Origin of the sequence: Terribacillus jepli, assembly GCF_047228925.1 — a bacterium.
In the GTDB taxonomy this organism is placed as follows: Bacteria; Bacillota; Bacilli; order Bacillales; family Amphibacillaceae; genus Terribacillus.
On sequence record NZ_JBFEGH010000013.1, the window covers coordinates 1 to 55914 of the forward strand.

The following is a 55914-nucleotide window of genomic DNA, read 5'->3' on the forward strand; positions in this document are numbered from 1 at the left end:
CCAATCACCGATACAATATCGGCAATTGGCTGTTTGAAGGTGTTTTGATCCCTGTCTCAAAAACGGGGGTCAGTCCCAGATGGAGTCAGCTTTTTTTATACTTTAGCTGCTTCTTTTTCTTTTGCTTGTTTGGCAAAGTATTCTTCGGCAAGCTTATCGATTTCGATTTTTAATTCATCGACCATCGTTTCTTCAGGTACCTTCCGGATGATCTCACCGTGGCGGAACAGCAAACCTTCTCCGCGGGCACCAGCGATACCGATATCTGCTTCACGCGCTTCACCGGGACCGTTAACCGCACATCCAAGCACAGCGACCTTGATAGGTGCCTTGATCGTGCTGATGTACTCCTCGACTTCATTGGCAATGCTGATCAGGTCAATTTCGATACGTCCACATGTAGGACAGGAAATTAACGTAGCTGCGTTGGAAGACAAGTTGAAGATCTTGAGAAGTTCACGTGCTACTTTTACTTCTTCTACCGGATCCGCACTTAAGGAAATACGCATTGTGCTTCCGATTCCTTTGCTTAGGATGGCACCCAGACCGGCAGCACTCTTCACCGTACCAGCAAACAGTGTTCCTGACTCGGTGATACCAAGGTGAAGCGGATAAGGAATTACTTCTGCTGCTTTTTCATATGCTTCGATAGCCAAGGATACATCGGATGCTTTCAGGGATACGATGATATCATGGAAATCAAGTTCTTCCAAAATCTTGATATGATGCAATGCGCTCTCTACCATGCCATCTGCAGTAGGATAGCCGTATTTTTCAAGGATATGACGCTCCAATGAACCGGCGTTTACACCGATACGGATCGGAATGCCCTTTGCTTTGGCTGCGTTCACGACAGCCTCAACCTTTTCCCGTTTACCAATGTTACCAGGGTTGATGCGGATCTTGTCCGCTCCGCCTTCGATTGCTTTCAAAGCCAATTTATAGTTGAAATGTATATCGACAACTAACGGAATGTTTATACGCTTCTTGATTTCAGGAATCGCCTCAGCAGCGCGCTGGTCCGGACATGCAACCCGCACGACCTGGCAGCCTGCTTCCTCAAGACGCAGGATCTCCGCAACGGTAGCTTCCACGTCATGTGTCTTTGTCGTCGTCATGGACTGAATGACAACTTCGTTTTTACCGCCGATCGTAATGTCCCCAACTTTGACCTGACGGGTATCTTGTCTGTGTATTAATGCCATTTATATATCGCTCCTTTGATTATCGCGAGGAAAACAGGGATATATCCTTATATTTTCCCATTATAATGCTAATCCTGCTAAATTAGAAGTAACTAAGCTCAAGTTTAATAAAATCTTCATTTAGGATAATGGGGAAAATAGTAAGCGGATCCTGCATCGAGTGCATATGGATCCTTTCCCGGATTCAGTTCCTCGAAATCCCGGATCACCTGTTCCATCGTAACGCGCAAGTCGTTATTGTTCAACTCATTTGCAATAGAAAGTAGTGTGTCCCCTTGTTTTACCTGCAACAAAACTGGTTGAAACATCTCCTCGGTCAGTTCTTGCTTTTCATCGGTCACTTGTTCCTCTTTTTTTGTTTCGGCTGGTGCAGCAGGTATCGGGCTTCCGATCGTCAGATCCTTCCATATACTCATGAACAAAGCACAGCAAAATAGAAAAACTCCGATCCGTTTCCACATAGACGTTCCCCCGATCCTTGGACTTTTATGATTAGTATTAGGCAGAGGAAGGAAAATACCTTTATAGTGAAACAAAAAGCCGCTTAGTTCGTATAAAGGAAGTAGAAGAAAGGAGTATGCATATGTTGGATTACAATTGGATCCCAGTCTTCATGACGGGTTTAGGGACAATGTTCCTTATCGGGGAAATCCTTGTCAAAGCCAGAGGCGTCTTTTTCTTACTAGGGGCAGGATTCATCAGTACATTCTTTATCAGTTATCTAGAGCCCTCGGCTATCTGGTATATGCTCCCGCTTTATTTCATCGGCATGCTTTTGATTGTCATTGACGGGAAATTGCTGAATGACGGGACGCTCAGCATAATTGGTCTATTGACGATGCTGCTTACTGTCGGGTTCACTGCGCCGAATTGGACAGCTGGTATTTATGCGATTATAGGAGTGATTGTCGGAGCAGTTGGATCCTTGATTTTCCTAAAGGCATTTCCAAAAAGGGATATGTGGGGCAAGATAGCCTTGCTCGATACACTAAGTTCCGAAAAGGGATATAATTCCATGAATGAGACATACGCTGCCCTTGTTGGACAAGAGGGAGAAGCGGTAACCCCAATGCGTCCGTCAGGGACTGTCCGTGTGGATGGACGTGAATTGAGTGCCATCACCGATGGGAAGTGGCTGGATCGGGGAAGCCGGATCAAAGTGACAAATGTAAGCGGAGCGCGAATCATGGTAGAGAAAATCGAAGAAAACATAAAATAAAACAAAATTCCTGATAAAATAATTGTAAATTTCTATACAAGACCTTTACAAGCCTCCCGACAAAATCAATAATTGAGACAGTGAACACAGAGAAGGGAAGGAAGGCTTGCATTGTCTAATTGGGAATTTATCATCTTTGAGTTTATCGGAGGTTTAGGCCTGTTCCTCTTTTCCATCCGGTATTTAGGGGATGGATTGCAGCGGGCATATGGCAAACAGCTGCAGCTTGCCATGCATCGCTTCACAGTTCATCCGCTAATCGGTGTATTGTCGGGTCTTATCGTAACAGTTCTTATTCAAAGCAGCACCGCAACAAGTATACTCGTTGTCGGACTGGTCAATGCTGGTTATCTATCTTTAAGGCAGGCTGTTTCCGTCATTATGGGAGCGAATATCGGAACGACATTGACTGCTTTCTTTATCGGGATCAACCTGATCCAATTTGGACTGCCCATCATGGCATTGGGAGCATTCCTGATTTATTTCTTCGTTAACCAGCGGACGCAGCAAATCGGAAAGGTTTTATTCGGAGCTGGCGGTATTTTTTATGGGCTTACCCTGATAGGGGAAGGGCTGCATCCCATTCTGGATATGGAGGCCTTTCAGTCTTTGGCGGCGAGTATGCACAGCAACCCGATAGCTGGTGTTGCAATCGGGACTTTCACAACGATTGTTGTGCAAAGCAGCGGTGCGACAGTAGCCATCTTACAAGAACTTTATGCACAGAATGGCATTGATCTTACGGGGGCCATGCCAGTTTTGCTTGGTGACAATCTAGGCACGACTTTGACGGCGTTGCTTGCGGCAATCGGTGCGACAGTGCAGGCGAAGCGGGCAGCGCTCAGCCATGTCATGTTCAATGCGATTGGTGCTGTCGCTTTCCTATTGATCTTGCCATTATTTGTAGATGTGGTTGCATGGATACAGCACGCGTTCGAGCTGAATGATAAGCTGACGATTGCCAGCGCACACGGCTTTTACAATGTAGCCAACACATTACTGGTGCTGCCGTTTCTTGGTGCGTTTGTCTGGATAATTACAAAAATAATCCCAGGCGATGAAGAGAAGCCGATGGCATTGACGAACCATCTCGATCCGCTATTTATCCAGCAATCTCCGGTCCTTGCATTGGAACAAGCAAAGCTGGAAGTTCTCCATATGGGACGGTTGGCGGTGGATGGATTGGAACAAGCCAGTACATATGCGAATAATCATGAAAGACAATTTGCCGATTTGGCGATGCAGCTGGAGAAGGAAGTAAATCGCAAGGACCGGGAAATCACCGAATATTTATCGAAAATCTCAATTAACACGCTATCTGAGGAAGAAAGTGCGATGCATGCTGCTCTCCTGGATGCCATTAGGGATATCGAGCGCATCGGTGATCATTTCGAGAACATCGTCGAGTTTATCGATTTCCAAATATCGAGCAATATCAAACTGACGAAAGAAGCACAGCAGGAATTGAATAGTATGTTCGATTTGACGATCATGACAGTGAAACAGGCTATAGAAACTTTGGACAAACAGGATCGTGAAACAGCTCTTGCAGTACTGCAAAAAGAAGATAAAATCGACAAGATGGAACGAACTTATCGCAAGTCGCATCTTATCCGGATGAATGAAGGGAAATGTACCGGTTCTGCAGGAATTGTTTTCGTCGATATCATCAGTAACTTGGAGCGTGTGGGCGATCACGCGAAGAATATTGTCCAGCTTATATTGGAGGAATAGACAGGAGATATCTTCTGTCTATTATTTTTTCCTTGCCAAAAAGTCGAAAGTCATGCTATAGTATTCCTGTCAGTTAACAGGAACAAAAAAACATAATAAAAAATTATGTTAAATCGATTGACAAGTTATTGAATACATGATAAATTATATATCGTCGCTAATACATAACTTACTTATTTGAAACATTCCACAGTAGCTCAGTGGTAGAGCTATCGGCTGTTAACCGATCGGTCGCAGGTTCGAATCCTGCCTGTGGAGCCATGGCGGTGTAGCTCAGCTGGCTAGAGCGTACGGTTCATACCCGTGAGGTCGGGGGTTCGATCCCCTCCGCCGCTACCATTATAATTTTTAGCCATGGCGGTTGTGGCGAAGTGGTTAACGCACCGGATTGTGGCTCCGGCATTCGTGGGTTCGATCCCCATCAATCGCCCTTTAAACATAACCGGACCCTTAGCTCAGTTGGTTAGAGCTATCGGCTCATAACCGATCGGTCGCAGGTTCGAGTCCTGCAGGGTCCACCATTTGAAAAAACATATGTACAACGCGGAGGAATACCCAAGTTTGGCTGAAGGGATCGGTCTTGAAAACCGACAGGGGCTTAACGGCTCGCGGGGGTTCGAATCCCTCTTCCTCCGCCATAACATGGCTCGGTAGCTCAGTCGGTAGAGCAACGGACTGAAAATCCGTGTGTCGGCGGTTCGATTCCGTCCCGAGCCACTCCGAAAACAGCTATTCTTCTAGAATAGCTGTTTTTTTATGTTTCAAAAGCAGAAGGGCGGACAGAATATACAAAGGCTCAAAGCAAAATGCTTGCCGTTTCAGACAAGCTTTGGTACGCTTTACGAAAAGGTAACCACCTTTGAATTACATATCACTTAAGGAGGAATAATCATGGCTAAATTTGAACTACCAGAATTGCCTTACGCATACGACGCACTTGAGCCTCATATCGATAAGGAAACAATGAACATCCACCACACAAAACATCACAACACATATGTGACGAAGCTAAACGACGCAATCGCAGGGAAAGCTGACTTGGAAGGCAAATCCTTGGAAGAGCTTGTTGCAGGTGTAAACGAACTTCCTTCTGACGTACAGACAGCTGTACGCAACAATGGCGGAGGTCATTACAACCACAGCCTATTCTGGAAGCTTCTTTCTCCAAACGGCGGCGGTGAGCCAACTGGTGAAGTGGCTAGTGCCATTGCCAACAAATACGGTACACTAGATAAATTCAAAGAAGAATTCGCAGCAGCTGCTGCTGGCCGTTTCGGTTCTGGCTGGGCTTGGCTTATCGTAGAGAACGGTGAAGTCGATATCGTTTCTACACCTAACCAAGACAACCCTGTTATGGAGGGCAAGACACCAATTCTTGGCCTTGACGTTTGGGAGCACGCGTACTACTTGAAATACCAAAACAAACGTCCGGATTACATCAGTGCTTTCTGGAACGTTGTTAATTGGGATGAAGTAGAGCGTCTTTACAGGGAAGCAAAATAAGACAGTAGATAGTATAAGGACATCAGCTTTCAGCTGATGTCTTTTTTTGTGCATATCTCTTTTTCGAAAGCGGATACTAAGTAGCAGTAAAAGGAGGCGGCATCATGAAGCCGAACTTATTTACCGCGGATTCTGCCAAGAAAGAGCTGCATATGCTGCTTTTGATCGGGGCGCTTTACTCCCTTGGTATCTTTCTGTCGAATACGTTTGTCAATATTTACTTATGGAAACAAACGAATGATTTGATTAATATCGCCATGTATAATTTGGCGATCTACATCGCCCAAACCATTCTTTTCACGTTATCTGGTGGCTGGGCCAAACGGATCGATCGGGTAATCATACTCCGGATAGGGGTATTCTTCCTGAGTCTGTTTTTCCTGCTCGTCCTTTTTACAGGTGAGAAAGCAGCTTCTTACAATTTGCTTCTGGGCGGAGTCCTCGGAGTGGGCTATGGTATGTACTGGCTGGCATATTCCGTGCTGACTTTTGAAGTAACGGAACCTGAGACGCGTGACTTTTTCAACGGTGTATCGGGGCTGCTGCAATCCCTGACTGGTATGATCGGTCCATTCGTAGCCGGGTACATCATCACAAGGATGAATAATTCCCATGGTTATACATTGATCTTTGCAGTTTCATTCTTTCTTTTCCTGATGGCTGTCATCTGTACAGCCGGAATCAAAAGAAGGGCAGCAGAAGGAAAATTCGGCTTGATGCAGCCGTGGAAGGAAATGAGACATAATGCAGCGTGGAAAAATACGATGTTGGCACATGTGTTTCAAGGTGTGCGTGAAGGTATCTATACCTTCATCATTTCTGTCTGGGTCTTCATCGTCACCAATAGTGAGCTTTCACTCGGAACATTCAATCTTGTCTATTCTGCATTTTCGTTTATCTTCTATTATATAGCAACCCGTTACATCAAAAGCCGGCAACGGAAAATGGCCATCTTCCTTAGCGGAGTGGCACTTTCCCTTAGTGTGCTGCTTCTGCTTTTCGAGCTCAACTTTTCTACTTTGCTGATTTATGCAGCAATCATCGGTGTTTTTTATCCGATACTTTACGTGCCATATCTGTCCCTCTCCTATGATGTAATCGGTAAAGCGAGGGATGCTGCAAATCTTCGGGTGGAATACATCGTCCTAACCGACGCAGCGACGAATATAGGAAGGATTATATCTGTTGCGGCATTGCTCATAGGGATTTGGATTTGGTCAGATGCATCGATTCCGTATTTGATGTTCATTCTTGGTACTGGTCCATTTTTCATTTACTTCTTCACCCGTCATATCACGAGCTTTGCACCAGCAGCTTCCGTGAAGAAGCTTCCCAAGAACGAAATTGCAGGAGATGACAATCGCTGACAAGTATATAGTAGAAGCAGACGGTGGTTGATGATATAATGGGTCCAGTATGTAAGAATGGGGGAACATTATGTCTAAAAAAAGGAAGAAGAAGCGTGCACTGCTTCCTTTCCGTCTCAATGTTTTGTTTGCGATTGTTTTCCTGTTGTTCTCTGCCTTGGTTCTGCAGCTTGGCGTTGTGCAGATCATTAATGGGGAAGAACACCAGGCGGTATTGAAAGAGACGACAAATGATATCGCTGAGATTTCTGTTCCGCGCGGTATGATATACGATAGTGAAGGGAATGTGATCGTCGGGAATGAACCGGTATATTCGATCACGTACACGCCCCCTAAGAATGGAGACTCTGCCGATAAACGGCTGGAGATCGCTACCAAACTCGCTGATATCATCAAGATGGACGATAAAGCTATTGATAAAATCACCGAGAGGGAGTACAAAGAATACTGGTATCTTTTGAATGCTAAAGAGGCAGACAGCCGAATAACTGCTTCTGAAAGAGAGTCATTAGATGATACTGAAGTGTATGACACTACACTCGAGCGGATTACAGAAGATGATTACAAAGAGCTTGAAAATGACGATAAAGCAAAACAGATCATTGCCATCAAGCGAGAGCTGGATAGTGCGACCGAGCTTGTTCCGCATGTGATCAAGAACAAGAACGTAACCGAAGAGGAGTATGCGACAATAGCCGAAAACATGGGCGAGTTGTCGGGTATCAACGTCGCAACCGACTGGGAACGATATTATCCGTATGACGGTTCCCTGCAGGGCATACTTGGCGGGATTAAAACAGGTATACCTGAGGGAGAAGAGGATTATTATAAATCCCGTAACTATCAGTTGAATGACCGGATCGGAACAAGCGGCCTGGAGAAGGAATATGAGAGCCTCCTGAAAGGTGATAAAAAACGTGTCCGCTACGTGACGGATAATAATAATAATATTGTGTCACAGGAAGTGATTTCTGAAGGGTCACGCGGACAGGATCTGCAGCTTTCCATTAATATGGACTTCCAGAAAGAGCTCGATAAAATCGTAAGGGAAGAATTGAAAGGTGCTATAAACAAGCATCCTGGTGCTAACCGTTACCTTGAAGATGCAATGGCCGTCATGCTCAATCCGAACACTGGTGAAATTTACGCCGCCAGCGGACAGCATTATGACAGGGAAAACAATAAGTATGAATCTGCCGATATGAATACTGTTTTCACTGCTGCCGCAGTTGGATCAACTGTCAAGGGGGCGACATTGCTTGCTGGGTATCAGGAAGGTGTCGTTAATATGGGACAGACATTTTATGATACACCGATGAAGATTGCAGGTACCCCACTGAAAAGCTCTTGGAAAAGTATGGGTACAATCAATGATCTTCAGGCACTCCAAATGTCTTCCAACGTGTATATGTTCAATGTGGCATTAAGGCTTGGAGGAGAATACAACTACAAATATAATCAAAGTGTTTCATTTGATCATGATGCCTTCAGGAAGCTGAGGAATTATTATAATCAAGTGGGGCTTGGAGTTGAAACAGGTGTGGACCTGCCTTCGGAATCCACTGGATATGTAGGTACTACAGGTCAGGCCGGTAACCTGCTTGACTTCTCCATCGGGCAGTTTGATACCTATACCACTATGCAGTTAGCGCAGTATATATCCACCATTGCAAATGGAGGTTACCGGATCAAACCGCATTTCGTCAGCGAGATACATGAACCTTCCAATGAAAAGGATAAGCTTGGTCCGCTTGCTGAAACGAAGTCACCGGAAGTATTGAATAAGATCACCGCAACCGATGAACAGATCAACCGTGTAAAACAAGGCTTTGAAATGGTGTTCCAGACACAAAAAGGTACTGCATACAGCCATTTGAGTGCCAAAGCGAAGACATATAACATTGCTGGTAAAACTGGAACAGCCCAGACTCAAATCGGAGAAACAAAACTCGAAAATTGGACATTGATCGGCTATGCCGATGACGAGAATCCGGATATCGCATTCGCCATCATGGTACCTAACCTTGGCATCATCAGCGGCGGATCACAATATCCAATCACGTATAACATCGCCAATCGAGCGCTCGAGTACTATTACGAACATACAGCACCTGACGATGAAGATAAATCTGAATAACAGTATTACCCAAAGAACCACTCCGAAATACGGGGTGGTTCTTCTTTTTTCAACAAATTAATACGTTAATTTACACAACCTTTACATTCTGTTTATTTTTCCTTAATGATGACAAGCTAATATTGTACTTGTAAGGCAAAGGAACTAATAGAATCACGTAGGGGGAAAATCAAACATGAAGAAGATGAAACTATCTGTATTGCTTGCAATGTTCGCACTAGTTATCGGTGTACTTGCAGCATGTGGCGGTAACGCTGGCGGCGAAGAAACAGAAGGAAACACAAGCGGAAACAGCAACAGCGGCGGCGGAGAAGCTTCCGAAACTTCCATCGTTGTGGCAGGTTCCAGTGCGATGCAGCCTCTAGTAGCAGCAGCAGCTGAACAGTACAAAGGCGATAACGCTGATGCAGACATTCAGGTTCAAGCAGGTGGTTCAGGAGCTGGACTAAGCCAAGTTCAGGAAGGTTCGATCGCCATCGGTAACTCCGATGTGTTCGCTGAAGAGAAAGAAGGCATCGATGCAGAGGCTCTTGTTGATCACAAAGTTGCAGTTGTCGGTATGACAGCGGCAATCAACCCGAATGCAGGTGTAGATGATCTGACAAAACAGCAGCTAATCGATATCTTCACGGGTAAAGTGACTAACTGGTCTGAAGTAGGCGGGAATGACCAGGAAATCACACTTGTTAACCGTCCTGACTCTTCCGGTACTCGTGCTACATTCGTCAAGTACGCTCTTGATGGCGAAACACCAGCCGAAGGCATCACTGAGGACTCCTCCAATACTGTTAAGCAGATTGTTGCAGATACAGACGGAGCAATCGGTTACCTTGCCCTTTCCTACTTCGATGATGATACAGTAGTGAAAGCTAAAATCGACGGTGTTGAAGCTACAAATGAAACAATCGGATCTGGCGAATTCCCAATCTGGGCTTATCAGCACTCTTACACAAACGGAGAACCTGAAGGTCTTGCAAAAGAATTCCTTGATTACATGATGAGCGACGAAGTTCAAACTTCCATCGTACCTGAACAAGGTTACGTTCCAATGACTGACATGCAAGTTGAACGCGACGCTGAAGGCAACATCACTAAAAAATAATACGTAATACCACAGGGTAGATGCGGTGTTTCACTGCATTTACCTTACTGTGGTTATAAAATAGCTATTACAGACAGCGGGATGCCTTATTTGTAAAGGTATTCCTTTCCGCTGTTTTCAAGAGGAGTTGTATAAGTTGGCAAAAGCATCAGTAACCCCTTCAGCCGAAGAAAGGCTGATCCTAACGAAGAAAAATCGACGGTGGGACGAAGTGCGCGGGCGTTCCCTTGTAACGATCTGTGCAATAATCATGATCGTAGCAACTATTGCAGTTACCATCTTCCTTGCACAAAAAGGTTTGCAATCATTCACTGTCAATAATATAAATCCAATTGCGTATTTGACGAGCACAAATTGGAATCCAGTCGGAGAAAATGCTTCATTTGGTATTTTTCCATTCATTTTCGGTTCCTTGGCAGTAACTTTTCTATCTGCATTGATTGCAGCCCCTTTAGGAATCGGTGCAGCAATCTTCATGTCTGAGATTGCTCCGAAATTCGGAAAGAAATTTCTGCAGCCAGTTATTGAGCTGTTAGTAGGTATTCCTTCCGTCGTTTATGGTTTCATCGGCCTGGTGGTGCTGGTACCACTTGTGCGTGATAACCTGCCAGGCATCGGTTTTAGTTTGTTCGCAGGTGTCATCGTTCTGACAGTCATGATCCTCCCTACGGTTACGACTATAGCAACAGATGCAATGCGTTCTTTACCGAACAGTCTTCGCCAGGGATCTCTCGCATTAGGTGCGACACGCTGGCAAACAATTCGTAAAGTGTTGATTCCGGCAGCGTTGCCTTCCCTTCTGACAGCTATCGTATTGGGAATGGCGCGTGCTTTCGGGGAAGCATTGGCTGTACAGATGGTTATCGGTAATACACGTGATCTTCCTGGCAGCATTTTTGACACATCCGCAACATTGACTACTATTGTTACGCTGAACATCGGACATACGACTTATGGCAGTATCGAGAACAACACACTTTGGTCTATGGGTCTCATCCTGTTAATCATTTCGTTTGTATTCATCTTCATTGTCCGTTACTTGTCCGGTAGGAGGAAAATCTAATGAACAGCAGAATCACAGATCGTATCGCAACAGGTGTTTTCTACGCAATCGCAGCAATCATGGTTGCTTTGCTGCTTTATCTATTCTATTTCATCTTATCTAATGGATTGCCGCAGGTAACTTGGGATTTCCTAACGTCTCCGTCCAGCTCATATCAGGCTGGCGGCGGTATCCGTGACCAGCTATTCAACTCCTTGTATATCCTGGTGATCACGATGATCATTACAGTTCCGCTTGGAGTATGCGGCGGGATTTATATGGCTGAGTATGCAAAACCGGGCAAAATCACGAACTTTATCCGGACTTGTATCGAGATGCTGGCTTCATTGCCTTCGATCGTAGTCGGTTTATTTGGTCTTTTGATTTTCGTTAACATCACAGGATGGGGTTACACAATCATCGGTGGTGCCTTGGCACTTACGATCTTTAATATCCCAGTCATGGTGCGTGTTACGGAGGATGCTATCCGAAGCGTTCCGAAAGAACAGAAAGAAGCAAGTTTGGCCTTGGGGATTACAAGATGGCACACGATCAAGACCGTTTTGCTTCCATATGCTTTTCCTGGTATTTTGACAGGTGCAATTCTAGCTTCCGGCCGTGTATTTGGTGAGGCGGCAGCACTGCTTTATACTGCTGGGCTTTCCACACCTACTCTTGATTACGGAAACTGGAATCCGTTCTCCGAGAATTCCCCGCTGAACATTTTCCGTCCGGCGGAAACACTTGCGGTCCACATTTGGTCCGTCAATACACAGGGATTGATTCCGGATGTACGGGAAGTAGCCAATGGTGCATCAGCAGTTCTAGTCATTGCTGTACTTTTGTTCAATATCCTCGCTAGATGGTTGGGCAGTGTCATCCACAAGAAATTGACAGCAGGTAAATGATGAAGAGAGGAGCCCATAAAATGAACTATACAGCAGATAGACCAATGGAAACGAAAACGGAAAAGGAGATTGCTCCATCCGAAAGAAAAGCTTCCAAAAGAGAAGTCGTTCTCGATGTGAAGGATCTCAGCATCTTTTATGGTAATAAAGAAGCAGTTAAAAGTGCGAATATGGGAATTGAAAAAAATGCAGTGACAGCACTTATCGGACCGTCCGGCTGTGGTAAATCAACGTTTATCCGTTCCATCAACAGGATGAACGATCTGATCCCTTCCAGCCGAGCGGAAGGAGAAATCATTTATGAGGGAATCAATATCCTTCGTGATGATATCAATGTTGTAGCTTTGCGTTCAGAAATAGGAATGGTATTCCAAAAACCGAATCCATTCCCTAAATCAATTTACAATAATATCACACATGCTTTGAAATATAATGGCCAGAAAAATAAAAAAGTCCTTGATGAAATCGTGGAAGAAAGTCTGCGTAAAGCAGCACTTTGGGATGAGGTGAAAGATCGTTTGCACCAGTCTGCCATGTCGCTTTCCGGCGGACAGCAGCAGCGTCTATGCATCGCCCGCACATTGGCAATGGAACCGCAGATTCTTCTATTGGATGAGCCGGCATCGGCGCTTGACCCGGTATCCAATTCTAAGATTGAGGAACTTATCCTTCAGCTGAAAGAAGATTATTCCATTGTAATCGTGACACATAATATGTCCCAGGCTTCCCGTGTATCGGATAAGACAGCCTTCTTCTTAAATGGGGACATTGTGGAATATGATGATACGAAGAAGATTTTCACTAATCCTTCGGAAGCGAGAACAGAAGAATATATTTCCGGTAGATTCGGGTAGGAGGAACAGCAACCATGCAAGTGGCAGCAGCGAAAGATACAATTTTTAAAATCAATGATCTAAACCTATGGTATGACGACTTTCATGCATTGAAGGATGTTAACCTAGAGGCTTTGAATAATGAGATATTTGCCATTATCGGTCCATCCGGCTGCGGTAAATCCACTTTCATCAAGACGCTGAATTTGATGATCAATATGGAACCAGGTGTTCGCATGACTGGGGAAATCAACTATAAAGAAAAAAACCTGCTCGATTCCAGAGTGGATTTGGTGGATTTACGCCGTAAAGTGGGTATGATATTCCAAAAAGGAAATCCTTTCCCGCAATCCATTTACGATAATATTGTATATGGACCAAAAATTCATGGTATCAAGAAGAAAAGCGAATTGGATGAAATCGTTGAAACAACGTTGAAAGATGTTGCGCTTTGGGATGAAGTGAAGGATCGTCTCAAGACCTCTGCCATGGGGCTTTCTGGCGGGCAGCAGCAGCGTCTTTGCATTGCACGGGCGCTTGCAACGAAACCAGATGTAGTATTGATGGACGAACCGACATCTGCATTGGATCCGATTTCCACTTTGAAAATCGAAGAGCTTATGACAGAACTGAAGAAAAAGTATTGTATCGTGATCGTTACGCACAATATGCAGCAGGCTTCCCGTATTTCTGATAAAACGGCTTTCTTCTTGCATGGCCGTGTTGTAGAGACTGCGGAGACGGGTAAGATATTCTCTAACCCAGAAGATAAGCGGACGGAAGATTATATTAGCGGACGTTTCGGTTAATTACGTATTGGAGGAGAACGTATGGTAGCGAGAGAGCAATTTTCAGCAGATTTGGAATCAATTCAGAAATCCATTATTTCTTTTGCATATGAAGTAGACACAGCTTTAAAGCAAGCTATCGATGCATTATATGAGCGGGACAGCGATCTTGCTTATAAAGTAATTGAAAATGATGAGTTATTAAATGAACGAGACCAGGAGATTAATGAAGCGACCATCCAATTGATTGCTATGCAGCAGCCTGTGGCAACGGATTTGCGCAGGTTGGTTGCTTTCCTTCGAGTATCCTCTGATCTGGAACGTATGGGTGACCATGCGAAAAATATAGCGAAAAGCGTTAACCGACTGAATGTATTGAGTGCTTATGAAATCCCTCCAGCAATCCGGGATATGCAGGAAGTTGTCAGCAAAATGATACACAGTGCTGTCCAGGCTTTTGAAGAGGAGGATGTCAGCAAGGCGAGGAAGCTGGCTGATTTGGACAATGTCGTGGATAGTATGTATGGCGAGTTGTTCCGCGATATGCTGGATGAACGAAAAGCACAATCTGGGAAGCATCAACAGACGATGCAGCTTGTTTTTGTTGGACGCTTCGTCGAACGCGTAGGAGATCATATTACAAATATCGGCGAAAGTATTCTTTATCTTGTGAAAGGTACTGCAGTTGATCTAAATAAATAAGAAGCAGCGGCCGATGCCGCTGCTTCTTATTTTGTCATTAATTCAGCTAATTCGTTATAGTCCATATCAGCATTCACATCATATTTACCAACTTGGAGCGATTCACTAGCTTCCGTAATATCCAAGTAAGTACGGAATGCAGACGCATCCTCGATGATTCCCGCTTTCTCAAGTTTGGATGCTACTTCTTCACTAGTCATGCCGCTTTCAAGTTTCAACGTGAGCGATTTCGGCTTCTGCTCTTGGTCGGTTTCTGCAGGGGCAGCGGTTTGTTTTTGTTTTAGTTCTTCATAATCTTCATTTTTTAAAACATGATAACCGGCGTTTTCCAGCTCTTTTTTCATCTCTTCAGCATCGGGTTTCATTGTTTCGACGGCAGCTTTAGCCGTTTTTTCAGTTTTCGGTGATGCATTCTCCGTATAATGGAGTACAATCATAATTGCACCAGCAAGAAGAAGGGCGGTCGCGAAGCCTTGGATCACTTGTTTCATAGTTGGACTCCTGCTTGTTTGGCAATTCGGTATACATCATTTTCTGGCATATTTGTATGCTGGGCGATCTCTCTGATGGAGTAGCCTTGCTGGTGCAAGCGCAGCACTTGTTGAAAAATAGCCGGCTTTTGTGAATCCTTATTCGGTTTTGGTTCGCGCTGTAGTGATGGAAGGAGTTCTTCTTCGAGAATCTTGACTTTTTTGTTCAACGTATATGTTTCCTGCATGCTGGACAGGGTCAGTTGTTCGATTTGCTGATCCAATTGTTTGAATTTGTCTTGCATGAAAAACGAGAATATCCATAGTATGGTACCAACTGCAAGGAAGGCGATAGCAGCAATTAACATGTTAGTATAAACCTCCTACTTATTGCTATCCTAGTTATACCATATAAGGAAGCTTGCGGATATATTGTTTTCGACAATTTTCATTTTTCTTTTGAAATAGTTATTGATAACGGTTGATTACCTACCATAATTCTGCTATTATTAGATGGTCTGAAGATCGTTATGTTTTCATACACTTTATTTAAGATTGTTGGGAGGGATTATACATGCGTGTAAATATTACTCTCGCCTGCACAGAAACAGGAGATCGTAACTACATTACAACAAAAAACAAGCGTAAACACCCAGAACGCATGGAGCTTAGAAAATATAGCCCACGCTTGAAAAAGTATACGCTGCACCGCGAAACAAAATAAGTTTGACCAAAAAACTCCCCCCTTTTTTCGGTGGGAGTTTTTTTACATAAACAGGGGGGCAGGTGGATGGTGGATAAAGAAAGGCTTCGACAAGCGGCGCTTCAGCTGCTGAGGAAAATGCCGCAGACAGATAAGCTTCAAGTCGAGCGCAAGCTGGCAGAGTTTCTTTTTGCTTCCACCGTTTGGAAGGATGCGTCCAGCATCGGTCTTACGATGGCTCTTTCCCATGAATGGGATACAACAAGGCTGATTCAGCAAGCTTGGCTGGAAGAGAAGAAAGTATGTGTACCGCTTACCACAGAAAACAGGGGAATGCAGTTTTTTTATATCGAAAGTTATGATCAGCTGACAGATGGGGCTTTCCACATTAAAGAACCGATTCCGGAACTTTGTGCAGCTGCTTCGAAGGATTCAATCGATCTTCTTATCGTTCCTGGTCTTTTCTTTACCGAAACGGGTTATCGGCTTGGTTATGGAGGGGGCTATTATGATCGTTATTTAACTGATTTTAAAAATAAGACGTTGTCCTTGGCAAGCAAACAGCAAATCAGGCGGTCACTTCCAATAGCTCCGTTTGATCTACCGGTCGATCATCTTTTGACAGATGATGGTTTTCTGTTTTGACCGAATAGGAGGGTTCTCTTTCGGGTTACACTATGGTTATCCCGTAGGAAAGGAAGGGTGCTGATGTGGAAATCCCTCATCACGACGTTGACACTCGCAGCAAGTGTCGTATTTTTAGTTCGGGAGCGGTACCGGGTGCTGAATGCACTTTTAGCTGTAACGGTCCTTCGCAAAGGGCTGATTCGGCTTTCAATGGGATTTGAGCCCCTGCGTTCCCGGATGCTGCCGATTTTATTCAAACGCTCAGTGTAAACTGAGCGTTTTTCCATGATTTTTTTGATAAACTGTAGGCAGAGGGGGAGAGGTATGACCTACAACGAAGAAACGGCGTATTATAGAATGATCAATCGTCTGCTTGCCGTTCACGGTTTCACATTTATAAGAGCCGATGAAGACTTGCGAGTCGCTTGGCTGGAAAAGAAGCAGGATGGGATAACCCACATCGTGAAGCTTTCACTCAAGACATTCACTTGGGCGAACCATTTGAAACAGGATATTCTGAAGACAGCTAATCAAATCCAAAATATGAATAAAAGCTTATTTCCCAAGAAGACACGGATACATAATGTCTATTTTGGTGAGCAGGAACCGGCTGATGATTGGTCAAAGCTGAAAAAGCCCATGATTATCAAAAGCAGACGACCGATCCCGATGCAACTTTATTATTTGGATCGCTTATCGCACGATGCCCAGATGCAAAAGCTTTTCCGTCATTTGAAGCTGGAGGATACTTTTTCACTGGCATCGGATGACGAACAGGAGCTCGAGATGGAGAAGGGCAGGCTGCGGAGTTTGCTTGTGAAGCAGCAACAGGCCGATCAGGCCGTTTTCGATCGGAAAAAACCACTTCTGGTTTATGTTTTGATCGGGATTTGCTTGGTGATGTTCCTTTTGGAGACATTGCTTGGCGGTTCTACTAATTCCGCAGTGCTTATTGAGCTTGGGGCGAAGTACAATCCGCTCATTTTGTCGGAAAATGAATGGTGGCGCATCGCTTCTTCCATGTTTTTGCATATCGGAGCATTGCATCTTTTGACAAATATGCTGTCATTGTATTATCTCGGAACTTTGACGGAGCAAGTTTTCGGTCATCGACGATTTTTCTTGATTTACCTTTTAGGTGGTGTCGTTGGCGGATTGGCAAGTTTCGCATTCTCCGAAAACCTGAGTGCAGGGGCATCAGGTGCTATTTTTGGGCTGTTTGGTGCTCTGCTTTATTTTGGGATTGTATATCCGAAGCTGTTCTGGCGGACCATCGGGAATGGGTTGATTGTCATTCTGCTTATCAACTTGGTGATCAGTTTCTCTGCGAGCCATGTCATTGATGTGTCCGCTCACTTAGGTGGTTTGGTCGGAGGTTTCGCAGTTTCACTTCTTGTCGGGCTGCCTGGGAAGAAGAATAAACATGCCCGCCTTGGCGGACTTGTTCTGACTGTCATATTGCTGGTTGGACTTATTTGGTACGGTTTATCTGGTCCGGTCAATGAATCGGTTCATCACCTCATACAAGTGGAAGAAGCAGTCGAACACATGGATTATGATGCGATTATCGCGCAAACGACAGCAGCACTGCAAGACACAGATACCCCGTATGAGCCGGCACTATTGTTTTATCGAGGAGCGGCATATTACGATACGGGAGATATCGATAAAAGTATCGGTGATTATGAACGCCTTGTTGAGTTGCAGCCAGATAATGATTCTGCTCATTATTTGCTGGCTGCAGCGTTGCATGCGCGAGGGGATGACGATCAGGCGTTGGAGCATGTTAAAAAGGCGGCTGATCTCGATCCGGATAATCCTGATTACAAACAACTTCAGAAAGAGATCTCTCAGTAATATTGCAGCAGCTCACTATGCTGACCATTTTCATCCTGATAAAGGACACGGAGATGTTTGCCGGATTTATCAAAAAGCAGCAATGGGACGTAAGTGTTCACGGTTCCTTCCTCCACGGCTGGACCGATTGGCACGATGTAATTGCGGTAAAGACCTTCCCAAAGCCGGCTGATGATTTCCTGCCTTTTTTTAGCTTCCGAAAGACCGTTGATTTGGGATAAATCGGCATTCGGGAGAGCTGTGAGCGGTATTTCGGTGTATTGATTGGCTGGGATGGATAACTGTTGTTTGGCTTCCGTCCATATTCGCTGCAGTGTTTTGTTCGTATCTGTTTTTGCGGTGTACCGTGATTGTGTCTCTTTTTCGTTCTTGGGAAACGAAAATAGTTCAAACGTATCGGATGTGTAAGAACGAATGCCGGACAGCTTGAAAGTACTGGTGATTTCGTTATTGTGCAGTTCAGCAAAATGGAAAGAAACGGCATCCAACTGCTTGCTTGGCTGAAGGATATGTGTTTTTTCCTGTTTCAGACTGCGTGCAGGGTGCATCCATTTATTCATCACTCCTACCAATCTGCCGTTTTCAAATAGAAGTCCGACATCCTGGCGTAAATATGCTTCTCTGTCGAGGATGCTTTCGATACGCCAATGGACCCTCCGAAAATCCACCTTTTTCAATGAGGTGGATGTTTCGGTGAAAGTGGCGGTGCCATCAATAGGAAAATGCTGGATCACAGGCTGAGGCTGTTGGGTGCGAATGATAAAGGTGGAACAAAGGATAACGGAAAAAAAGATACATCCGATAAATAACATTTTTCGCATACATTGTCCTCCTCATTGGACAAACTCTCACTTATTGATACTATGTAAGAGACCGATATGTTATGAAAGAAGGGATAGCTTTGCAAAGAATTGATCGTATTGCAGAAACATTGGAAAAGCTTGTACATATACCTAGTCCTTCGGGATATACGGAGCAGGCGATTGATTTTTGCCGCAATTTTGCCGATTCTCTAGGACTTTCCTCCAAGGTGACCAATAAAGGAGGGTTGCTGATCACGGTACCAGGTAAAGATACAGCAAACCATCGTTTGTTGACTGCGCATGTGGATACCTTGGGTGCGATGGTAAAAGAGATAAAGGCGGACGGTACTTTATCCTTGGCCATGGTGGGCGGTTTTCGCTGGAACAGTGTCGAAGGAGAATATTGTACGATACATAGCAAAGACAAAGCATACAGCGGCACAATCTTGATGCACCAGACTTCCGTACATGTTTACCGTGACGCAGGTGAGGCGAAACGGGATGAGAAAAACATCGAAGTACGGATCGATGAACAGACAGTATCACGTGAAGAAACTGAAGCACTCGGCATCCGTGTAGGTGATTTCATATCATTCGACCCGCGCTTTGAACGTACCGATTCCGGATTCATAAAATCAAGGCATTTGGATGATAAAGCCAGTGTTGCCATCCTGCTTGAATTGCTTCGTGAGTTGAAAGAAGACAATTGGATGCTGCCATACACCACGCATGTGTTCATTTCAAATAATGAAGAAATCGGTTACGGCGGAAATTCGAGTATACCACCAGAGGTAGCGGAATATATCGCTGTCGATATGGGAGCGATCGGTGACGGACAAGCAACTACCGAATATGATGTATCCATTTGCGTGAAAGATTCCAGCGGACCTTATCATTATGCGTTAAGGGAGCAGTTGGCTGAGCTCGCACAATCAAACGATTTACAGTATAAGCTCGATATTTACCCATATTACTCATCGGACGCATCCGCTGCGATACGAGCAGGGTATGATATCCGCCATGGCTTGATCGGGCCGGGCATAGCTGCATCCCATGCCTTCGAGCGGACACATGAAAAGGCTCTGACAGCAACTTATGCATTGTTGGAAGCTTATTTCCAAAGCAAAATGTTGTAATTGTAAAGATATGACCTGAAGTCAATTGTCTTCAGGTTATTTTTTTTACAATAAGGCATATTGTTAAGAAGGTGTGAACGTATTCTTAAATCATTTTCAATTTTAGGTGAAGGTTGTTATAATATGTTAGGTGATATGAATGAAAACGGTTTATGATGTAATGCAGCTATTGAAATCGTATGGCATTTTTGTATACATCGGAGACCGCAAGCTCGATTTGAGCATGATGCAAGAAGAGCTGCGGGAGCTGTATGACAATAAACTATTATCTTTAAAGGAATATGGACAAGCGAATGTAATTTTAAAAAAAGAGATAAGTGCTTTATCGGATAGTCGTGAAGGAGCGGGAAACAATGAGTAAGGATGGATTATTGGTCGGTGTCGATATCGGAGGCACGACAATCAAGCTCGCCATCATCGATGATACGAGCGAAATCATAGAAAAATGGGAAATTAAGACAGATAAGTTCGAGCAAGGTTTGCACATACCGAAGCAAATCTGGGCAACGATCCAATCGAAGCTGTCCGAACTCGGCATTGCCAAGGAAAGGATCCAAGGCATTGGTGTAGGGGCTCCGGGTTTCGTTGTCCCGCGAAATGGTGTCATCGCAGAAGCGGTCAATGTCGGCTGGCGGGACTTTCCTCTCTCGGCTGAGCTTGGTGTATTATCTGGTTTACCTGTATTCATCGACAATGATGCTAACCTGGCAGCGTTGGGTGAAGTGTGGAAAGGTGCAGGAGCCCAGCAGGAAAATATCATTGCCATTACATTGGGAACAGGTGTGGGAGCCGGCCTGATTGCTAATGGTCATATCATAAATGGTATCAATGGTACTGCCGGGGAAATCGGCCATGTCACGGTCGAGGAAAATGGTGCACCATGCAATTGCGGGCGCAAAGGATGTTTGGAAACAATCTCTTCTGCTACCGGCATCAGCCGGCTGGCAACCGAGTCTGCTGTTGAGCATCCACAGAGCGGTTTGGGAAAACGCCTTGCCGATAACGGTCAAGTTTCTTCCAAAGATGTTTTTGAGCTCGCTGCCAAAGGGGATGAACATGCCAAAGGGATTGTGGACAGAGCAACCACTGTCTTGGCACATGTTTTATCCAATGCGGCTATCCTTACGAATCCTTCCCGGATCATTATCGGGGGCGGCGTATCAAAAGCAGGGGATGCTTTGATCGGTCCTATCAAGGAAACGTTCAAAAAAGCAGCGCTGCCGCGAACAACCTATGAATGTGAAATCGTGCCGGCACAGCTCGGCAATGATGCAGGTGTCTACGGTGCTGCGTACCTTGTCAAACAGCACTTGGAAGAGGCCGCAAAATAAAGAAAGAAATGCGTGCATGGCAGCAGCGCAAGTTGCTGCCATCTGTTTTACGCTCTGTTCTATAATGAGGAGGATTTTTACTTGAAGCGAACATTCACTGCACCATTATATATTTTGGCGACAGTTTTGTTTGGACTGAAGACGTATATCATTTATCGTTTCCTATTCAACATCAGTTTGGATAATGCCATGCAGGAATTCATTCTGCTGCTGAATCCATTTGTAAGTGCTTTTCTGGCTTTTGGCCTCAGCGTATTATTCTCACGTAAATGGCAGATACGGTACATCCGGTTCATCAGCCTGGTGGGTTCTATCATCTTGTACATCAACTTGATTTTCTACCGTCACTTCAGTGATTTCCTCACAGTGCCGGTCCTCATGCAAGGAAGTAATGCCGCAGACCTTGGCGGCAGTATTCTCAGCCTCATCTATCCACAGGATATCCTGCTGTTTTTGGATTTGGCTATCATTTGGTTCCTGAGCTACCGTTATAAAAATACTATGACAGTCGATTATCTTCGCAGAAAGAAAATTTCGACCATGGCTGCTATCGCGGCTGTCGTCATCATAAACATCGGGCTGGCAGAGGCCGAGCGTCCGCAGCTATTCACCCGCGGCTTTGACCGGGAGTACTTGGTCAAGAACATCGGTTTGTTCAACTTCCACATCTATGATGCCGTCATGCAATCCAAGACAGAAGCCCAGCGCGTATTTGCCGACGGGAATGAACTCCCGGAAATCCTCTCGTATGTAAATGAAGAAGTAGAGACAGACAAATCGGCTAAATTCGGGCAGGCGAAAGGGAAGAATGTCATCTTCATTTCCTTGGAGTCCATGCAAAGCTTCCTGATCAACAACGAATTGAATGGAGAAGAAGTCACACCATTCCTTAACAGTCTGACAGAAGATAAAGATACGTATTACTTTGAAAATTTTTATCACCAGACAGAACAAGGGAAGACCTCTGATTCCGAATTCCTTGTTGAAAATTCTTTATACCCGCTGCCGCGTGGTGCTGTGTTTTTCACACATGGACAAAATGAATACAATGGAACACCTGAAATTCTCGGGCAGCACGATTATACTACTGCTGTCTTCCATTCGAACAACTCCAGCTTCTGGAATCGTGATGTGATGTACGACAGCCTCGGCTACGATACATTCTATGATGAAAATAGCTATGACGTCATTCCAGAAGGCGAGGATCAGAACACAGTCGGTTGGGGACTGATGGATAAACCATTCTTTGAACAGTCCATTCCATACTTGCAAGAGATGGAACAGCCATATTACACGAAGTTCATCACGTTGACGAACCACCACCCATTCGATTTGCCGGAAGAGGAAGCGACGATCGATCAGTTTGATTCCAATTCCCAGACATTAAATAAGTATTTCCAAACAGCACGCTATACAGACGAAGCAGTGCAGCAATTTTTTGAGCAGCTGAAAGAATCCGGCGAATATGAGGATTCCATCATCGTCATGATGGGCGATCACTATGGCATCAGTGAATATCACAATAAAGCGATGAGCCAGTACTTGGGCAAAGATATCACGCCATATCAGCAAGTACAGAATCAGCGCGTGCCATTCTTCATCCACATTCCAGGTGATGGAAATGGGCAGGTGATGGAAAAGGTTGCCGGACAGATTGATGTGAAACCGACTATACTTGGTTTGTTGGGAATTGAATCCGAACATGACATCCAATTCGGTAATGATGTGTTTGCAGAAAATCGTAAAGAGTACATTGCATTGCGAAATGGAGATTTCATCAGTGATGATTATGTGTTCACCAATGATATGTGCTATGACAGGCTGACAGGTGAACCAGCGGATGATAAAGAAGGGGAAGAAGCAGAGATATCCGGGGAAACCGGTGAACAGATTGAAAGTGTCTGTGAGCCGATACAGGAACAAGTGACAAAAGAACTGAATTATTCCGACCGGATCATCTATGGTGACTTACTCAGATTTTATGATTTCAAAGAAGGCAAAGAAAAAGCTAGCTGACAAAAAGGATCGTTGCACCAGCAACGATCCTTTTCTTGATTGGCTTATAATAAGTTCATAATGGAAATAGTCGTGATTACAGCCGCATAAATAAAAGTAAAGATGGCCTGTGTCACTTGTTTCTTTCTGCATTCGGTGATAAATGTGCGTACACAAAGAAATGCAAAAAGAAACAAGATGATGGATAAAATCACTTGCCTGCCCTCCTATGAGCATAATAATTGGTTTCCTGCTATACTTGTGTTAATAGTAGCTTGGTAAATACTTTCTATATAGTAGTACACTAATATATACTTGTCGAGCGAACTTTTAAGTTTTTCTGGAAAGGGGCATCCAAAAAATGAAAATACATACAATAAGTCTCGGACCCATGGGAACGAACTGTTACATAGTGGAATCAAAAAACGACTGCCTCATTATTGATCCAGGCGGTGATAGTGTCAAATTGATTGAATGGATCAAGCAAAAAGAGCTGCGGCCACAGGCAATCCTTTTGACACATGCCCACTTCGATCATATCGGGGCAGTGGATGATGCCAGGGATATTTATCATATTCCTGTTTATCTGCATGAAGAAGAAACCGATTGGCTTGGTGATCCAGGCAAGAATGGATCAAAAATGTTTCCGGTCAAGCAAATTACGGCAAGGGATGCTGATGAGAATCTGAAACCCGGTGAGATGAAAATTGGGCAGTTTGCTTTTGAAATCCGTCATACACCCGGACATTCCCCTGGGAGTGTCACGTTGGTCTTCCACGAAGATAAGCGTGCAATCGTTGGCGATGCATTGTTCCAGCGCGGTATTGGACGAACCGATTTGTACCGGGGTGATCTGCCGACTTTGATGCAGAGCATAACGGATCAATTATTGACATTACCGGATGATTATGAGGTCTATCCAGGACATGGGCCGAAAACGACAATAGGGGAAGAGCAAGCCAAAAATCCATTCCTGACATAAAAAAATCCCGCCATATCGGCGGGATTTCATTTTACTGGGCTAGCTGGATTCGAACCAACGATAACGGGACCAAAACCCGCTGCCTTACCTCTTGGCTATAGCCCATCGTACAAAAATTAGTTTGCACGATTGTAATGTACTTATTCATGATGAGTGATATTTTTTATAAAAAATTATCGGTTTTTCAGTATAATCTGTTTTGATTACATAATGTACAAGAATCTGTCCATCATTCCTGCTGATCGTTACATCGGCTTCCACAGCTTCGTTATGAATTTGAAGCGTTTTTTCCTCTGTATTCAGATTTGGGAGATAGTGTTTTTCAACAGTATTGGTTGCAATGGACGCAGCTTGCTCTAATTTGTATTGCTCGAATAGCAGTTCCGTCGATTGTACCCTAATGGCAAGAAGCAAGCTGGCGGAAGTGATCAAGAGCAGGAAAAAAGCTGTAAGGAAAAGGAGGAAAGGATGGAGGAATCCTTTTTCATTCCGTAACAATCCGCTTTTCATACGACGCTCCCTCTTTTCCTCGAACTATTGCAATGATGGTGCTTCCATCCAACTGAAATTCCAAATTCTCAATATGATGAAGGTAGATTTCATGGCCTTTACCGTTAACGCGTCTCCGAATCATATCTTTATATTGTTCAAAGACAGCTATCCTCCCTTGCTGGTCCTCGATGAAAAGTCTATTTTCCTCTATTCCTACAAAGTTTCCTTTGTGTACTTCCATTGAAATGAAGTGAAGTGCTTGTCGGACTGATAATGACTCTGTTTCTGTATTTTGAGTCATGGGCGCGAGCAGGGGAGGAATGGATGAAAGGATCAAGATCAATATACTTAGTGTGATCAATACTTCCAGGAGTGTGAAGCCTTTATTACTCGAGATATCCATATAAGCAGTTTCTCTCCTCTCTTCCACCTCCTTTTAATTCAAGACATCCCTTCTTCATCCCATCTTCGATACTGAATGCCAACTCTATAACCAGCTCGTCCTCGTACGACTTTTGGTTTTTTGGATTGGGCTTGGCCAGTTCATTTTGGAGCAGGCTATAATACGCTGCCTTTGTTTCTTGGATGAGTTGTTCTTTTCTCAGATCAATCAATGAGGGTAGCAGCAGGGTACACATAAGCAGGAACATACCGAAGCTGAACAAAGCATCCAATAAAAGAAACCCACTTTGTTTAGGAACTGCTCTCATAGCGTCCCCTTCCTTTGCCGAGCTGAAAAACAAGTTTTTCAGTTCCTGTTGGAGTGTATAAGGTCAGACTGCCTGGATTTAGTACTGTACCTGATTGGCTGAAGGCAAATGACATGGCCTCAGGAGAAATTTTGATTGCATAACCATCTGGAATTTTCCGGACTAATACATCCTCTTGTAATTTCCCTGAGTAAATCTCATATTTTTCTTTTTCCAGGTAAAGCTTGGCCGTCCTGTCGAACCGGGTGTATTGCTGGAGATAAAGAAGGTCTTGTTCCAGCTGTTGTTTGAATTGGTTCACTTCTGCTTTTACGAGGAGATGATGATGGATTCCAGTTCCGATTGCAATCAAAAAGGAAGACAAACCCAGCACAATCATCAATTCAAGTAAACTGTAACCTCCATTTTTATTATCCTGATACATCTGTCAAAGAAACTCCGCCTCCAGGACTGATCACCAAGGTTCGTTTACCGCCTTGACATGTCGTCTCCGTCAAGTATCCGTTTTGAAGCTGGGACAGGGAGGTAGGGGCTGTTCCGTGGTCGATCTTATATGTCTGGACTTGGCTTTCTGCTAATTTTACTAACGCATCGCATCCTTGCGTTTGGACACGATCATTTTTATCAGCCAGATTGGGTACAACCAGGATCATCAAAACAGAAATGACGAGTAAGACAATAAGCATTTCAACCAATGTGAATCCCTTTTCGTTTCTCACTAGTTAACCTCTTTCTATAATGTATTGACCATCTGGAACATGGGCAACAGCAAAGATAAATAAACGATGATGATACAAAGGGCCATGATGCAAAGCAGAATAGGCTGCAGGAGATGAAGGTAGGTCTTTGTCCGTTCCTCCATTTTGGAAGTCATGATTTCTGCATACATCAGCAGATCCTTCGATTGGGATGCTACATCCCCTTGATTTATAAGAATGCTCTGAAGCTGCGCATCGAGCAGCGGGAAGCCAGGCAGGCACTCGTCCATCGTCCGGCCGGAAGACAGCTGGGAAAGCAATATGCTGCTGTACAGCTGCAGCATATCGTGATAATGCTGTTTGGACAAAAGCTTAAGGCTTTCAAATAACGACAGTCCGGCTGTAAGAAGATTGCCTAGTTGAATGGCGAACTGAAAACTTGTCCTTGTACGGGCAATCCGATGAATGCCAGGCAGTCTTTCCAGGTAATAGCGTTTCTTTTCCGATGATAATCGTTTCCGAAGATGCTCTTGGGAGAGGAATAGACCGATGCCAATCGCACCGAAAGCCAAACTGCCATACAAAAAGAAATTCACCAAACTGGAAAAAAAGCCAAGAAGGTCCGCAGAATCTGCGGAATAAGCGAATAGGGAAAGAAAAGAAGGGTAGACATACAACTTGACGAAGAAGAGAAGCAAAAAGATACTGATTAAAAGAAAGACTGGATATCGGGTGACTTTCTTGAATTTCGTCAGCTGCTGCATCTGTTTGTGCAAAGTGGTATAGCTTCGTTCCAATGCATCTCCCAGGTTTCCATCGTGATGGGCCACGTAGAGATGGATGACGATAAAAGGTGAAAAACGAGCGTGAGAGAAAGCTTCATCCAGTCTGAGACCCTGTTGTAGACTTTCTTGTAACTTCCGGGTTACGGATTGCCATTGCGGCTGCCAGTGCAGGAAATCAAGCGAGTGAGCCATGTCATAGCCTTGCATGCGCATTCGATGAAGCTGCTGCAGGAAAAGCATCTGCTGTTCCATAGATAGCAGTTTGTCTTCCTTCTTGAACCTGATAATTTTTTTCCGTGATAAAACCATATGCATAAGCTTTCCTCCTAAGTTTCGCAAATGTCAGGAAAGATGTATTGTACGCTCTCAGCAAGCAGCTGATTTGATCAGAATCTGCCAGCTCCATAATGGCAGCGCGAGAAGAACGTGGCGCAGTGACTGGGAGCAGCTCCAGTGAAGCTACACCGATCAAGGTATGTTGTAAATCCGCTTCCGGTATCCCCATTTCTCTTAATCGATGAATGGCGCCTGCAGCATTTTTGGCGTGCAGCGTGCTGATGACCAGGTGTCCTGTCCTGGCCGTTTCAAATGCAAAACTCGCGGTCGTTTCATCCCGGATTTCCCCGATCATCAGCACATCGGGATCATGACGCAACGCCGCTTTCAACCCCGCCTGGTAGGTAAGGCCAGCTTTTTCATTCACTTGTACTTGCAGCATATTCTCCATTCTCTTTTCAATTGGATCCTCCAAGGTGATGGCTTGATACGCTTTCTTTTGCAATAAATCCTGGAGAAGGGCGTACATTGTCGTCGTTTTCCCACTGCCAGTCGGTCCGGTAAACAGCAGGATTCCTGTGTTTTCCACCAACAGCTGGCGCAACTTGTGAATTTGAAAAGGAAATAATAAAAGCTGATCGAGCAAAGGGGCATCGCTTTGGGGCAGGATTCGAATTGCCAAGCTCTCCGTTTGCTTAAGAGGCAAGGTGGATAGCCGGAGAGAATATTGTTTTTGCCCTTTATAGGAAAATGGCATCGCCCCGTCCTGAGGTTTTTGCATTTCCCCAATATCCATTCCGCTGACGAATTTGTAATAGGCGATAAGTTTGCGAAAGCTCATGGTCGAAAGACGGCTGTGAAGGATTCGTTTTCCGTGGATTCGTATATATACGCTTGTTTCATTCTCCTCTGGCGTAAAGTGTATGTCTGAGGCTTGCTGCCGAATTGCTTCCTCCATTAGATTTTCTGCGAAATACGAAGGACTGCCCTGCACGTATGTCACCTCCTTAGCTGATACCTTACTATAAGATCAAAAGAGTCGTCATCTAGAGAAAATACCAAAATCGACCATGCAAGCATGCTTAAAACCAATTAACCCTGATACATACAGTCTTCTTGGTTCATGGTGTATGGAAAGAATTGAAATTGGCTACCCTAATAAGTAAAAGTAAGGAGGTTAGGAGATGTCCTCAAATGATTATTTCCGATTCGTAACCCAGGAGCTGGTGAAAAAGATGGATGCGCCGAAGCAGGAGAAGAAAGAGAAGGAAAAAGAAAAACATCAGCTGCACGGAAAGTGGTTTGGTGTACTGCCATTTGCTTTCAAATTATTCTTCCGTCGTAAAAAGTAAGAGGCCCGAACAAGGTTCAGGCCTCTTTTTTATGGAGCAGTTTTCGGGAGGTCCCTTCCGACAGATAGAAGATACCGGCATTGATCGTTTCCATTCGAATGGATGGTATCAGTCTTTTGTGCAGGGCGTCTAGTTCGTTTTGGTACAATGCGGTTCTTTCCTCCCGAACCTCCTCTTCCAAATCTTCCTGATTGCTTTGGTCAAAGAAATGCGCCAGTAAAGCTTCTTCCTGTTTGAGTGTATCAGCTGTTTCCTTTACCCAGTCATCATCGATGGTATGCAAATAAGACTGCATATAGCTGCTGATACGCTGATAGCCGCTCTGGTATCGGATGATGGGGGAAAGGCAATAGCATTGATCACTGATTTGCTGTTTGAATTCCACCTGCGAGAAGTTCTCCATCCAATCGGTTGCAAGCTGACCATTCAATAGCTGTAATCCAACAGAATGAGTTTCCGTACGTTTGCGCTTGCCGGAAAAATGAACGCTCATATTACGGATGAGCCATGGGTATAACGGCGTCCGGGAGGCTGAATCGACTTTTTCATACAGACGGGTAACTTGAGCGGATTCTCGGATCAGACGGAAAATCTTATGCAGACGCGGGCTGCCGAAATGAATATGCTCTGCTTTTTCTGCTGTTTGATTCGGATCGGTCAGGAGGGTGAGCTCCATCGGTTCGCCTTCTTGGCCAAGCCTTTTCTTGTAACGCCAATAGAAGGGGCGATTCATCAATTCTTCATCCAACTCAGGAGTGAGAAGGAAACGGAGCAGGCCATCGTTCTCTTCCAGCAGCTGACAGCCATTCGATACGAAAAACTTTCGCAGGAACTGATGAAGTGTTTCTTTATCCATGTAATTTCTCCCTTTCCAGCTGCTGTCCGGTTTCGGTGATGACCGCAGTCAGATTGTCGAGCTTGACTTTGACCTCACCGTCGGATCGTGAATCAGCGAAGATCCTTTTGATTTCTTTTTCCATATCAGATAGTTGAAGTTCGGCAAGGATATGATCGAGATTACCGATTACCCGCTCGAATAAGTTGATTTTCTTATAAAGCAATTCCAGAATGTGTGCTTCAAGTGTGTTCCGTACGGCAAAATTATAGATTTGCACATCCTTCTGCTGACCGAAACGATGGATACGGCCGATACGCTGTTCCAGCCGCATCGGGTTCCAAGGAAGATCGTAATTGATCATATTGCTGCAAAATTGGAGGTTGATTCCTTCTCCGCCGGCTTCGGTCGCGATCAGGACTTGCGCGTGCTTTTCGAACAGCTCGCGCATCCAGTCCTTTTTGCCGGCTTTGAAACCTCCCCGGAAAGGAACAGACGATATGTCATGCTGTTTCAGCGTCCATTGCAAATAAAATTGCGTTGCACGATATTCTGTGAAGATGATGAATTTCTCTCCGGGCGGGGCGGCCTTGATCAGCTCGACAACCTTCAATGCTTTGCTATGCTGGGGCAGCTGTTCGATTTCTTTCATGAGCGGCAGGTAGGCAATACCCGATTCCGGATTTTCCTCGACCATTTTCTTCATGGATAAATACGCTGCTTCCCTGGAGCTGCATAGCTCACGGAGCAGGGTGATTTTCGCAAAAGTTGCCGCGGAGCTGGTGGAATCCTGCATATGCTCATACACCTGACGCTCTGCTTCGGTGAAATCGATCCAAATGGTCTCGACTTTCCGCTTTGTCCATTGCAGCCCTGTTTCTTCGCGGCGGTTGCGGACCATCACTTTTCGGATAAGTTCCTTCAAATAATGATGCTCTTCTGCATCTTTGCGATCATCTCCATATGTGTCTTTGAATTGCTTATAGCTGCCAAGATAGCCAGGCTTTAATAAGGATACGAGATTATAAATGTCACTCAGTCTGTTTTGAACTGGCGTTGCAGTCAGCAGCAGACAATATTTCTTTTTCAGCGCCTGGATGAAAGCATAGTTCTTTGTCCGGCTGTTCTTCAGTTTATGTGCCTCATCGATAAGTACGAAATCGTAGTCCTGCTCCAGGATGATTTCCCGGTGAGGAGAGCGTTTAGCCAGGTCGATGGAGGAGACGATCACGTCGTAATGCTCCCACACATACTGCTTGCGCTGGGAGGCGGCTGGTATATGGAACTTGGAATTCAATTCATTCACCCACTGGTTGACAAGGGATGCAGGGACAAGAAGGAGTACTTTTTTCACTAAGCCGCGAATCATCAATTCTTTCAATACAAGACCTGCTTCTATCGTTTTTCCCAAACCTACTTCATCTGCCAGGATGGCGCGTCCGTTCATCTCCTCGACTACCCGCTGGCTCGCTTGGAGCTGGTGCGGATGGAAGGTCATGTGGGGCAGATACCCAGGAGCGACCAAACCAGTGAAGGTGTCAATATTCGTTTCTTTGGCAGCTGTATAAGCCATTTGAAAATGCTCCCAGGATGCTGTATCTCCTTCGTGCTGCAGCACATCATCCATCATGTCGATAAATTGCTGATCATCATGTATTTCCGCATGCATCGTAAACTCATCTCCTTATTCTTCGGAGTTTTATGAAAAAGCATAAAAAGATAGACACAATCTAAAATTGTTATGTTATAATGAGGCTGAAACCAAACATTATTAATATTTTTTGTTAGAATGTTTGGGTTTTGCTTTTTTATAGGTTGATTGTCTGTTAGTATGCCCGCGATTTACAATTTCATAAACCGCGAGTGAATGTTGGAGGAGAGACCGCTGCACAGCGGCGCCGAAGGAGCAAATATTGAGTGAATCTCTCAGGCAAAAGAACTCCAGCACGACGCAACTCTGGAGAGTGTTTCCATAGTGGAAGCCACCCAAGAAGCAATTATGGTCCAAGGACGATAAGAAACTTTCTGGTAAATGGACAGAGCCCCTCAAAATGTATTTGAGATGGGCTCTGTTTTTTGTTGCGAGTTACATAAGAGAGGAGAAGGATGATGAGTGAGTTGAAACGAACACCGCTTTATCCTGCTTATCAGGCTAACAGCAAGACGATCGATTTTGGCGGCTGGGAATTGCCGGTACATTTCAGCAGCATCCAGGAAGAGCATCATGCTGTAAGGCAATCTGCTGGTTTATTCGATGTATCCCATATGGGGGAGATTTTGGTTCACGGACCAGCGAGCAAGGATTTCCTGCAGTATGTCTTGACGAATGACGTGGACTTGCTCGTCCCGAATAAAGCGCAGTACAGCGTCATGTGTCATGAAGATGGGGGAACAGTGGACGACCTGATCGTTTATATGCTGGAGGAAAATCGTTATCTATTGGTTGTCAATGCCGCCAATACCGAAAAGGATTTCGGATGGCTGCTTTCCCACAAACGTGATGGCGTGGAAATCGAGAATCATTCAGAAGCCTACATGCAGGTTGCCCTCCAAGGACCCCATGCAGAGCAAATCCTACAGCAGGTGGCAGCAGCTGAATTGTCGGAAATTTCGTTTTTCCGTTTTGCTTATCCAGCGAAACTGGAAGGCATTGAGGGGGATTTCCTGATCTCTCGCACAGGCTACACGGGCGAAGATGGTTTTGAGATCTATGGACCTGCCGCAAGCGGGCAAGCTGTCTGGGAACTGCTGTTAAAGACAGGTCAGCTATATAATCTTCAGCCAGTCGGACTCGGAGCGAGGGACACATTGCGTTTTGAAGCGAATTTGCCTTTGTATGGAAATGAATTGACAAAGGAAATCACTCCAGTCGAAGCTGGTATCGGCTTTGCGGTGAAAACGAATAAGTCCGCCGACTTCATCGGGAAAGAAGTCTTAAAAAAGCAAAAAGAGATCGGAACTGAACGAAAGCTAGTCGGTATTGAAATGCTGGATAAAGGCATTCCCCGTCATGGGTATCCAGTCTTCAGCGATGATGAACAGATTGGTGAGATAACGACTGGCACCAAGTCGCCTACGCTGGATAAATCGATCGGCCTTGCCCTCATACAAGCAGATGCTGCTGAGGTAGGCAATATTGTAGAGGTGCAGATCCGGAAAAAAAGATTACTGGCCAAGGTTGTCACAATACCATTCTATAAGCGGAAATAGGGGGATACGCCATGGATTTCAGATACTTACCGATGACAGAGCAAGACAAAGAAGAAATGCTGCAAACGATCGGTGTGAAGGACACAGAGGAGCTTTTCTCTGATATTCCGGAAGAGGTTCGCTTGAAAGAGCCGCTCCGGATCAAAGAAACGAAGAGTGAAGGAGAACTGAAAGCGGAACTTGCTGACTTGGCAGATCGCAATATCACGATGAAAACACATGCTTCCTTCCTTGGTGCGGGTGTGTACGATCATTATATTCCTTCCATCGTCGATCATGTTATTTCCAGGTCTGAGTTTTATACAGCTTATACGCCGTATCAGCCTGAAATTTCCCAAGGTGAACTGCAGGCCATTTTTGAATTCCAGACAATGATAGCCGAGCTGACTGGAATGGATGTAGCGAATAGTTCCATGTACGATGGCGGAACAGCTCTTGCCGAAGCAGCCACATTGAGTGCGGGTCATTCGAGGAAGAGAAAGATCATTGTATCTGAAACGGTTCACCCGGAATCGCGTCAAGTGATCGATTCCTATGGAAGAGGACAACACTTGGAAGTCGTCACTGTCCCGCATAAGGAAGGGTTGACTGATTTAAAAGCGTTGGAAGAGTTAGTGGATGAAAATACGGCCAGCGTCATCATCCAGTATCCGAATTTCTTCGGTCAAGTCGAACCGCTTGCCGACGTTAGAAAAATCATTGATACACAGCCAAAAGCGATGATGGTCGTTTCCAGCAATCCGCTGGCTTTGGGTTTCTTGACACCGCCAGGAAGTTTCGGAGCCGATATTGTCGTCGGTGATACACAGGTGTTTGGTATTCCAGCACAATTTGGCGGCCCGCATTGCGGTTATTTCGCAAGCTCGGCTAAATTGATGCGCAAACTGCCGGGAAGGCTTGTCGGTCAGACGAAGGATGAAGAAGGCAGACGTGGCTTTGTCCTCACACTGCAAGCTCGGGAGCAGCATATCCGCCGCGATAAGGCGACGTCGAATATTTGTTCCAATCAGGCGTTGAACGCACTGGCTTCTTCAGTTGCAATGAGTGCACTAGGGAAAAAAGGTGTGGCTGAGATGGCTCACTTGAACATACAGAAAGCCCACTATATGAAAAAGCAGCTTGAAGCACACGGGCTGCAAGTCGCCTTCCAAGGCGCCTTCTTCAATGAATTGGTAATTAAAGTAGACGACGATGCGGATGCACTGAATGATCATCTGGTTACACAAGGGTTTATCGGGGGGTATCACTTGGGACGGATAGATGATCGTTTGAAGAACCACATACTTGTTGCTGTGACGGAGCAGCGCACAAAAGAACAGATTGATACATTCGTAAGAGAGGTGGCGGCAGTCCATGCAAAACAATACTGATTTCCCATTGTTATTTGAACAAACGAAACCAGGCAGGACGGGATACAGTTTGCCGTCGCTGGATGTTCCTGAAACGGATCTATCGGAAGTTTTCGATTCAGATTATATTCGAAGTGAGCCAGCAGCGCTTCCAGAATTGAGTGAGCTGCAGATCATCCGGCATTATACAGCTCTTTCAAGAAGGAATTACGGTGTGGATTCTGGATTTTATCCGCTCGGCTCCTGTACGATGAAGTATAATCCGAAAATCAATGAAGATGTCGTCCGCATGGACGGTTTCAGCCATGTGCATCCATATCAGGATCCAAAAACGGCACAAGGTGCGCTGGAGCTTATGTTCGATCTGCAGGAGCAGCTGAAGGAAATCACTGGCATGCATGAGGTTAGTTTGCAGCCAGCAGCAGGAGCTCATGGGGAATGGACGGGACTAATGATGATCCGTGCCTTGCATGAGAAAAATGGGGAGACGCAGCGTACGAAGGTCATCGTGCCGGATTCTGCCCATGGAACGAACCCTGCTTCGGCAACAGTTGCTGGATTTGAATCCGTGACGGTTAAATCCAATGAAGAAGGACTCGTGGATTTGGAAGATTTGCGTCGGGTAGTTGGAGAAGATACAGCAGCACTGATGCTTACGAATCCGAATACACTCGGTCTGTTTGAAAAGGATATTTTGGAAATGGCCAAGATTGTACATGAAGCAGGCGGCAAATTATATTATGATGGTGCTAATCTCAATGCCATCATGGGCTATACAAGACCTGGGGATATGGGTTTTGATGTCGTGCACTTGAATTTGCATAAGACGTTCACCGGCCCGCATGGCGGCGGTGGTCCGGGATCTGGTCCTGTCGGTGTATCGGAAGAGCTGGCTGCCTTTTTGCCAAAGCCAATCGTACGCAGAGCAGGAGAAGAAATCATTCTTGACGAAGATCGTCCGGATTCAATCGGGCGCGTGAAGCCATATTACGGAAACTTCGGTATAAATGTTCGTGCATATACGTATATCCGTACAATGGGGCCAGAAGGATTGAAACGCGTAAGTGAATATGCAGTTCTGAATGCGAATTACATGATGCGTCGCTTAAGTGAAGCATTTGATTTGCCATACGCACAGCATTGCAAGCATGAATTCGTTCTCTCCGGACGCAGACAGAAAAAACTAGGAGTCCGGACACTTGATATGGCCAAACGATTGCTTGATTTTGGCTATCATCCGCCGACCATCTACTTCCCGCTCAACGTAGAGGAAGCGCTGATGATCGAGCCGACCGAAACGGAAGCAAAAGAAACATTGGATAGTTTCATCGATACGATGCTGGAGATCGCTGCAGATGCAGAACATAATCCAGAGATCGTCCAGGAAGCACCGCACACGACAGTCGTCAGCAGAATGGATGAGACGACTGCTGCCAGAAAGCCGATCCTTCGTTATATACCTGAATGAAAAAAAGAGCTTTGCACATTACGTGCAAAGCTCTTTTTCAGTCGCCTTTACGTTTGATTTTACCGCTCCAGGCCTTGAAGCCGCCTTTAAGCTGGTTAAGATCCTGGCATCCTTTTTTATGCAGCATAGCTGCAGCTCGTACGGTACGTGTACCATTTTGATCATACAAGTAAACAGGCTTGTCCTTTCGGATCTCTGCCATACGGTAGCGAAGCTGTGTCAGCGGGATATTGCGGGCCCCCAGGATATGTCCTCCGTCGAACTCCTTCGGCTCGCGAACATCGATCAGCTGCGCTTTACGATAGCCAGCTTTGAATTCTTCCTCTGTAAGAGTTTTTAAATGTTTCTTCTGAATAAAATAACGGATTACACTGTAAAGAATGAATACAACGAGTGCAATGCCGATAACCAGTACTGCTTCCATGTCATTTCCCCCATCTGCTGATACTCCAGCTTATATTATAGCAATCAAGTCCTCATTTTCAAAGAATTTTTACAGTCGTTCAAATAAGTGTAACACTTTTGACCTTCTTCAACTTTGTTGGCTTGTTTGTCCGATGGAAAAGGTGTATCATGTAAAGATGTAGAAGCCGCAGTGGTTTGAATGGAGGAGTATTATGCCTACACCCAGTATGGAGGACTATATCGAACAAATTTACATATTAATGGAGCAAAAAGGATACGCTCGTGTATCGGATATAGCAGAGAATCTGCAAGTCCATCCTTCCTCTGTCACAAAAATGGTGCAGAAGCTGGATAAAGATGAATATTTGAAGTATGAAAAATATCGAGGTTTGATTTTGACCGATAAAGGGGAGCAGGTCGGCAAACGGTTAGTATACCGGCATGAACTATTGGAAGATTTCCTGCGGATCATCGGTGTCGAGGAAGGGAATATCTACCACGATGTAGAAGGGATCGAGCATCACTTGAGCTGGAATTCCATTGAACGGATCGGTAATCTTGTTCAATTTTTCCAGGAAGACAAAGAACGCCAAGAAGCACTGATCAAAATTCGGCAAGACCAAAAGTCTTAACCCCAGCCATCCAATTCGGATGGTTTTTTTGTTCTAAAAGAACAGCTCCTTGATTAGGTATAGTAAAAAGTCATCATGGAGCGTGCTTATGAAAATAGACGGCGTTTTCTCAGGTGGAGGGGTGAAGGCCTTCGCTTTCATCGGTGCCATTCAGGCTGTTGAGAAGGAGAAATATGCGTTTGAGAACGTAGCGGGTACTTCTGCTGGTGCGATTGTTGCAGGTTTGCTGGCAGCTGGTTACGACGGGAAAGAGATGGAAGCTTTGCTGCAGGAAACCGATATCAGTAAATTTACAGATCCTATCAAGCTGACGAAGTTCATCCCATTTGCCAACTGGCTGACGCTTTATTTTAAGATGGGTTTATACAAAGGGAATGCCTTGGAAAGATGGTTATACGAAGCATTGGCGAAAAAGCAGGTATACACTTTTCAAGATCTGAAGCCAAAAACGCTGAAAGTGATTGCAGCCGATGTAACGCTCGGCCAATTGATCGTTTTCCCGGATGATCTGGCTGAGACTTATGGGATCGATGGCGGAAGTTTTCCGGTGGCACGTGCCATCCGGATGAGTGCAGGTATTCCATATATTTTCATGCCGGCCAGACTAGTATACAGGAATCGAAAACGGAGTTTGCTGCTGGATGGGGGACTGCTCAGCAACTTTCCGCTTTGGACTTTGGAAGGTGAAGAAAGGCTCTTGAGACGTCCGATTTTAGGAATGAAGCTGAGTGAAGCTGTACAAAAAATTCCTGTACAGAAAGTCCATCAATCCTTTGATTTGTTTTATGCGCTTTTCAAGACGATGAAGATAGCACATGATATGCGACATATCAATCAGGATACTGCAAAGGATATCATCTTCATTCCGGTTGAGGGTATCGGAATGGCAGATTTCAATATCTCTGCTGTTGAAAAGGAAAAGCTGATAACAGTCGGCAGGGACAAGGCGGAGCGGTTCCTGAAACGCTGGCCATAAAAAAAAGTCGGGCATCAGATGCTCGACTTTTTCCGTTTTTGTTTGTTACCTTCGATGACACGGAGCTGGGGACCACGAGACCTATCTTTGATAGATCGCTTTCTTTTGGCAGCGGATGCTTTTTTCATGCTTGTAGCTGATTTTGCAGGTTTATTGACAGGGCGGGCTTTTGGCTGCTTATATTTTTGCTTTGACTGCTTCACTGCTTTTTTATATTTCTGCATATCGTTGCTGCCGCTGCCGCCAGCTGTTGCACGACCGCGCAGGCGTGTAAGAATGAAATAGAGCAGCGCTCCGAAAAGAACGGCACCTCCAACCCAAACAAGCACATTCTGGAAAAATGCTCCTGGACTCGTCACGAGCTGCATGACGACCCCGATGGCAGCAAGCCCAATCAAAACAAAAACGATGATGGAAGACCCAGATCTACGCAACCCATTTTCCTCCTTTCCATGCCTTTGTGGAGGCATGGTTTCGTTATCTTACTATCTTTATACCACTATTCACCTGTACAGAATCATTTTCCAGCACTTTTTTGAAAGAAGCGAGCGCAACTTCCACTTGGTCATCCTTTGGCTCTTTTGTCGTAATCAGCTGGAGCCACAAACCTGGATACCCGAGGAAGCGAAGGACAGGAATATTCCGAACCTTATTCGTGAGCTGGAGTACCTCGAACGATAGCCCGATGACAAGCGGCAGAAGCAGGATCCGGTTTACCATGCGCCACCATAGCGGGTCTGTTGCAACGAACATATATACAATCACACCTACTATGACAGTGAACAGCAAGAAGCTTGATCCGCATCGATAATGAAGACGAGATTGTTTTTGTACATTCTCAACGGTGAGCGGCAACCCATTCTCGTAACAGTTGATCACCTTATGTTCGGCGCCATGATATTGGAATACCCGTTTAATTATTGGTGTCAATGACACAAGATAAACGTATGCAAGAAGCAGAATCAGCTTCAGGAACCCTTCCAGTGCAACTTGTTCAAAGCGGGAAGGCAGCCATTTGTCGAAGAAATCAGCGACTAATGCAGGTGTAAGTGTGAAAATCAGTTTCCCGAAAATGAAAGAAAGAACACCGACTGCGCCGATTCCGATGATCATTGCCAATTTGGATTTCTTCTCTTCAGGTACAATCTCTTCATCGTCTTCGGGATTGACACCGTAACGCTCTGAAGAAAAATTCAAGTGCTTCGTGCCATTGGCGCTGGCCTGTATGATGGCTGCGAGCCCCCGCAATATAGGTATCTTTTTCAATTTGGATAGTTTCGGGTTATCTTTCCGCTCGACGGTTAAGTAATCAATGCTGTCGTCATTTCTGCGAACGGCAGTAACGAAGCTGTTTTTTCCCGCAAACATGACACCTTCAACGACGGCTTGCCCGCCATAGGTATTGGTTTGTTTATCTGACATAATTTCACCAGCCTCGTATCGATTTCCTTCTATTTTACTAAAAAAAGACAGAGAACACTAGATGGGAGCTATGATTAAAATTGCATATTCAAGGCATGCTACGTAATGAGGTGAGGAATATGCAGCAAAATCGGAAAACAGCATCACGTTTTAATAGAAGTGCCGTCTTGACCGGATTCGTCGGGGGCGTGCTCTGGTCAGCAATTGCCTGGTTAGCCTACTTTTTTCATTTCACCGATTTATCGGTGGCGGATTTCGTCCTGCGCTCATGGGTATGGATGCCATGGGCCGATACCTGGGTGGCCGAACTGATCAGTATAATCCTAGTCGGGCTTCTTTCGATTCTCATTGCTTTTCTTTATTTCTTATTTTTGAAGCAGCAGGAAGGAATTATGCCAAGCTTGATCTTCGGCGCGGTGCTTTGGGTCCTTGTCCAGCTTTTGCTCGCCCCGCTCATCCATGGTGTGGATAGTGCTTTTCAAGCAGATCGGAATGCAAATATTACGACAATGTGCCTGTATTTGCTTTATGCTGTATTTATCGGATACAGTATCAGCTTTGAATACCAGCAAAGTGAGGCTTACCAAGAGAAGGGTTAAGCATTTCGAATTTTCAATCACAAAATCTTCGTCTTATGTTACACTATGTGAAAGTTAAAATCTTGTAACCAAAGGATGAAGAAAGTGAATCGCTTAATGTTAATCAATGGACCAAATTTGAACTTACTCGGCACGAGGGAACCTGGCATTTATGGAAGTCACACGCTGTCTGATGTGGTGGCTGAAGTCAAGAAGGTGACAGATGGTTTTGGTTGTGAACTGGAAGATTTTCAGTCGAATCACGAAGGAGCGATGGTGGATAAGATCCAGGAAGCGGGTCGCACATGCAGTGGGATCATCCTGAATGCTGCTGCTTATACGCATACGAGCATTGCGATCAGGGATGCGATTGCCAGTATCCCGATACCGGTGGTGGAAGTACACATTTCCAATATCCATACCCGCGAGGAGTTCAGGCATCATTCGATGCTGGCATCCGTGTGCAAGGCGCAAATCGTCGGTCTGGGCATCAAAGGCTACCGATATGCAGCTATGGCACTGCTGGAGAAATAAGGGGAGAGGAAGAAACAGATGGAGAAACTCGAGAAATTACGTGCTTTGATGGAAAAAAAGAATCTGGATGCACTTATCGTGACAAGCGGGCAGAACCGCCGATACATATCAGGCTTTACCGGAAGTGCGGGACTGCTTGTCATCACAAAATCCAAACAGCTTTTCATTACAGATTTTCGCTATATCGAACAGGCAGCAGACCAAGCGCCTGATTTTGAAATCATTGAGCATAAGCAGTCCATCGTACAGGAAGCTTGTGCCCAACTGTTGAAAGAAGGTGCACAGCAGGTAGGATTTGAGCATGAAGATGTCACTTTCGCGCTGTATCAGCAGTTCCAGGACGCTATCAAAGCAGATCTCATCCCGGCTTCCGGATTGATCGAGGAATTGCGTCTGATCAAATCAGAGGCAGAGCTTCGCATCATGAAAACTGCTGCAGAAATTGCCGATGCAGCCTATACACATATACTGACTTTCGTTAAGCCAGGTATGAAGGAAATCGAGGTTTCCAATGAACTGGAGTTCTTCATGCGCAAACAAGGCGCAACACAGTCCAGCTTCGATACGATCGTCGCCTCCGGCTACCGTTCCGCTTTGCCGCATGGCGTGGCATCCGAAAAACAAATCCAAAAGGGCGAATTGGTCACACTTGATTACGGTGCCCTTTACAATGGATATTGCTCCGATATCACCCGAACTTTCGCAGTAGGTGAGATAAGTGACAAATTACGCGAGATTTATGATATAGTACTAGAGGCGAATCTTCGAGGAGTAGCGGGCGTGAAACCGGGTATCACTGGTAAGGAAGCCGATGCGCTCACACGAGACTATATCACCGAAAAAGGCTATGGCCAGTATTTCGGACATTCTACCGGTCATGGACTCGGTATGGATGTACACGAATCGCCAGCTCTATCCTTCCGCTCCGACACGGTATTAAAGCCAGGAATGGTTGTGACGGTAGAGCCGGGGATCTACATACCGGAAGTAGGCGGATGCCGCATCGAGGATGATCTTGTGCTGACAGCTGATGGCAGTGAGCGTCTGACGTTCTCCACTAAAGATTTAATTACTTTGTAACAGCCGTTTTTCGAAGGAGGAAAACAATGATTTCAGTTAACGATTTTCGTACGGGCCTTACAATCGAAGTAGATAATGGCCTATGGCAGGTAATTGATTTCCAGCACGTAAAACCTGGAAAAGGTGCGGCATTTGTCCGTTCCAAACTGCGTAACCTGCGCAATGGTAACATCCAGGAGAAAACATTCCGTGCAGGAGAAAAGGTTTCCCGTGCGCATATCGAACACAAAAAAATGCAGTATCTTTATTCTGCTGGTGATACGCATACTTTCATGGATAATGAGTCTTTCGAACAGCTGGAGCTTCAAACAGCACAGATCGAATATGAACTTAAATTCCTGAAAGAAAATATGGAAATCAGCGTGATGACATTTGGCGGCGAAACACTTGGTGTGGATCTGCCGAACAACGTGGAATTGAAAGTTGTAGAGACAGAACCTGGTATCAAAGGTGATACAGCAAGCGGTGGTACGAAGCCGGCTATCGTTGAAACAGGTTTGAGCGTACAAGTCCCATTCTTCATCAATGAAGGCGATGTACTGATCATCAGCACATCCGATGGCAAATACGTATCACGTGCGTAAGGCAGCTTAAAGAGCCTCTTCCCAACCTTGGGGAGAGGCTCTTTTTTGTGCATAAACAAGTCAGAGGCACATACATTACAGTATGGACAACATGTCCAATCGAAGCCAGAGGTGAACAACAATGAAGGAGATCCAAAACTTGTTTCGAACGCCTGTACAAGCAATGTTGTCGGAAAAAATCGGGGATCGATGGGAGAAGCTGCAGGAAATACGATGCCGGACGAATCAACAGCTTGAATTATGCTTCGATGATACGACCGAGTGGATTGAAACATCGTTCATAACGGCGGATGATGCACGTTTCATGCTGAATCAACTGAGTGATTTCTCTTTATATGCACTTGAAAATGAATTGCGGGAAGGGTATATCACGATTGCTGGAGGGCACCGTATCGGACTGAGCGGCCAAGTGAATACAGAAGGCGGTATGGTCAAAGCACTTAAGCATATATCATCTTTCAACATAAGAATCGCAAAGGCAAAACCGGGTGCAGCCAAACAAATTATGCCGTCTTTGTACAATTTCGATGGTTCCTGCCGTCATACACTTATCATAGGTCCGCCCAAGTCCGGGAAAACGACCATTCTGCGGGATATAGTCCGATGCCTTTCCACCGGCTGGCAGCAATATCCGGCGTTGAAGACAGCAGTCGTTGACGAACGGTCGGAAATTGGAGGCAGTATCAATGGTATTCCGCAGCATGACTTGGGAAGAAGAACAGATATCATGGACGCGTGTCCGAAAGCTGATGGATTGATGATGCTGATACGGTCGATGTCCCCAGATGTGATTGTGGCAGATGAAATCGGGAGCGGGCGGGACGTGCAAGCATTATTGGAAGCATTGCATGCAGGCGTGAAGATTGTATGCAGTGTCCATGGTGATAGCTTTGATTCCATCCGTCACAGACCATCGCTGCGTCCGCTGTTTCAACATAAAGTGTTCGAACGCATCGTAATTTTGAACAAAGGCAATTCACCTGGAGTGGTACAAGCCCTGCTTGATACATCCAGGCTGGCAGGTGCCAACGCATGAAGCTGATAGGAGCGATCCTTGTGCTGATTGCAGCGACTTGGGCAGGTTTTGATTTATCCCGAAGACTGCAGCAGCGTCCGAAACAAATTCGTCAGCTGATCAGCAGTCTGCAAGTGATGGAGGCAGAAATCCTATACAGTCAGACAAGCATCATCGAAACAAGCGATAACCTTGCCAAGCAAATCCCACAGCCTGCAGCTGGTTTTTTTCGGTCGCTTTCGGATAAGCTGCAGCTGCACCCGGCAGGACTGTATGACTGCTGGGAAGAGACAACCGAAAATTGGATAGGCAATACAGCTTTGAAACCTGCTGAGAAGGATATCTGGCTGCAATTCGGCCGTACGCTCGGCCAACATGATTTTGAGCAGCAGCAAAAACATATCCAGTTAGCCAGAACCCATTTGGAACGCGAGCTGGAGGAATCGGAAGAAGCAAACCAGCGATATGGAAAAATGATCCGCAACCTTGGCTTCCTGACGGGATTGCTGATCGTGCTGCTGCTTATCTGAACGGAGTAGGAAAGGAGTCCGCTATGCTCTCAGAAGCAATGATTCTATTTCAAATTGCAGGTATCGGGATGATCGTTGCCATCATTCATACAGTACTGAAGCAAATGGGGAAGGAAGAGATTGCGCAATTTACGACACTGATGGGATTCATCCTTGTACTGCTCATTGTCTTGGGCAAATTATCGGAGTTGTTCCAGCAGATCAAGTCGGTGTTTTTATTCCAGGGATGAGGCGATAAAGATGGATATCATCATAATCGTATCCATTGGTATTGTGGCAAGTTTGCTTGCCTTGATTGTAAAGGAACAGAATTCTTCCATCGCATTCTTTGTTGTCGTGGTGACGGGTATCATCATTTTCTTGTTCATCCTGCAGAAAATCGCTGGTATCCTCCTCTTGATCGAGCAGCTGGGTGAAAGGGCAAATGTAGAAGGACTTTATATCAAAACGATATTGAAAATCATCGGCATTGCTTACATCACGGAATTCGGGGCACATCTGACCCGGGATGCCGGCTTGTCGGCCATTGCCGCCAAGATAGAACTTGCCGGGAAAATCATCATCATTACGGTGGCCATCCCGATTCTGACAGCAGTCATCGAAACAATAATCAGTTTTATGCCGGGCGGATAAGGAGCTGGATACGTTGAAACGCTGCTTGGTCATTCTTTTCGCATTATGCATCTTACTTGTATATCCGTCAGCAGCCTTTGGAGAGACGAATCAGACAGTAGAGGAGGAAACAGCAGTCACAGCCTTTGAAAGCTTGCCGACAGAAGAGCTCAGTGGATACTGGGAGCTGCTGTCTGATAAATACGGTCAATATATCCCGGAACTGGAAAAAGGCTCACTACTTGAGTTTATCCAACAGCAAGGAGATATTTCCATTGAATCATGGCTGAAGGGACTTTTCGAATATTTGCTGTATGAACTGCTGCTCAACGGTAAGCTGCTTGGTATTTTAATTCTTCTAACGCTGTTCAGCAGTATCCTGCAAACGATCCAAACCGCTTTCAATAAAGGCTCCATCAGCAAAGTGGCTTATTTGATCGTCTGTATGGTCCTGCTGACACTTCTTTTGAATAGTTTCCGTTTATCGGTGAGCTATACAATGGAAGCCATCAATGGAATGAGTGATTTCATGCTCGCATTGATTCCGCTCTTGCTCGGGCTGATGGCATCATTCGGAAGTCTTTCGGCTGTCGCTTTTTTTCATCCGATCATCGTATTCCTCATCCATGCCAGCGGCTTATTGATCTCCAAAGTAATCATCCCATTATTCCTCATGAGTGCTCTCTTACATCTAGTCAGTACGATCAACAAAGAATATCCCGTCACCCAGCTCGCTGATTTACTGAAAAATGTCGCACTTTGGCTTTTGGGTATTTTCTTTTCTGTTTTTCTCGGCGTCATCTCGGTTCAAGGGGCTGTCACAGCCGTTCAAGATGGAGTGGCGATGAAAACCGCCAAATTCATCACCGGCAACTTCATACCGGTGATTGGCCGTATGTTCACCGATGCCACGGATACGGTATTGAGTGCTTCACTCCTTTTAAAGAACGCCATCGGAATTGTCGGGGTGCTGATCGTCTTGGCCATCGCCTTGTTCCCGGCAATCAAGATCCTTGCCATTGCGCTTATTTATAAGATAGCCGCCGCCCTGCTGCAGCCGCTGGGGGACGGACCGATCATTAAATCCATGCAAGTGATGAGTAAGTACATCCTGTATATCTTCGCTTGCTTGCTCGTTGTCGCATTCATGTTTTTCATCGCCATCGTCATCATTGTCGCTACGAGCAATGTCACATTAATGCTGAGATAGGAGCTGATCACTTGGAAACATTGCAATCCTGGGTGATGCAGATCATTTTGTTCATCCTCCTTGCTTTTGTTCTGGATATGGTGCTGCCGGACACTGACATGCGCAAATATGTCAAATTGGTCATGGGGCTGATGCTTTTGCTGTTATTCCTGAAACCGGTCTTTGCCTTATTCCAAGTCGACTCAAGCCGGGCAGTACAGGAAGCGATGGCAGGTTTTGCTGCTTTGACGGATGCCCCCTCCATGGAAAATTCGATAGAACAGAAGAAAAGTGAAATAGATTCGGTGCAGCGTGCATATATTGAGGAACAGATGGCTGTCCAATTAAAGGACCAAGCAAATCCAACGCTGCAAGAGAATTTTCATATGCAAATCACGGACATCGCAGTCGCCTTTAAGGAGGGAGAGGATGAGGAAACGGCCGAAGCAATCGAATCCATCCATGTAACGGTGCAGACGACCGAGCAGGACTTACCAGAAGGAGATATTCGCGACGTGGTCATCGACAGTTCCCGTCCGCTTGAAGCAACCGAACAAACTGAGGACTTGGAGAAAGTGAAATCCCATCTGGCTGACATCTGGGAGCTCGAGGATCTGCCGCTTGAGGTCACCCAAAAAGGGGGGACAGGATGAAAAAGTTACTAGACAAGCTTTCCGAACAATGGAAACTGAAAGATTCCCAGAATAAGAAACCGACGAAGCTTGGATATTTGGTCATCGTCGGATTGCTCGGTGCTTTGCTTTTGCTCATAAGCGGCTTATTCACAGAACAGGCAGAGCCGGGTGGACAAACACCTCAGCAAAAGCAGGATACTGTGACTGGGAAAACAGAAGAAACTTTTGCCAAAAAGGAAAGTGACACTTCTGCTTCATCAGCTGATCTGGAAGCGGCATATGAACAAGACTTAGTCGGGCTGCTGGAAAAGATCAAAGGCGTTTCAGAAGTGGAAGTGATGGTCAATCTCAACAGCACGCATCAGAAAATCTATGAAAAAAACTTGATCATCGGCCAGCAAACATCCGAAGAAACAGATCAAAACGGCGGTGAACGTGTCGTGGAAGACGAAAACGAGGAACAGCAGGTCGTGCTTGTCAGACAAGGTGACCAAGAAGTTCCGCTGCTGGTGGAAACGAGAAAGCCAGAAGTGAGGGGAGTGCTTATCGTTGCCAAAGGTGCCGATCAAGCAACTGTACGGGAATGGGTTGTGGAAGCAGTATCACGAGTGCTCGACGTACCGACACATCGAATTTCGGTCATGCCGAAAAATTGAGGGGGAATTGGGATGTTGAAAAAACAAACAGTGTGGCTATTGACGATGCTGAGCTTGCTGATCGTATTGAGTGTCTATTATATGACTTCTCCGAACGGGGATGAACTAGCTTTCATCAACGATAATGCAGATGAAAATGGGACAAGCACGACTGCTGGTGACTCGAAAGACTCAGGAGAGTCCGGTGACTCTGGTTCCGATGAAGAGGGGGAAGCAGACGTGACGACTGAACCAGCTGATGTTGATGAACTATTTGCCAGCATTCGGATGCAGACGATGGATCAGCGCAGCGAAGCAAAAACCAGACTTGAAGAGATTGTTGCAAGCTCATCAACGAGCACAGAAGAAAAAAATGAAGCAGTCAATCAAATTGAACTGATGGAACAATTCGCATCAAAGGAGTCCATCCTGGAAGAATCAATCATTGCAGAGAAAGGCTATGATGAAGTGCTCGTCCGGGCTGAAGAAGGACATGTGCAAATAACAGTGAAAACAGATAAAATGACAGCACAAGAAGCAAACAGCATCATGCAGATGGCTGCCGATGAATTTGCCGGTGCCAATGTCGATGTCAAATACATTCCGCAGAAATAAAGGATCAGAGGCTGGAACAAAAGTGCTTCAGCTAAATGAAAACCCGAACTATGACGTGAATCTTGAAACAAAGATGCGCGTAAGTTCGGGTTTTTTGTACTAGCGGAGTGTTCCGCTGAAGCGGTGCTCAGGAAGTAGTGTTCGAATTTAAGCACAGTTATTTCCCGAACTCTTTTTCTTTATGGAGGGGTGTTTAGTACGATTTTGTTTCAAGTGGTGGTATGCTAGGCTATGATTAGCAGCAGGCTATACATATGCAGGGAGAAGGCGCAAGCAGTGAAGACAGTATTCAGTTATCTTAAACCTTATTGGCTTATTATCGTCACTTCTTTGATTTTTATCCTGATGGAACTTTCCGTGGAACTGGTACAGCCATTCCTTTTACAAATGCTGATTGATGACGGGATCGCAACCGGCGATAATGGACTCGTGATGGGGCTTGGGCTGGGTATGGTGGCTATTGCGATAATCGGCTTCGGAGCTGGTATCATCAACATATTTTTTGCCGACCACTTGGGGCAGAGTGTCGGAAAAGAGCTGCGCGATCACATGTTTGAGCGGCTGCAGCAGGCAGAATTGCAGGATATCCAGCGTTTTGGCACGAGCACGCTTCTAACTCGGCTTACAAATGACGTCAACCAGATACAGCTGACACTTGTCATGTTCTTCCGGTTCATGATCAGAGCCCCTTTCCTGATCATCGGAGGAACAATCATGGCTTTCGTCGTCAACGCGAAAATAGCACTTATTTTGCTGGTTGTCATCCCGATTCTTTTGTTTGTCCTCCGCTTCATCATGAAGCGAAGCATCCGTTATTTCGGTATTGTGCAGCGGAGTGTGGACAAGGTGAATCATGTGATGCGGGAAAACCTTGTAGGACTGCGTTTGATCAGGATTTTCGTCAGGGAAGAGCACGAACGGAAGCGATTTGAAAATACGAGCAATGAACTGCGGCAAAATATGCTTCGGGCATTCCGATATACGGAGCTGTCGGTACCGCTGCTCACTTTGGTGATGAATATCGCCATTCTGGCCATTCTTTATGTTGGCGGGGTCCAGCAGCAAACGAATGTCGGGGATATAGTAGCAATCGTGAACTATGCCACCAGGATCACAGGGGCATTGAGTGTCGTTGGTATGCTGATAACTTTTTATGCCAGGGCTAAAGCGTCCGGTGAACGGATCAGCGATGTCCTCGCATTGGATGGTTTGGCGGATGAGGAACAGGGGACTTCTGGGATTTTTCGCGGTGGTATAGCCATGGATCATGTGACTTACCGATATCCTAATGGCAAGGTGCCGGTTATTGAAGATTTCACTCTTCAAATCAAACCTGGCGAACGGATCGCCGTACTGGGTGAAACAGGCTCCGGAAAATCGACTTTGTTACATCTCATGATTGGATTGTATGAACCGGATCACGGACAGGTGATGGCAGATGGCATACCGCTACCGGATTTGGATGATAAATCTTTCAGAAAACAAATCGGTTTCGTTTCCCAGGAGGTACAGTTGTTTTCCGGGACGATTCGGGAAAATATTTCTTGGGGAGTCCCTGATGCCACTGAGGAAGCCATTATCCGGGCTGCAAAGGATGCGCAGATTTACGATACGATTGCCAAGCTGCCAGACAAGTTTGATACAAGACTAGGCCAGAATGGGATCAACCTCTCCGGAGGACAGAAGCAGCGACTGACAATCGCAAGAGCTTTGCTGATGGAACCCTCGTTATTGCTGATGGATGATAGCACGAGTGCACTGGATTTGCAGACAGAACGCAAACTATTGGATGCTCTCAAGAAATATGAGTGTACGACAGTGCTGGTGACACAAAAGCTTAGCACAGCCATGCAATGCAATCGGATCCTGATTGTGGAAGATGGAAAACGAACAGCGTATGGTACAGCGGAAGAACTCTTGGAACAATCAATGTTATTCCGTGCAATCCAAGCTTCGCAGCAGCAAAGGGAGGCTACATCATGAAAAAGCTATCCGCAGCATTCCGTTACAAACGGCCGGTATATTCGACCGGTTCCCGCAAACAAAAAGCTAAAGTTGATAATCCAACAGAGACACTTCTAAGAATCTGGCGTTATATGCTTCTGGAAAAAAGGCTGCTTTTCAGCACACTTGGTATGATAGTTGTCAGTTCTGTACTGGCGTTGATCGGTCCTGTCATTCTTGGTCATATCGTTGACCGTTTTGTCAGTGGGGATTTTACGGCAGGATATTTGCTAAGGCAGCTGGGCTGGCTGCTGCTCATTTATACAGCTGTTGCCGTGATGACATTTTTGCAGGGGTTTTGGATGATCACGATTTCCCAGACAGCAGTGTACGCTATCAGGAAGGATCTGTTCATGCATCTGCAAAAATTGAAGCTTGCCTTCTTCGATAAACGGCAGCATGGGGAACTGATGAGTCGGATGACCAATGATGTCGATAATATTTCGACGACGCTGAACACGTCCATGGTCCAGATCGTCTCCAGTATCATCACATTCATCGGCATACTGGCAGTCATGCTGATGCTGAGTCCGATACTGACGGTCATTACGCTGCTTGTGGTGCCGGTCATGTTCACCGGGATCAAATGGATCACCAACCGTACTCGTCACGCCTTCCGGATACAGCAGCAAGCTGTCAGCAGCGTAAACGGTTTTGCAGAGGAGAGCATTTCCGGTCAAGCTGTCATTAAAGCCTATGCCCAGGAAAGCAAAGTGGTCGATACGTTCCGTGACAAGACAAAACAGCTGCAGCAAGCTGGGTTTTGGGCTCAAACATTCTCCGGATTCATTCCGAAGTGGATGAATATGCTGAATAACATCAGCTTTGCTGTCATTGCCGGTGTCGGTGCGCTTTTGATTGGATATGGCTGGGCTGGTATTACAGTCGGAACGATCGTTATCTTCCTGGAGTACTCGAGGCAGTTCACACGTCCGCTTAACGATTTGGCAAACCAATTCAATTCATTGTTCTCGGCACTTGCCGGGGCAGAAAGAGTTTTTGGAATCCTTGATGAGCAGGAAGAACACGAAAAGATGGCGAAACAAACAGTATCACAACTTCAAGGAGAGATTCACTTTGATAATGTGACATTTGCTTATGAGGAAGAACCTGCTTTGAAGGACATCAGCTTCTCTGTCCCATCAGGACAAACAGCGGCTTTTGTCGGTCCTACCGGTTCCGGTAAAACAACGGTCATGAATCTGATTGCTGGATTCTATCAGCCAGATGACGGTCAGATCACGATAGATGGAAAGCCGCTTTCCGAGCTCGATTCAGACAGCTACCGAAATCGGATCGGGGTTGTCTTACAGCAGGATTTCCTGTTCAGGGGAACAATTATGGAAAATATCCGTTATGGCAGATTGGATGCCACGGATCAACAAGTATTCGAGGCTGCCAAAGCGGCCAATGCCCATCGGTTCATCACCCGGCTGCCGGACGGATACGGGACTTTGATCGGTCAGGATGGCGGTGGACTCAGCCACGGCCAGCGTCAGCTGCTTTCAATCGCCAAAGCGCTGCTGCGGGATCCGGACATCCTCTTGCTGGATGAAGCTACTTCCAGTATCGATACGATAACGGAACATAGGATACAGCAAGCGATGCAGGCATTGATGAGGGGACGCACGAGTATCGTAGTGGCGCATCGCCTCAATACAATCGAGCAGGCTGATAAAATTTTTGTGCTGCAGGATGGTGAAATAATGGAACAGGGAAACCATCTAGAACTCATGAGGAAAAAAGGCTTTTATGCAGCACTTCAAAACGAGAAAAAACAGCATGCTTCCTCTAGTTGATGCCTTGCTGAATCGTTAGGTGTTGCGATTTTTATTGCATTTGCGTAAAATATGTTAGGGATAACCATGTATGAATCATCATGCAGGACCATTGTAAAGGAGTGCCAATATGCTTAAATTAGAAGAATTGAAAGAACTTATTACCTTAATTGACCAATCTTCGATAGATGAATTCGATTATGAAACAGAAGGGGAAAAAGTCTCCCTTCGCAAAAAGAATGAGATTGTACAAGTGGCAGCTGCCCCAGCACCTATCCAGCCGGCAGCAAGCGCTCCGCAAGCCCCAGCAGCTGCAGCACAGCCGGAACCGGCAGCACAAGCTCCAGAAGCTACTGCAAAGAATTACGATCATGAAATCACTTCACTTATGGTCGGAACGTTCTATAGCAAACCGAATCCAGATTCCGATGTATTCGTCAAAGTAGGCGATCGAGTAGAAAAAGACACGGTCGTTTGCATCGTGGAAGCGATGAAATTATTCAATGAAATCACTGCGGATGTATCTGGTGAAATCGTCGAAGTGCTTGTGGAAAACGGAGAGCTTGTTGAATATGGACAACCTCTGTTCAGAGTGAAAGCTAACTAAGGGGTTGACTCGTTGTGATTAAGAAATTATTGATTGCCAATCGAGGAGAGATTGCTGTCCGGATCATCCGTGCCTGCAAGGAAATGGGCATTGAGACAGTGGCTATCTACTCGGAAGCAGATAAAGAAGCATTGCATGTGCAGCTGGCGGATGAAGCATATTGTGTCGGTCCGGCAGCAAGTAAAGAAAGTTACTTGAATTTTTCCAATATCATCAGTGTGGCAACATTGACTGGTGTCGATGCCATCCATCCCGGTTATGGATTCCTGGCAGAGAATCCCGATTTTGCAGAGCTATGTGCCGAATGCAACATCACGTTCGTCGGTCCTAGCGCTTATGCCATCAATAAAATGGGAACAAAGGATGTTGCGCGCGAAACGATGCGGGAAGCTGGTGTTCCAGTCGTACCAGGATCAAATGGTATCGTTGCAGATGCAGAAGAAGGCAAGCAAGTTGCCCAGGAGATTGGATATCCGGTCATCATCAAAGCAACAGCCGGCGGCGGTGGTAAAGGTATTCGCGTTGCCCGCACGGAAGAAGAGCTTGTAAATGGTATCAGTGTCACGCAGCAGGAAGCGGCTACCGCTTTCGGAAACCCTGGCGTCTACTTGGAGAAATACATAGAAGATTTCCGCCATGTGGAGATTCAGGTGCTTGCTGATAACCATGGTAATGCCATTCATCTTGGTGAACGTGATTGTACGGTACAGCGTCGTATGCAGAAGCTGATCGAGGAATCTCCTTCACCTGCTGTTACACCGGAGATCCGCGAAAAAATGGGAGAAGCGGCTGTGAAAGCGGCGCTTGCAGTTGATTATTCCGGTGCAGGTACGATCGAATTCATCTTTGACCGGAAAGATCACACTTTCTATTTCATGGAGATGAATACGCGTATCCAGGTGGAACATCCGGTAACAGAGCTTGTGACCGGCGTGGATTTGATCAAGGAACAGATTCATATCGCCAACAACGAAGCCTTGCGTTATGCACAAGAGGACATCACTTTCGAGGGCTGGGCGATTGAGTGCCGGATCAACGCAGAGAATCCGTTCAAAAACTTCATGCCTTCACCAGGTAAAATCGATCTTTACCTTGCTCCCGGCGGTTACGGTGTCCGTGTTGACGGAGCGGCTTATCCGGGGTATAGCATCCCGCCATTCTATGACAGCATGGTTGCGAAGCTGATTGCATATGGTAAAACACGCGAGGAAGCTGTTGCCCGGATGAAACGGGCATTGGGTGAATTCGTCATTGAAGGAGTCCATACGACAATTCCATTCCATGCTCGAATGATGGAGCATCCGGTATTTGTGGAAGGGGATTTCAATACGAACTTCCTTGAGAACTACACAATCATGGAATAAAAAACCTAAAGGATGTGAGATCTTTGCAAGAGCAATCTTTCGTATCGATCGGTCATAAAGGCGAGCTCGGCAATGTCATGCTGTCACCTGCTGTCATCGAGGTGATTGCCGGTATTGCAGCGAGTGAAGTGAAAGGTGTCATGTCGATGCGCGGCGGGTTTGCTACTGGTGTCGCAGAGAAGCTTGGCAAGAAAGCACATGGGAAAGGTATCAAAGTCGAACTTACGGAGCAAGGAGTCGCCATTGACGTCTATGTGACTGTAAGAGCCGACTGCAGGATGCCCGACGTGGCCAAAGACATCCAGCAGCACATCCGACAGGCTTTGCAGACAATGACGGCTCTTGCGACGAAAGAGATCAATGTCCATATTGTAGGTATACAACTCGATCAAAAAGCGGACACTGTCGAATAGACTGTATGCGCTGGAAAAGACCTTGGCTGGTTCGCCCCGAGGTCTTTTCTTTTGTTCAATGATAGATTTAAGCCTATATATCATGTTATGATTTGGTGAGATGAGTTAAAAGGAGATAGAATATGAAACGACGTACGGCACGGGAAACTGCCTTCCAAGTCCTCTTTCAGATGGACATGAACGATATTCAGCCACAAGAGGCTGTGGAAAATGTATTAGGAGAGCCCCTTGAGAATGCTTTTTTAGCTAGCCTGATCAACGGAGTATTGGAGCATAAAGACGCAATCGATGCAAAAATTGCCGATCATTTGGAGAATTGGTCATTCGATCGACTTGCAAGCGTGGAGAAGACGGCATTGCGTATTGCTGTATATGAGCTGCTTCATCACACGGATGTACCGCAAGGTGTCGTCATCAATGAAGCGATTGAGATATCCAATTTGTTCGGTGATGAAAAATCCGGGAAATTTGTCAACGGCGTACTATCAAGAATAATCAAAAACTAAGGGAGCGGATGAGCATGACAGCAGAATTGATCTATGGTAAAGAACTCGCGGCAACGATTCGGAAAGAACTGAAACAAGAAGCAGCAGCACTGAAAGAACAAGATATTCTGCCTCATCTGACGGTTGTTTTGGTCGGAGACGATCCTGCCTCCAGATCGTATGTAAAAGGAAAAGAGAAGGCATCTGCAGAAATCGGTATCAGCTCAGAGCTGATCGAGTTGCCAAGCTCGACGACGCAGACCGAATTACTGGATCTTATTCAGCGTTTGAACCTGGATAAGGATGTGAACGGTATCCTGGTCCAATTACCTCTTCCAGCTCATATCGATGAACAAGCCGTCATCGACAGCATCGATCCCGAAAAGGACGTTGATGGTTTTCATCCTGCCAATGTAGGGAAAATGATGCTCGGAGAAGATACATATTATCCGTGTACACCTTATGGAATCATTCAGATGCTGAAGTCGAAGAATGTCGAAATTGCCGGCAAGACAGCTGTCATCGTCGGGCGAAGCAATATTGTCGGTAAGCCTATCGGTCAGCTTTTACTTAACGAGCATGCGACTGTCATCCATACGCATTCCCGCACTCCGGATCTTAGAAGCTTCACTACGCAAGCTGATATCCTGGTTGTAGCTGTCGGCCGCGAGCATATGATCAAGGCTGATGATATAAAGGAAGGCGCCATTGTCATTGATGTCGGTGTCAATCGGAATGCAGAAGGCAAGCTGACTGGTGATGTCGACTTCGAACATGCAAAAGAAGTTGCTTCGATCATTACCCCAGTGCCCGGCGGCGTGGGACCGATGACGATCACGATGCTGATGCTCAATACGATCAAAGCAGCAAGGCGCCAGGCAGCAGCTGTATAAGGAGTTTGGTTAGCATGAGCGAGGACCGTTATTTGACCGTTACTGCCCTGACCCGATACATGAAGCGAAAGCTCGAAACGGACAAGCATTTAAAGGATATCTGGCTTAGGGCGGAGATATCCAACTTCAAGCATCACAGCCGCGGTCATATGTACATGACATTGAAGGATGACGGGGCAAGGATTCAGTCCGTCATGTTTGCTGGCCAAAATAAAGGTCTTAAGTTTGTCCCCGAGAACGGTATGACAGTCCTTATTCGCGGTGAGATTGGCTTGTATGAGCCACAGGGGCAATATCAGCTTTACATTCAGCATATGGAGCCGGATGGTGTGGGGGCGCTTTATCAAGCCTATGAACAGCTGAAAGAGAAGCTGGAAAAAGAAGGATTGTTTTCGGCTGAACATAAAAAAACGCTTCCCGCTTACCCTGAGCATATCGGCGTCATCACATCCCCGACAGGAGCTGCTGTTCGGGATATCTTGACGACGATCAAGCGGCGCTATCCGATTGTCAAAGTGACGGTACTGCCTGTTTCTGTGCAAGGTGAACGCTCTGCTCCGTCACTCGTTCATGCTCTTTCTTATGCGGAAGAGCATGATTTCGATGTACTGATCATCGGACGGGGCGGAGGTTCGATCGAGGAGCTTTGGAGTTTTAACGAAGAAATCGTCGCGCGGGCGATTCACCGGGTAAGCATACCGATCATCTCGGCTGTTGGTCACGAAACAGACTTCACGATCAGTGATTTTGTTGCCGATGTCAGGGCGGCTACCCCGACAGGTGCGGCCGAATTGGCTGTTCCGGCCCGTGAAGAGCTGCAGCACCGTTTAGCGCAGCTGACAAACAGGATGCAATACGTTGTCAGTCAGTCGTATCGACAGGAAGCGAACAGATTGGCTAAGCTGCGGGGTTCATATGCCTTCCGCTATCCTGAACAGCTTTTAAGACAGAAGGAAATAGAGCTGGACAAGCTTTCCGATCGACTGACCAGGGCAGGAACGACTGCTGTTTCGACAAGGAGACAGCATTTTGCGACCGTGATAAACCGTCTTGCACTCGTACATCCGGGCAAGCAGGCCCAAAACTACGGCCAGCAGCTGGCTGTCTTGCAAAACAGGCTGCAGCAGGCAATGGTAAAAAGACATGAAAGAGAGCAGCAGAAATTCCTTCATCAACTCAATAAGCTCTCTCTGTTGAATCCATTGGAGACGATGAAACGAGGATATAGTATCTCGTATAAACAGGAAACCCTTTTGAAGAGCATAAATCAGGTTACTGAAGGCGACGATGTGCAAATCCATCTTGCAGA

General features: G+C 45.7%; 64 protein-coding genes, 7 tRNA genes and 1 riboswitch (1 of these 72 only partly in view). Of the genes, 52 read left to right on the top strand and 19 right to left on the bottom strand.

Annotation, left to right across the window (positions count from 1 at the left end; genetic code table 11):
- Nucleotides 1–95 precede the first annotated feature (95 nt).
- Together ispG and AB1K91_RS14240 are read right to left on the bottom strand one after the other, a co-directional pair.
- Entirely contained in the window at nucleotides 96–1205 is a 1110-nt protein-coding gene (gene ispG / locus AB1K91_RS14235; protein ID WP_413090695.1) for a flavodoxin-dependent (E)-4-hydroxy-3-methylbut-2-enyl-diphosphate synthase, read from the bottom strand.
- 116 nt (nucleotides 1206–1321) lie between these two features.
- Entirely contained in the window at nucleotides 1322–1666 is a 345-nt protein-coding gene (locus AB1K91_RS14240; RefSeq protein WP_413090696.1) for a type IV pilus assembly protein FimV, read from the bottom strand.
- A 122-nt stretch (nucleotides 1667–1788) separates the two neighbouring features.
- On the opposite strand from AB1K91_RS14240, the gene AB1K91_RS14245 reads away from it, so the two are divergent.
- The 17 genes from AB1K91_RS14245 to phoU all read left to right on the top strand — a co-directional run bounded on the left by AB1K91_RS14245 (nucleotide 1789) and on the right by phoU (nucleotide 14540).
- Nucleotides 1789–2424 (top strand): NfeD family protein, encoded by a 636-nt coding sequence (locus tag AB1K91_RS14245; protein WP_413090698.1) that lies wholly within the window; start codon nucleotides 1789–1791, stop codon nucleotides 2422–2424.
- Between the two features lie 111 nt (nucleotides 2425–2535).
- Nucleotides 2536–4158 (top strand): Na/Pi cotransporter family protein, encoded by a 1623-nt coding sequence (locus tag AB1K91_RS14250; protein WP_413090700.1) that lies wholly within the window; start codon nucleotides 2536–2538, stop codon nucleotides 4156–4158.
- A 186-nt stretch (nucleotides 4159–4344) separates the two neighbouring features.
- A tRNA-Asn gene (locus AB1K91_RS14255) sits at nucleotides 4345–4419 on the top strand.
- A gap of 1 nt (nucleotide 4420) precedes the next feature.
- A tRNA-Met gene (locus tag AB1K91_RS14260) sits at nucleotides 4421–4497 on the top strand.
- A gap of 18 nt (nucleotides 4498–4515) precedes the next feature.
- Nucleotides 4516–4588: transfer RNA gene (locus AB1K91_RS14265), tRNA-His, on the top strand.
- A gap of 14 nt (nucleotides 4589–4602) precedes the next feature.
- Nucleotides 4603–4679: transfer RNA gene (locus AB1K91_RS14270), tRNA-Ile, on the top strand.
- 24 nt (nucleotides 4680–4703) lie between these two features.
- A tRNA-Ser gene (locus AB1K91_RS14275) sits at nucleotides 4704–4796 on the top strand.
- Nucleotides 4797–4802: 6 nt separating this feature from the next.
- Nucleotides 4803–4875: transfer RNA gene (locus AB1K91_RS14280), tRNA-Phe, on the top strand.
- A gap of 174 nt (nucleotides 4876–5049) precedes the next feature.
- Nucleotides 5050–5661 (top strand): superoxide dismutase, encoded by a 612-nt coding sequence (locus AB1K91_RS14285; RefSeq protein ID WP_411214272.1) that lies wholly within the window; start codon nucleotides 5050–5052, stop codon nucleotides 5659–5661.
- A 104-nt stretch (nucleotides 5662–5765) separates the two neighbouring features.
- On the top strand, nucleotides 5766–7028 hold the full coding sequence (locus AB1K91_RS14290) for an MFS transporter (protein ID WP_093727838.1): 1263 nt from the start codon (nucleotides 5766–5768) through the stop codon (nucleotides 7026–7028).
- Nucleotides 7029–7098: 70 nt separating this feature from the next.
- The gene (locus AB1K91_RS14295) at nucleotides 7099–9165 is read left to right on the top strand and encodes a peptidoglycan D,D-transpeptidase FtsI family protein (protein WP_413090701.1); all 2067 of its coding nucleotides are present in this window, start codon (nucleotides 7099–7101) and stop codon (nucleotides 9163–9165) included.
- A 175-nt stretch (nucleotides 9166–9340) separates the two neighbouring features.
- Nucleotides 9341–10267 carry a phosphate ABC transporter substrate-binding protein PstS family protein gene (locus tag AB1K91_RS14300; RefSeq protein WP_413090703.1) on the top strand — a complete coding sequence of 309 codons (927 nt, stop codon included), beginning with the start codon at nucleotides 9341–9343 and terminating at the stop codon, nucleotides 10265–10267.
- Nucleotides 10268–10403: 136 nt separating this feature from the next.
- The gene (gene pstC / locus AB1K91_RS14305; RefSeq protein ID WP_093727841.1) at nucleotides 10404–11330 is read left to right on the top strand and encodes a phosphate ABC transporter permease subunit PstC; all 927 of its coding nucleotides are present in this window, start codon (nucleotides 10404–10406) and stop codon (nucleotides 11328–11330) included.
- Nucleotides 11330–12217, top strand: coding sequence for a phosphate ABC transporter permease PstA (gene pstA, locus AB1K91_RS14310; protein WP_413090705.1), 888 nt, complete (start codon nucleotides 11330–11332; stop codon nucleotides 12215–12217). Before pstC ends, pstA begins: the two co-directional genes overlap by 1 nt.
- A 44-nt stretch (nucleotides 12218–12261) precedes the next feature.
- Entirely contained in the window at nucleotides 12262–13071 is an 810-nt protein-coding gene (gene pstB / locus AB1K91_RS14315) for a phosphate ABC transporter ATP-binding protein PstB (protein WP_413090907.1), read from the top strand.
- Between the two features lie 14 nt (nucleotides 13072–13085).
- Nucleotides 13086–13859, top strand: a complete 774-nt coding sequence (gene pstB, locus AB1K91_RS14320; protein ID WP_413090706.1) for a phosphate ABC transporter ATP-binding protein PstB — start codon at nucleotides 13086–13088, stop codon at nucleotides 13857–13859.
- Nucleotides 13860–13880: 21 nt separating this feature from the next.
- Nucleotides 13881–14540, top strand: a complete 660-nt coding sequence (gene phoU / locus AB1K91_RS14325; RefSeq protein ID WP_093727844.1) for a phosphate signaling complex protein PhoU — start codon at nucleotides 13881–13883, stop codon at nucleotides 14538–14540.
- Nucleotides 14541–14566: 26 nt separating this feature from the next.
- Here the strand turns inward: phoU and AB1K91_RS14330 are convergent, their stop codons facing one another.
- Nucleotides 14567–15031: an endolytic transglycosylase MltG gene (locus tag AB1K91_RS14330; RefSeq protein WP_413090709.1), complete on the bottom strand. Its 465-nt coding sequence runs from the start codon at nucleotides 15029–15031 to the stop codon at nucleotides 14567–14569.
- Nucleotides 15028–15378, bottom strand: coding sequence for a hypothetical protein (locus AB1K91_RS14335; RefSeq protein ID WP_413090711.1), 351 nt, complete (start codon nucleotides 15376–15378; stop codon nucleotides 15028–15030). Before AB1K91_RS14335 ends, AB1K91_RS14330 begins: the two co-directional genes overlap by 4 nt.
- Before the next feature lie 206 nt (nucleotides 15379–15584).
- Between AB1K91_RS14335 and rpmG the strand changes: the two genes are divergently transcribed.
- The 4 genes from rpmG (at nucleotide 15585) to AB1K91_RS14355 (ending at nucleotide 18197) form a co-directional block, all read left to right on the top strand.
- Nucleotides 15585–15734 carry a 50S ribosomal protein L33 gene (rpmG, locus tag AB1K91_RS14340; protein WP_038561326.1) on the top strand — a complete coding sequence of 50 codons (150 nt, stop codon included), beginning with the start codon at nucleotides 15585–15587 and terminating at the stop codon, nucleotides 15732–15734.
- A gap of 66 nt (nucleotides 15735–15800) precedes the next feature.
- Nucleotides 15801–16358 (top strand): 5-formyltetrahydrofolate cyclo-ligase, encoded by a 558-nt coding sequence (locus AB1K91_RS14345; protein ID WP_413090713.1) that lies wholly within the window; start codon nucleotides 15801–15803, stop codon nucleotides 16356–16358.
- A 63-nt stretch (nucleotides 16359–16421) separates the two neighbouring features.
- Nucleotides 16422–16610, top strand: coding sequence for a hypothetical protein (locus AB1K91_RS14350; RefSeq protein WP_413090715.1), 189 nt, complete (start codon nucleotides 16422–16424; stop codon nucleotides 16608–16610).
- A 54-nt stretch (nucleotides 16611–16664) separates the two neighbouring features.
- Entirely contained in the window at nucleotides 16665–18197 is a 1533-nt protein-coding gene (locus tag AB1K91_RS14355) for a rhomboid family intramembrane serine protease (protein ID WP_413090717.1), read from the top strand.
- On the opposite strand, the gene AB1K91_RS14360 is transcribed toward AB1K91_RS14355, so the two are convergent.
- Nucleotides 18191–19018, bottom strand: a complete 828-nt coding sequence (locus AB1K91_RS14360) for a hypothetical protein (protein WP_413090719.1) — start codon at nucleotides 19016–19018, stop codon at nucleotides 18191–18193. The two genes, AB1K91_RS14355 and AB1K91_RS14360, sit on opposite strands and share 7 nt — an antisense overlap.
- A 62-nt stretch (nucleotides 19019–19080) precedes the next feature.
- Between AB1K91_RS14360 and AB1K91_RS14365 the strand changes: the two genes are divergently transcribed.
- The 4 genes from AB1K91_RS14365 to AB1K91_RS14380 all read left to right on the top strand — a co-directional run bounded on the left by AB1K91_RS14365 (nucleotide 19081) and on the right by AB1K91_RS14380 (nucleotide 23483).
- The gene (locus AB1K91_RS14365) at nucleotides 19081–20136 is read left to right on the top strand and encodes a M42 family metallopeptidase (RefSeq protein WP_413090721.1); all 1056 of its coding nucleotides are present in this window, start codon (nucleotides 19081–19083) and stop codon (nucleotides 20134–20136) included.
- A gap of 139 nt (nucleotides 20137–20275) precedes the next feature.
- A complete protein-coding gene (locus AB1K91_RS14370; protein ID WP_093728469.1) occupies nucleotides 20276–20497 on the top strand; it encodes a YqgQ family protein in 222 nt (73 codons plus the stop codon).
- Nucleotides 20490–21467: an ROK family glucokinase gene (locus AB1K91_RS14375; RefSeq protein WP_413090722.1), complete on the top strand. Its 978-nt coding sequence runs from the start codon at nucleotides 20490–20492 to the stop codon at nucleotides 21465–21467. Before AB1K91_RS14370 ends, AB1K91_RS14375 begins: the two co-directional genes overlap by 8 nt.
- A gap of 81 nt (nucleotides 21468–21548) precedes the next feature.
- Nucleotides 21549–23483, top strand: a complete 1935-nt coding sequence (locus AB1K91_RS14380; protein ID WP_413090723.1) for an LTA synthase family protein — start codon at nucleotides 21549–21551, stop codon at nucleotides 23481–23483.
- A 44-nt stretch (nucleotides 23484–23527) separates the two neighbouring features.
- Here the strand turns inward: AB1K91_RS14380 and AB1K91_RS14385 are convergent, their stop codons facing one another.
- A complete protein-coding gene (locus AB1K91_RS14385; protein WP_413090724.1) occupies nucleotides 23528–23677 on the bottom strand; it encodes a hypothetical protein in 150 nt (49 codons plus the stop codon).
- A 146-nt stretch (nucleotides 23678–23823) separates the two neighbouring features.
- Here AB1K91_RS14385 and AB1K91_RS14390 point away from each other — a divergent pair, with 146 nt between their 5' ends.
- The gene (locus tag AB1K91_RS14390) at nucleotides 23824–24444 is read left to right on the top strand and encodes an MBL fold metallo-hydrolase (RefSeq protein WP_413090726.1); all 621 of its coding nucleotides are present in this window, start codon (nucleotides 23824–23826) and stop codon (nucleotides 24442–24444) included.
- 34 nt (nucleotides 24445–24478) lie between these two features.
- Here the strand turns inward: AB1K91_RS14390 and AB1K91_RS14395 are convergent.
- From AB1K91_RS14395 to comGA, 8 genes are all read right to left on the bottom strand, one after another.
- A tRNA-Gln gene (locus AB1K91_RS14395) sits at nucleotides 24479–24549 on the bottom strand.
- Nucleotides 24550–24588: 39 nt separating this feature from the next.
- Nucleotides 24589–24954, bottom strand: a complete 366-nt coding sequence (locus tag AB1K91_RS14400) for a hypothetical protein (RefSeq protein ID WP_413090728.1) — start codon at nucleotides 24952–24954, stop codon at nucleotides 24589–24591.
- A complete protein-coding gene (gene comGF / locus AB1K91_RS14405; RefSeq protein WP_413090730.1) occupies nucleotides 24929–25339 on the bottom strand; it encodes a competence type IV pilus minor pilin ComGF in 411 nt (136 codons plus the stop codon). The genes AB1K91_RS14400 and comGF overlap by 26 nt, the downstream gene beginning before the upstream one ends.
- Entirely contained in the window at nucleotides 25323–25646 is a 324-nt protein-coding gene (locus AB1K91_RS14410) for a hypothetical protein (RefSeq protein WP_413090732.1), read from the bottom strand. Before AB1K91_RS14410 ends, comGF begins: the two co-directional genes overlap by 17 nt.
- Nucleotides 25630–26070, bottom strand: coding sequence for a prepilin-type N-terminal cleavage/methylation domain-containing protein (locus AB1K91_RS14415; protein ID WP_413090733.1), 441 nt, complete (start codon nucleotides 26068–26070; stop codon nucleotides 25630–25632). Before AB1K91_RS14415 ends, AB1K91_RS14410 begins: the two co-directional genes overlap by 17 nt.
- On the bottom strand, nucleotides 26057–26365 hold the full coding sequence (gene comGC, locus AB1K91_RS14420) for a competence type IV pilus major pilin ComGC (protein WP_413090735.1): 309 nt from the start codon (nucleotides 26363–26365) through the stop codon (nucleotides 26057–26059). Before comGC ends, AB1K91_RS14415 begins: the two co-directional genes overlap by 14 nt.
- A 14-nt stretch (nucleotides 26366–26379) precedes the next feature.
- Nucleotides 26380–27381, bottom strand: coding sequence for a type II secretion system F family protein (locus AB1K91_RS14425; RefSeq protein WP_413090737.1), 1002 nt, complete (start codon nucleotides 27379–27381; stop codon nucleotides 26380–26382).
- On the bottom strand, nucleotides 27323–28399 hold the full coding sequence (comGA, locus tag AB1K91_RS14430; protein WP_413090739.1) for a competence type IV pilus ATPase ComGA: 1077 nt from the start codon (nucleotides 28397–28399) through the stop codon (nucleotides 27323–27325). The genes AB1K91_RS14425 and comGA overlap by 59 nt, the downstream gene beginning before the upstream one ends.
- A 190-nt stretch (nucleotides 28400–28589) precedes the next feature.
- Between comGA and AB1K91_RS14435 the strand changes: the two genes are divergently transcribed.
- A complete protein-coding gene (locus AB1K91_RS14435) occupies nucleotides 28590–28757 on the top strand; it encodes a YqzE family protein (protein ID WP_413090740.1) in 168 nt (55 codons plus the stop codon).
- Between the two features lie 16 nt (nucleotides 28758–28773).
- Here the strand turns inward: AB1K91_RS14435 and AB1K91_RS14440 are convergent, their stop codons facing one another.
- Nucleotides 28774–29613, bottom strand: a complete 840-nt coding sequence (locus tag AB1K91_RS14440) for a YqhG family protein (RefSeq protein ID WP_413090742.1) — start codon at nucleotides 29611–29613, stop codon at nucleotides 28774–28776.
- A complete protein-coding gene (locus AB1K91_RS14445; RefSeq protein WP_413090744.1) occupies nucleotides 29606–31261 on the bottom strand; it encodes a DEAD/DEAH box helicase in 1656 nt (551 codons plus the stop codon). Before AB1K91_RS14445 ends, AB1K91_RS14440 begins: the two co-directional genes overlap by 8 nt.
- A gap of 194 nt (nucleotides 31262–31455) precedes the next feature.
- Nucleotides 31456–31544: riboswitch (glycine riboswitch) on the top strand.
- Between the two features lie 157 nt (nucleotides 31545–31701).
- Here AB1K91_RS14445 and gcvT point away from each other — a divergent pair.
- Genes gcvT through gcvPB form a run of 3 tightly spaced genes read left to right on the top strand, consistent with a single transcriptional unit; the run spans nucleotide 31702 to nucleotide 35619 of the window.
- Nucleotides 31702–32802 carry a glycine cleavage system aminomethyltransferase GcvT gene (gene gcvT / locus AB1K91_RS14450; protein WP_413090746.1) on the top strand — a complete coding sequence of 367 codons (1101 nt, stop codon included), beginning with the start codon at nucleotides 31702–31704 and terminating at the stop codon, nucleotides 32800–32802.
- Between the two features lie 11 nt (nucleotides 32803–32813).
- Nucleotides 32814–34172 (top strand): aminomethyl-transferring glycine dehydrogenase subunit GcvPA, encoded by a 1359-nt coding sequence (gene gcvPA, locus AB1K91_RS14455; RefSeq protein WP_413090748.1) that lies wholly within the window; start codon nucleotides 32814–32816, stop codon nucleotides 34170–34172.
- On the top strand, nucleotides 34156–35619 hold the full coding sequence (gcvPB, locus tag AB1K91_RS14460) for an aminomethyl-transferring glycine dehydrogenase subunit GcvPB (RefSeq protein WP_413090750.1): 1464 nt from the start codon (nucleotides 34156–34158) through the stop codon (nucleotides 35617–35619). Before gcvPA ends, gcvPB begins: the two co-directional genes overlap by 17 nt.
- 37 nt (nucleotides 35620–35656) lie before the next feature.
- On the opposite strand, the gene AB1K91_RS14465 is transcribed toward gcvPB, so the two are convergent.
- The gene (locus AB1K91_RS14465) at nucleotides 35657–36043 is read right to left on the bottom strand and encodes a rhodanese-like domain-containing protein (RefSeq protein ID WP_093728485.1); all 387 of its coding nucleotides are present in this window, start codon (nucleotides 36041–36043) and stop codon (nucleotides 35657–35659) included.
- Between the two features lie 193 nt (nucleotides 36044–36236).
- Here AB1K91_RS14465 and mntR point away from each other — a divergent pair, with 193 nt between their 5' ends.
- Both mntR and AB1K91_RS14475 read left to right on the top strand, forming a co-directional pair.
- A complete protein-coding gene (mntR, locus tag AB1K91_RS14470; protein WP_413090753.1) occupies nucleotides 36237–36656 on the top strand; it encodes a transcriptional regulator MntR in 420 nt (139 codons plus the stop codon).
- A gap of 88 nt (nucleotides 36657–36744) precedes the next feature.
- Nucleotides 36745–37632: a patatin-like phospholipase family protein gene (locus tag AB1K91_RS14475; RefSeq protein ID WP_413090755.1), complete on the top strand. Its 888-nt coding sequence runs from the start codon at nucleotides 36745–36747 to the stop codon at nucleotides 37630–37632.
- Nucleotides 37633–37646: 14 nt separating this feature from the next.
- On the opposite strand, the gene AB1K91_RS14480 is transcribed toward AB1K91_RS14475, so the two are convergent.
- Together AB1K91_RS14480 and AB1K91_RS14485 are read right to left on the bottom strand one after the other, a co-directional pair.
- Complete coding sequence (locus AB1K91_RS14480; RefSeq protein ID WP_413090757.1) at nucleotides 37647–38066, bottom strand: SA1362 family protein; 420 nt, start codon at nucleotides 38064–38066, stop codon at nucleotides 37647–37649.
- Nucleotides 38067–38109: 43 nt separating this feature from the next.
- Complete coding sequence (locus AB1K91_RS14485) at nucleotides 38110–39054, bottom strand: DUF1385 domain-containing protein (RefSeq protein ID WP_413090759.1); 945 nt, start codon at nucleotides 39052–39054, stop codon at nucleotides 38110–38112.
- A gap of 119 nt (nucleotides 39055–39173) precedes the next feature.
- Here AB1K91_RS14485 and AB1K91_RS14490 point away from each other — a divergent pair, with 119 nt between their 5' ends.
- The 20 genes from AB1K91_RS14490 to xseA form a co-directional block, all read left to right on the top strand.
- Complete coding sequence (locus tag AB1K91_RS14490; RefSeq protein WP_413090761.1) at nucleotides 39174–39653, top strand: YqhR family membrane protein; 480 nt, start codon at nucleotides 39174–39176, stop codon at nucleotides 39651–39653.
- Nucleotides 39654–39737: 84 nt separating this feature from the next.
- Nucleotides 39738–40166: a type II 3-dehydroquinate dehydratase gene (aroQ, locus tag AB1K91_RS14495; RefSeq protein ID WP_413090763.1), complete on the top strand. Its 429-nt coding sequence runs from the start codon at nucleotides 39738–39740 to the stop codon at nucleotides 40164–40166.
- An 18-nt stretch (nucleotides 40167–40184) separates the two neighbouring features.
- Nucleotides 40185–41246, top strand: a complete 1062-nt coding sequence (locus AB1K91_RS14500) for a M24 family metallopeptidase (protein WP_413090765.1) — start codon at nucleotides 40185–40187, stop codon at nucleotides 41244–41246.
- 26 nt (nucleotides 41247–41272) lie between these two features.
- Nucleotides 41273–41830: an elongation factor P gene (efp, locus tag AB1K91_RS14505; RefSeq protein ID WP_093728493.1), complete on the top strand. Its 558-nt coding sequence runs from the start codon at nucleotides 41273–41275 to the stop codon at nucleotides 41828–41830.
- 121 nt (nucleotides 41831–41951) lie between these two features.
- Nucleotides 41952–42866: a stage III sporulation protein AA gene (gene spoIIIAA, locus AB1K91_RS14510; RefSeq protein WP_413090767.1), complete on the top strand. Its 915-nt coding sequence runs from the start codon at nucleotides 41952–41954 to the stop codon at nucleotides 42864–42866.
- On the top strand, nucleotides 42863–43375 hold the full coding sequence (spoIIIAB, locus tag AB1K91_RS14515; RefSeq protein WP_413090769.1) for a stage III sporulation protein SpoIIIAB: 513 nt from the start codon (nucleotides 42863–42865) through the stop codon (nucleotides 43373–43375). The genes spoIIIAA and spoIIIAB overlap by 4 nt, the downstream gene beginning before the upstream one ends.
- Before the next feature lie 23 nt (nucleotides 43376–43398).
- Complete coding sequence (spoIIIAC, locus tag AB1K91_RS14520) at nucleotides 43399–43605, top strand: stage III sporulation protein AC (protein ID WP_093728496.1); 207 nt, start codon at nucleotides 43399–43401, stop codon at nucleotides 43603–43605.
- A 10-nt stretch (nucleotides 43606–43615) separates the two neighbouring features.
- A complete protein-coding gene (gene spoIIIAD, locus AB1K91_RS14525) occupies nucleotides 43616–44008 on the top strand; it encodes a stage III sporulation protein AD (protein WP_093728497.1) in 393 nt (130 codons plus the stop codon).
- A 13-nt stretch (nucleotides 44009–44021) separates the two neighbouring features.
- A complete protein-coding gene (gene spoIIIAE / locus AB1K91_RS14530; RefSeq protein WP_413090771.1) occupies nucleotides 44022–45197 on the top strand; it encodes a stage III sporulation protein AE in 1176 nt (391 codons plus the stop codon).
- An 11-nt stretch (nucleotides 45198–45208) separates the two neighbouring features.
- Entirely contained in the window at nucleotides 45209–45829 is a 621-nt protein-coding gene (gene spoIIIAF / locus AB1K91_RS14535; RefSeq protein ID WP_413090773.1) for a stage III sporulation protein AF, read from the top strand.
- Nucleotides 45826–46467: a stage III sporulation protein AG gene (spoIIIAG, locus tag AB1K91_RS14540; protein ID WP_413090775.1), complete on the top strand. Its 642-nt coding sequence runs from the start codon at nucleotides 45826–45828 to the stop codon at nucleotides 46465–46467. Before spoIIIAF ends, spoIIIAG begins: the two co-directional genes overlap by 4 nt.
- A 12-nt stretch (nucleotides 46468–46479) precedes the next feature.
- Nucleotides 46480–47061 carry a SpoIIIAH-like family protein gene (locus AB1K91_RS14545; RefSeq protein ID WP_413090777.1) on the top strand — a complete coding sequence of 194 codons (582 nt, stop codon included), beginning with the start codon at nucleotides 46480–46482 and terminating at the stop codon, nucleotides 47059–47061.
- Between the two features lie 276 nt (nucleotides 47062–47337).
- On the top strand, nucleotides 47338–49044 hold the full coding sequence (locus AB1K91_RS14550; protein WP_413090779.1) for an ABC transporter ATP-binding protein: 1707 nt from the start codon (nucleotides 47338–47340) through the stop codon (nucleotides 49042–49044).
- Nucleotides 49038–50864 carry an ABC transporter ATP-binding protein gene (locus AB1K91_RS14555; protein ID WP_413090909.1) on the top strand — a complete coding sequence of 609 codons (1827 nt, stop codon included), beginning with the start codon at nucleotides 49038–49040 and terminating at the stop codon, nucleotides 50862–50864. The genes AB1K91_RS14550 and AB1K91_RS14555 overlap by 7 nt, the downstream gene beginning before the upstream one ends.
- A 109-nt stretch (nucleotides 50865–50973) precedes the next feature.
- Entirely contained in the window at nucleotides 50974–51450 is a 477-nt protein-coding gene (gene accB, locus AB1K91_RS14560; RefSeq protein ID WP_413090781.1) for an acetyl-CoA carboxylase biotin carboxyl carrier protein, read from the top strand.
- 14 nt (nucleotides 51451–51464) lie between these two features.
- On the top strand, nucleotides 51465–52814 hold the full coding sequence (gene accC, locus AB1K91_RS14565; RefSeq protein WP_413090783.1) for an acetyl-CoA carboxylase biotin carboxylase subunit: 1350 nt from the start codon (nucleotides 51465–51467) through the stop codon (nucleotides 52812–52814).
- Nucleotides 52815–52837: 23 nt separating this feature from the next.
- The gene (locus tag AB1K91_RS14570; RefSeq protein ID WP_413090785.1) at nucleotides 52838–53227 is read left to right on the top strand and encodes an Asp23/Gls24 family envelope stress response protein; all 390 of its coding nucleotides are present in this window, start codon (nucleotides 52838–52840) and stop codon (nucleotides 53225–53227) included.
- Between the two features lie 122 nt (nucleotides 53228–53349).
- Entirely contained in the window at nucleotides 53350–53733 is a 384-nt protein-coding gene (gene nusB, locus AB1K91_RS14575) for a transcription antitermination factor NusB (protein WP_413090787.1), read from the top strand.
- A 14-nt stretch (nucleotides 53734–53747) separates the two neighbouring features.
- Nucleotides 53748–54605 carry a bifunctional methylenetetrahydrofolate dehydrogenase/methenyltetrahydrofolate cyclohydrolase FolD gene (folD, locus tag AB1K91_RS14580; protein ID WP_413090789.1) on the top strand — a complete coding sequence of 286 codons (858 nt, stop codon included), beginning with the start codon at nucleotides 53748–53750 and terminating at the stop codon, nucleotides 54603–54605.
- Nucleotides 54606–54619: 14 nt separating this feature from the next.
- On the top strand, nucleotides 54620–55914 hold the 5' portion of the coding sequence (gene xseA, locus AB1K91_RS14585) for an exodeoxyribonuclease VII large subunit (RefSeq protein ID WP_413090791.1). Its footprint extends 52 nt past the window's final position; 1295 of the gene's 1347 nt are visible here — the first part of the coding sequence; its start codon is at nucleotides 54620–54622; its stop codon lies off the right edge, out of view.

Coding starts and splice junctions, on each gene's coding strand:
- AB1K91_RS14285 (WP_411214272.1), top strand. CDS start 5,050: ATGGCTAAATTTGAACTACCAGAATTGCCTTACGCATACGACGCACTT.
- AB1K91_RS14240 (WP_413090696.1), bottom strand. CDS start 1,666: ATGTGGAAACGGATCGGAGTTTTTCTATTTTGCTGTGCTTTGTTCATG.
- comGF (WP_413090730.1), bottom strand. CDS start 25,339: ATGGATATCTCGAGTAATAAAGGCTTCACACTCCTGGAAGTATTGATC.
- AB1K91_RS14355 (WP_413090717.1), top strand. CDS start 16,665: ATGACCTACAACGAAGAAACGGCGTATTATAGAATGATCAATCGTCTG.
- spoIIIAG (WP_413090775.1), top strand. CDS start 45,826: ATGAAAAAGTTACTAGACAAGCTTTCCGAACAATGGAAACTGAAAGAT.
- spoIIIAB (WP_413090769.1), top strand. CDS start 42,863: ATGAAGCTGATAGGAGCGATCCTTGTGCTGATTGCAGCGACTTGGGCA.
- AB1K91_RS14415 (WP_413090733.1), bottom strand. CDS start 26,070: ATGTATCAGGATAATAAAAATGGAGGTTACAGTTTACTTGAATTGATG.
- AB1K91_RS14365 (WP_413090721.1), top strand. CDS start 19,081: ATGAAAGAAGGGATAGCTTTGCAAAGAATTGATCGTATTGCAGAAACA.
- pstA (WP_413090705.1), top strand. CDS start 11,330: ATGAACAGCAGAATCACAGATCGTATCGCAACAGGTGTTTTCTACGCA.
- gcvPB (WP_413090750.1), top strand. CDS start 34,156: ATGCAAAACAATACTGATTTCCCATTGTTATTTGAACAAACGAAACCA.
- efp (WP_093728493.1), top strand. CDS start 41,273: ATGATTTCAGTTAACGATTTTCGTACGGGCCTTACAATCGAAGTAGAT.
- phoU (WP_093727844.1), top strand. CDS start 13,881: ATGGTAGCGAGAGAGCAATTTTCAGCAGATTTGGAATCAATTCAGAAA.
- AB1K91_RS14345 (WP_413090713.1), top strand. CDS start 15,801: ATGGTGGATAAAGAAAGGCTTCGACAAGCGGCGCTTCAGCTGCTGAGG.
- mntR (WP_413090753.1), top strand. CDS start 36,237: ATGCCTACACCCAGTATGGAGGACTATATCGAACAAATTTACATATTA.
- AB1K91_RS14245 (WP_413090698.1), top strand. CDS start 1,789: ATGTTGGATTACAATTGGATCCCAGTCTTCATGACGGGTTTAGGGACA.
- AB1K91_RS14290 (WP_093727838.1), top strand. CDS start 5,766: ATGAAGCCGAACTTATTTACCGCGGATTCTGCCAAGAAAGAGCTGCAT.
- AB1K91_RS14350 (WP_413090715.1), top strand. CDS start 16,422: ATGTGGAAATCCCTCATCACGACGTTGACACTCGCAGCAAGTGTCGTA.
- AB1K91_RS14500 (WP_413090765.1), top strand. CDS start 40,185: ATGGAGAAACTCGAGAAATTACGTGCTTTGATGGAAAAAAAGAATCTG.
- gcvT (WP_413090746.1), top strand. CDS start 31,702: ATGAGTGAGTTGAAACGAACACCGCTTTATCCTGCTTATCAGGCTAAC.
- AB1K91_RS14485 (WP_413090759.1), bottom strand. CDS start 39,054: ATGTCAGATAAACAAACCAATACCTATGGCGGGCAAGCCGTCGTTGAA.
- AB1K91_RS14335 (WP_413090711.1), bottom strand. CDS start 15,378: ATGTTAATTGCTGCTATCGCCTTCCTTGCAGTTGGTACCATACTATGG.
- AB1K91_RS14390 (WP_413090726.1), top strand. CDS start 23,824: ATGAAAATACATACAATAAGTCTCGGACCCATGGGAACGAACTGTTAC.
- AB1K91_RS14375 (WP_413090722.1), top strand. CDS start 20,490: ATGAGTAAGGATGGATTATTGGTCGGTGTCGATATCGGAGGCACGACA.
- ispG (WP_413090695.1), bottom strand. CDS start 1,205: ATGGCATTAATACACAGACAAGATACCCGTCAGGTCAAAGTTGGGGAC.
- AB1K91_RS14295 (WP_413090701.1), top strand. CDS start 7,099: ATGTCTAAAAAAAGGAAGAAGAAGCGTGCACTGCTTCCTTTCCGTCTC.
- folD (WP_413090789.1), top strand. CDS start 53,748: ATGACAGCAGAATTGATCTATGGTAAAGAACTCGCGGCAACGATTCGG.
- pstB (WP_413090907.1), top strand. CDS start 12,262: ATGGAAACGAAAACGGAAAAGGAGATTGCTCCATCCGAAAGAAAAGCT.
- AB1K91_RS14435 (WP_413090740.1), top strand. CDS start 28,590: ATGTCCTCAAATGATTATTTCCGATTCGTAACCCAGGAGCTGGTGAAA.
- spoIIIAC (WP_093728496.1), top strand. CDS start 43,399: ATGCTCTCAGAAGCAATGATTCTATTTCAAATTGCAGGTATCGGGATG.
- AB1K91_RS14465 (WP_093728485.1), bottom strand. CDS start 36,043: ATGGAAGCAGTACTGGTTATCGGCATTGCACTCGTTGTATTCATTCTT.
- AB1K91_RS14475 (WP_413090755.1), top strand. CDS start 36,745: ATGAAAATAGACGGCGTTTTCTCAGGTGGAGGGGTGAAGGCCTTCGCT.
- AB1K91_RS14400 (WP_413090728.1), bottom strand. CDS start 24,954: ATGAAAAGCGGATTGTTACGGAATGAAAAAGGATTCCTCCATCCTTTC.
- AB1K91_RS14360 (WP_413090719.1), bottom strand. CDS start 19,018: ATGCGAAAAATGTTATTTATCGGATGTATCTTTTTTTCCGTTATCCTT.
- AB1K91_RS14490 (WP_413090761.1), top strand. CDS start 39,174: ATGCAGCAAAATCGGAAAACAGCATCACGTTTTAATAGAAGTGCCGTC.
- AB1K91_RS14330 (WP_413090709.1), bottom strand. CDS start 15,031: ATGAAACAAGTGATCCAAGGCTTCGCGACCGCCCTTCTTCTTGCTGGT.
- rpmG (WP_038561326.1), top strand. CDS start 15,585: ATGCGTGTAAATATTACTCTCGCCTGCACAGAAACAGGAGATCGTAAC.
- accB (WP_413090781.1), top strand. CDS start 50,974: ATGCTTAAATTAGAAGAATTGAAAGAACTTATTACCTTAATTGACCAA.
- AB1K91_RS14370 (WP_093728469.1), top strand. CDS start 20,276: ATGAAAACGGTTTATGATGTAATGCAGCTATTGAAATCGTATGGCATT.
- AB1K91_RS14300 (WP_413090703.1), top strand. CDS start 9,341: ATGAAGAAGATGAAACTATCTGTATTGCTTGCAATGTTCGCACTAGTT.
- nusB (WP_413090787.1), top strand. CDS start 53,350: ATGAAACGACGTACGGCACGGGAAACTGCCTTCCAAGTCCTCTTTCAG.
- gcvPA (WP_413090748.1), top strand. CDS start 32,814: ATGGATTTCAGATACTTACCGATGACAGAGCAAGACAAAGAAGAAATG.
- spoIIIAD (WP_093728497.1), top strand. CDS start 43,616: ATGGATATCATCATAATCGTATCCATTGGTATTGTGGCAAGTTTGCTT.
- AB1K91_RS14425 (WP_413090737.1), bottom strand. CDS start 27,381: ATGGAACAGCAGATGCTTTTCCTGCAGCAGCTTCATCGAATGCGCATG.
- pstB (WP_413090706.1), top strand. CDS start 13,086: ATGCAAGTGGCAGCAGCGAAAGATACAATTTTTAAAATCAATGATCTA.
- AB1K91_RS14445 (WP_413090744.1), bottom strand. CDS start 31,261: ATGCATGCGGAAATACATGATGATCAGCAATTTATCGACATGATGGAT.
- AB1K91_RS14545 (WP_413090777.1), top strand. CDS start 46,480: ATGTTGAAAAAACAAACAGTGTGGCTATTGACGATGCTGAGCTTGCTG.
- AB1K91_RS14440 (WP_413090742.1), bottom strand. CDS start 29,613: ATGGATAAAGAAACACTTCATCAGTTCCTGCGAAAGTTTTTCGTATCG.
- AB1K91_RS14410 (WP_413090732.1), bottom strand. CDS start 25,646: ATGAGAGCAGTTCCTAAACAAAGTGGGTTTCTTTTATTGGATGCTTTG.
- spoIIIAA (WP_413090767.1), top strand. CDS start 41,952: ATGAAGGAGATCCAAAACTTGTTTCGAACGCCTGTACAAGCAATGTTG.